We start from the raw sequence: 42,071 nt of genomic DNA, 5'->3' as shown, positions 1-42,071 counted from the left end.
AAGAAGGGGAGATAATAATTAATGAACCGTTACGCAGGGCGCCGCGAAGCTTCTTTACCCCACAGAAAAACCTTTCGAACAGTATTCCCGCCGAGAAAAAAACCCTCCCCGACGCTCTGCATGACGTTCTGCCTTTCTCGTTCTACAGCCCCCGGCTGATGCCCATTTCCAGGCCGCGCAGCTCGGCCAGGCCGCGCAGGCGGCCGATGGCGGAGTAGCCGGGGTTGGTTTTCTTTTTGAGGTCGTCGAGCATCTGGTGGCCGTGGTCGGGGCGCATGGGCAGGCTCACGTTGCGCTGGCGCATGGCCAGCACCAGCTCGCGCATCACGGCGTACATATCCACGTCGCCTTCGAGGTGGTTGGCTTCGTAAAAGTTGCCTTCGGCGTCGCGCTGGGTGCTGCGCAGGTGGATGAAGTGAATGCGCTCGGCGAACTGGCGCACCATGCCCGGCAGGTCGTTGTCGGCCCGCACGCCGAAGGAGCCGGTGCAGAAGCACAGGCCGTTGCTCAGCGAGGGCACAGCCGCCGCCAGCGCGGCCACGTCATCGGCGGTGCTCACCACGCGCGGCAAACCCAGGATGGGGTAGGGTGGGTCGTCGGGGTGGATGGCCATGTTGATGCCCACTGACTCGGCTACGGGCACCACGGCCTGCAAAAACAGAATCAGATGCTTGCGCAGCTTGGCCGCGTCGATGCCTGCGTAGGCATCCAGCGCCTGCTGAAATTGCGCCAGCGTGAAGCTTTCCTCGCTGCCCGGCAAACCAGCAATGATGTTGCGCTGGAGCAGCTGTTTCTCGTCGTCGCTCATGGCGGCGAAGCGGGCTTCGGCTTTGGCTAATTCTTCCCGGGTGTAATCTTGAGCCGCATTTTGGCGCTTCAGCAACTGAGTGTCGAAGGCTACGAAGGCGGCTTTTTCGAAGCGCAGTGCTTTGGAGCCGTCTTCTACCTCGTATGCCAAATCGGTGCGCGTCCAGTCGAGGACGGGCATAAAATTGTAGGTGACCGTGAAAATGCCGCAGGCCGCCAGGTTGCGCAGCGACTCCTGATAGTTGGCGATGTATTGCTGGAAGTTGCCGGTGCGGGTTTTGATGTTTTCGTGCACGGGCACGCTTTCCACTACGCTCCACGTGAGGCCGGCGGCGCGCACGATTTCCTGGCGTTTTTTGATTTCTTCTACGGTCCAGACTTGGCCGTTAGGAATGTGATGCAGGGCCGAAACCACGTCGGTCGCGCCGGCTTGGCGAATGTCGGCGAGGCTCACGGGGTCGTTGGGGCCGTACCAGCGCCAGCTTTGGATGATGGGCATAGTTGTGTGTGTGGTCGTTCTGGCGGGCGCCTCACCCCCCGGCCCCCTCTCCCAAAGGAGAGGGGGCCGGGGGGTGGACATCGCGCTCAATAATAAGGTAAATGTTATTGTCGTTCGGCTCCCCCTCTCCTTTGGGAGAGGGGGCCGGGGGGTGAGGCGCCCGCCAGAACGACAGAATTCTTACACCCCGCTGTACGCATTAAATCCCCCATCGACCACCACAGTTTCGCCGTTCACGAAGCGCGAGGCGTCGCTGAGCAGGTAGATGAGGGTGCCGGTCAGCTCCTCGGGCTCACCAAAGCGCTGGAAAGGCGTGTGGCTGATGAACTTGCGGGCCCGGTCGGTATGCGTGCCGTCGGCGGCGATGAGCAGGCTGTGGTTCTGCTCGGTGAGGAACACGCCCGGCGCAATTGCGTTCATGCGGACGCCGCCGCCGTAGCGCAGGCCCAACTCGGTGGCCATCCAGCGGGTGTAGCCTTCGATGGCGGTTTTGGCCAGGGTGTAGCCCATCACGCGGGTGAGCGGGCGCTGGGCGGTGAGCGAGGAAATGTTGATGATGGAGCCCGTGCCCTGCCCGGCCATCACGCGGCCGAAAACGGTGGTCGGGATAATAGTGCCAAACAGGTTCAAATCCACGGCCCGGCGGGTGTCCTCGATGCCTACATCGAACAAGCTCTGGTGGGGGCCGACGGTGGCGCCGGGCATGTTGCCGCCGGCCGCATTCACCAGTCCATCAATACGGCCCCAGGTCTGCATTATTTTGTCGCAGGCGGCGTTCATCTGGCCCGCATCAAGCACATCGGCCAGGATAACGAGGCACTCGCCGCCGGCCTCGCGGATGGCGGCGGCGCGGGCTTCGGCCCGCTCGGCGTTGCGGCCCAGAATGGCCACTTTGGCGCCGGCCTCGGCCACGGCCAAGGACATAGAGGCGCCCAGCACTCCGGTAGCGCCGGTGATAACGACGACTTTATCAGCTAAGGAAAATTGATTCAGGGAAGGCATAATTGGGTGTAGAGGTTCTGGTAGAGTTTTCGAAGGAAATCGGTTTGAATAATCGGGCCGTCATGCTGAGCGCAGCCGAAGCACTTCTACTGCGTAACTAATCAATGCCGCTGCAACGAAGCGGTAGAGATGCTTCGGCTGCGCTCAGCATGACGGCCTGGTGGTGTGTTCTGACTGTCTTACGTCTTGCTCTACGGCAGCAGCTCCACGGCGCCTTCCAGCCGGATATCATCCGAAGCGCTACCCACCATAAGGTTGAATTTGCCGGGCTCGGCCACCCATTCCAGCTGCTGGTTGTAGAAGGCCAGCTTGTCTTTGCCAATGGTGAAGGTGATGGTTTTGCTCTGGCCGGGCTTGAGGCTGATTTTCTGGAAATCCTTGAGCTCCTTGAGTGGCCGCACCACGGAGGCCACCGGGTCGCGCAGGTAGAGCTGGGCTACTTCCTCGCCGGCCGCTTTGCCGCTGTTGGTGAGCGTGAAGCTGACCTGCACCGACTCGCCGGCTTTGAGCTGCGGGCGGCTGATTTTCAAGTCCGAATAGGTGAAACTGGTGTAGCTCAGGCCGTGGCCGAAGGCGTAGCGCGGGGTATTCGGTGCGTCGATGTAGGCCGATTTGTATTTGATGTCGCCGGGCTTGGTAATGGGGCGGCCGGTGTTGTACTGCTGGTTGTAGGCGATGGGAATCTGGCCCACGTTGCGGGGAAAGGTGATGGGCAGCTTGCCGGCCGGGTTGTAGTCGCCAAATAGCACGTCGGCCAGCGCGAGGCCGCCTTCCGAGCCGGGCCACCAGGCGTAGAGAATGGCGTCGGCCTGGTCGGCAATGGCGTCGAACACCAGCGGCCGGCCGCCGAAAACGACCACGGCCACGGGCTTGCCTGTGGCTTTGAGGGCCTTGAATAGCTCTTCCTGCGGGCCGGGCAGGTGCAGGTCGGTACGCGACTTGGCTTCGCCGCTCAGGTCCCAGGTTTCGCCCACGGCCAGCACCACGAGGTCGGCTCCTTTGGCCGCGGCCACGGCCTGCTCGAAGCCGGCGCGGCTGTCGCCGCTCGTGTCGCAGCCTTTGGCGTAGCGCAGCTGGGTGGTTTTGCCGGCGCGCTGGCTCAGGCCGTCGTAGAGTGAGGTGATTTTGGTGGTGTCGGTGCTCACCGTCCAGCTGCCGTTGAGGTCACGCTTGGCCTTGGCCAGCGGGCCGATGACGGCCACGGTGCGCAGCTGCTTGGTGAGGGGCAGGGTGGCGTTTTCGTTTTTGAGCAGCACCAGCGACTTCTGGGCCATCTGGCGGGCGGCCACGCGGTTTTGCGGGTCGTTGAGCACCTGCTTCTCGCGGGCTTCATCGGAGAAGCGGTAAGGGTCGTCAAAGAGGCCGAGCTCGAATTTCTTGCGCAGAATGCGGCGGACGGCGTCGTCCACGAGGTCGATTTTTACTTGGCCGTCCTTCACCAGTTGGGCAAGGTTCTGGCTGTAGGCGTCGCCTTCCATATCCATGTCGGAGCCGGCGGTGATGGCCTTTTGGGCGGCGTCTTTCTTATCGGCGGCGTAGCCCCAGTTGGCCAGCTCGGCAATGGAGCCCCAGTCACTTACCACGAATCCGGGGTAGCTCCACTGGCCTTTCAGGATGTCGCGCTGCAGGTAGCTGTTGCCGGTGGCGGGCACGCCGTTCAGGGTATTGAAGGAGTTCATGAACGTAGCCACGCCGGCATCAGCGGCCGCTTTGAAGGGCGGCAGGTAGGTTTCCCAAAGCTGCTGGGGGCTGAGGTCGACGGCGTTGTAGTCGCGGCCGGCGGTGGCGGCGCCGTAGGCCGCGAAGTGCTTGGCGCAGGCCATCACGGCATCGGTTCCGCCCAGCTTTTCGCCCTGGAAGCCCAGCACGCGGGCTTTGGCAATGAGCGAGCCGAGGTAGGTGTCTTCGCCGGCGCCTTCCATCACGCGGCCCCAGCGCGGGTCGCGGCCGATGTCGACCATCGGCGCAAACGTCCAGTGAATGCCCGAGGCGGCGGCTTCCTTAGCGGCCACGTGCGCACCCAGCCGGATGGCGGCGAGGTCCCACGACGCGGCTTCGCCTAGCGGAATGGGGAAGGTGGTTTCGTAGCCGTGGATGACGTCGAGACTGAACAACAGCGGGATTTTTAGCCTCGACTCCAGCGCCACGGCCTGGATTTCGCGGGTGTCCTTCACGCCCTTCACATTCAGCATGGAGCCCACCTGCCCGCTGCGGATGCTGCTGAGCAGGGTGGTTTTGCGGTTGCTGGCCGGGCCGGTCACCTCGCGGCCGGAGTACTGGTTGAGCTGGCCTACTTTTTCCTCCAGCGTCATCTGGGCCAGCAGGGTTGCCACGCGCTGCTCAATGCCGGCGGCTGTCTGGGCCGTTGCGGCCGGGGCCGGTTTCTTGGTTTGGGCGAAAGCAGCCGGGCCGGGCAGCAGGCCCAGCCACAACAATGGCAACAGCGGCTTGGGAAACGAAAGAGTCATTCAGGTGCGATGAAAAGCCGCCTCAGCAGCAGGAAATGGGATTTATGCTTACTGGCGGCCACCGGCCACAGCTGCTTCGGACGAGGCCACCGTTGTACGTTCCCACCATCACCAGGGAGCATCGTTTGGGCCGAAGAAACTGTTTTTCGGTGTTTGGAAAGGGGCTGGTAGCCGCCAGAATAGCACAAGTTGACCGGGGTTCCGGTCATGTTATTTTTGAAGAGCAGTGCCCACGATTTGGGCGCCGGGGAGTTTATTTCTTGGTTTTGGCAAGTCGCTGTAGTTGCAGCATGGCCTCGGCGTAGCGCCGGCCCAGCAGGCGGGCCGACGCGGCGTTATAATGCGTCTGGTCACCGATATCGGTGGTGCCTTCGGCAGTAACGTAGGCGTAGTTTGGTACCTGTTTCTGCAGTTCAGTCACGGCTTTATTAATGCGTTGAGCAGCTTCGTTGAAGTGCGGCTGGCCGTCTGCCCCGACCTTTTTAATCTGGAAATCCGGCAGCTGCCCGGCCACAAAAGGAACGGCAGGCGCCTGCAAATCGGCGCGCAGCCGCTCAATCAGCGCTTTCAGCTTCTGTTGGTAGACGGCGCTTTTTTCGGGGTTGCTGTCGGTTTCGCCCTGGTTCCAGATGATGCCGGCCAGCGTGCCCGCTTGCAGGGCAGTTCGGGCGCGGGCCAGGGCGTCGTCGTAGGGGTGGGTTTTGGTGCCTTCGAAGTAGGCGCCGGGCGCCCACGCATCGATGCCGGAGCCGCCCACGGCGCAGAGAATCAGGCCGATGGTGAGGCCCAGGTTCTGCGCGGCCATCAGCCGGCCGAAGGTCAGGCCCGGGCCCACGGCGGCCACGGGTTTATCGAAGTGGATAGGGTCTTTGGCCACTTCCCACTGCCCGGCGGGGTTCAGGCGCAGCACGCGGGCGTTGGGCACGGTATCCTGGGCTTCCACGGCGCCGCGGCCGGCCATATTCGACTGCCCGATGAGTAAGTAGAGCTGGAATTTTTGCTTTTGCGCGGGCGGCGTTACGACTTGGCGCAGTCGTGGTTTCAGCGCTTGCGCCCGCAGCCCGGTCGCTGGCAGCAACGCCAGAAGCAGGAGGTGGAGCAGGAGCGAGCGGGTGGGTTTCATTGTTGTTTCAGGTTTAGAAGAGCGTCATGCAGAGCGCAGCGAAGCATCTCGCGTGCAGTAGTAATTCAATCGTTGAAAAAGAGTTAGTTGCGGCACGCGAGATGTTTCGCTGCGCTCTGCATGACGTTCTAACCTACATGGGCGGGCGCTGGTCGAAGAAATCGGCCAGGTGGTACATCTGCTGGTTCAGCTCGCGCATCTTGTTGAGCAGGGCGGGGTAGGGCTCCAGGTAGTTGTCCACGATGCCCTTGTTGGCGTTGGTGTTCGAGGGCTCGGCGCCTACCAGCGTAGGGTCGTTGTCCTGGTATTTGAACCAGTGCCAGCCCACGCAATTCTTCGATTCGAGCAGGCCCAGTGTGAAATTCTGATAGAACAGACCGCGGTCGGCCTGGGTCTTCACCACCCAGCCGGCCCCGGCGGTGTTGGCCAAGCCGGGGGCGTCCTCGCCCTTCACGTACCATTCGGTCACGATGAACGGCTTGCCGGCAAACACTTCCCAGTCGCGCACCCAGGTTTTTTCGGGCGTCCAGTTGTTGTAGTAATTGATGCTCACGGCATCGAGGTACTTGCCGGCCACCCGCATCAGTTCCGGGTAGTAGCGCTGGGCGCCGTGGAAACGGCAACCGAGGTACATGTGGTTGGGGTCGTACTTCTTCATCGCCTTGGCCACGATGCTGAAGTAGCGCTCGGCCGCGTAAGCCAGAAAATCCTGCCGGTTCTGGTCGGTGATGGTTTCCAAGGTGATGTTGCGTTCGTCGGCCCACTTTTTGGCGGCCACGTAACCGGGCTCGGTTACGGGCAGCTTCAGGTAGCCGTCGAGGTTTTTGCGCAGCAGCGGCATCTCGTTGTCGGAGAAATAGCCGAAGAGGTTTTTGTCCTTCTTATTCGCGGCCAGCTTTTTGGCTTGCTCCTCCACGTACTCCGGAAAGCCGGGGTCGAAGGTGAAAATGACGTCGTTGGGGTAGCCTTTGTGGCCGGGCTGCACGTAGGTGCCGCCGCGCTTGCTGCCGTAGCCGCTCATCCAATCCAGGTTGATGGTGTAAGCCAGCGGCTGGTCGGCGTGGCTGTTTTCGGCCTGAATATCCTTGGTGGCCGACCACGCGCCCGCGCCATTGAACCCGTTCGCAAAGAAGAACTTGCGGGTGGCCGCCATCCAGCCGGCCTGGTCGCCGTACTTCGCCTTCAGCGCCTGCTGGGTGCGTTCGGAGCGGCCGGCCTGCACGTCGTTCGGGGCGTTGTGCAGGAAGTAGTAGCCGTCGGGGTCCACGGCCCACCAGCGGCCCTTTATTTTCTCGACGTGGAAGAAGCCGGTGGCTTTGGTTTTCCTGTCGAGCCGCCCGCCGTACTTATCCAGCTTGATTTCGGCCGGCGTGAAGTTTTGCAGCGTGGCGATGGTGCGCGTGGGGTAATTCTTATACTCCGAGAAGCCGGCCTTGCCGTCGACGGTGGAGTTGTTGATGGTCTTTTTGGCGGCCACGCGCAGGGTGTACTCGGCGCTGTCGCGGGACTGGGCTTGGGCGGTGAGGGTGAACAGAAATAGGCCGGCGGTCAGCCGTAGGGATGAGTTAGTAGCCATTATTTCCCGGTATCGTATTTAGCCGCCTGCTGGCGGTAGTACTCCTGCAGCGTGAAAAACGCCTTCTTCTTCACGCCCGTGCTCGAAATCAAGCCCTTGCGGTTGAATCCGTTCTGATATACCGGGTGCTGGCGCCGCGTAGCGCGGAAGTCGGCCAGAATCCAGGGCGTCATGCCGCGCAGGCCTTTGATGGTGCTCAGCATCTTGAGCTGGTTCACATACAGCGCCTCCTGGTACTCTTCGCTCCAGCGGGTGTCGGCGTCGCCGTGGTAGCCGCCCAAGGCGTCGCCACCAAACTCGCTAATCATCACCGGCTTGTTGTATTTGATGTCGAAGGTGTATTTGGTGATTTCGCTGGGCTTTCCGCCCCAGTACCAGCCGGCGTACTCGTTGAAGCTGGTGAGGTCCAGCGACTCGCCCAGCGGGTCATCCACGTGAATCACGTTGTCGGGGGTGCGGTGCAGTTCCAGCGCGGCGGCGATGAGGCGGGTATCGTCGAGGCTGCGCGCTTTTTTCACGAGATTGGTCATGAAGGTGAGGCGCGGGTCGCCGAGCGGCGTTTCGTTGCCCACCGACCAGACCACGATGCTGGCCCGGTTTTTCCCCATCGAAATCAGGTCCGAGAGCTGGGTTTCGGCATTTTGGTAGGTAGCAGGGTTTTGCCAGGCAATGGTCCAGTACACCGGCACTTCGGCCCAGACAAGCAGGCCCATTTCATCGGCCAGCTTCAGCATGGCTTCGTTGTGCGGGTAGTGGGCCAGGCGCACGTAGTTGCAGCCCAGCTCCTTGGCCCAGGTGAGCAGCATGCGCAGGTCGCCCTCGCCGCGCGCCCGGCCGGGAATCAGTGGGTTTTCATCGTGAATGGAAATGCCGCGCATAAATGTGGATTTGCCGTTCAGCAGAATGTCCTGCCCTTTGGTTTCGATGGTGCGGAAGCCGATGCGGTCCTGCAACGTTTCCGAGCCATTCGTAAGCGAAACGGCGTAGAGCTTGGGGCTCAGCGGCGACCAGAGTTTCAGTTTCTTGGCCGGCAGGCTGAAGGTGGCGCGGCCTTCGCCGTCGGTTTTCAGCGTTTGCTTAATGCCGGCTTCGGCAATGTTCAGCGTCACCGACTGGCCGCTTTTGCCGGCGCCATCCAGCTGCACATAGCCGGTCAGCTGGCTCAGGTTGCCTTTGGCCAGCTGCACCTTGTAGTCCACTATGAACGTCTCGGGCGCTTCGGCAATGAAGACGTCGCGCGTGATGCCGCCGTAGTTCCACCAGTCGGTGTTGATGGTGGGCACGGCTTCGAGGTGGCGGGTATTGTCGGCCTTCACCACCACGAAGTTCTCGCCGTTGGGGTTTAGCTTGCCGGTCACCTCGTATTGGATGGGGGTGAAGCCGCCCTGGTGCATGCCCAGCTTCTTGCCGTTGAGGTAGATGTGGGCCTCGTAATTGATGGCTCCGAAGTAGAGGAAATAGCGTTTGCCAGCCGCCGGAGCTATTTTGAAGCTCTTTTTCAGCCAGATGGTGCCTTCGTAGTACAGCAGCTTGGGGTCCTGCGAGTTCCAGTCGCCGGGTACCTGCAGGGCAGCCGAATGGTCGAAATCGTACTCAATCAGCTCGGGTTCCTGGGCGGTGCTGGGCTTCTGGTTGTCGTAGTAGCCGCCTTTGCCGGTGGCCGATTTATCAAACGCCTCGCGGCGGTAGTCGTAGAAGCCGTTTTCGTAGGGGTCGATGATGTAGTTCCAGCTGCCGTTGAGGCTGAGCACGCGGCGGGCCGGGGCATTCTGGATGAGGCTGGTTTGGGCCTGGGCCGACGAGCCAGTGAAGACGCCGGCCACGCCCAGCAGGAGGGCCAGCAGCATTTTCAGTGGGGTGAGGTGGGTCATTACCAAAAGGAAAAGGGAAGGGGAAATGGCAAAAAAAGGTGAGGCGGGGAGGCAACAGCCCCGGCCCTTGCAGAGGCCAACGGGGACTGTTGCGTACTCACCACCTCACCTTTTCACCAAATCGCTATTTGTAGCCGGGGTTCTGGGTCAGAATCGGGTTGGTTTGGATTTCCTGCACCGGAATGGGGAAGAGCAGGTTGTCGGTGGTGATGCGCACGGTGGAGTTGGCGCGGGCAAAGAAGGCGTTCATCACCGCGATGGCGCGGCCGGTGCGCACCAAATCGAACCAGCGGTGGCCTTCGAAGCTCAGCTCCAGGCGGCGCTCCAGCTCCAGGCGGTCGCGCAACACCGTTTGGGTGGTGGTGGCGGGCAGGTCGACGGTGGCGTTGGCCGTGGCCACGGGCAGATTGCGCGAGCGGCGAATAACCTGGTTGACGGCCGTGAGGGCGGCGGGGCTGGGGCCGCTGGCTTCGTTCACGGCTTCGGCGTACATCAGCAGCAGGTCGGCGTGGCGCAGCACAATCCAGTCGTTTTCGGCATCGGTGGCGCTGGTGGGCGTGTCGATGTATTTCTTGGTGTAGTAGCCCAGCGTGGTGGCGGCGCCGGCCGGCAGCACGTACGAGGTGGCGGCGCGCACATCGGTGGTGCCGCTGGCCGTGAAGGCCGCAATCAGGTCGGGGTCCACGGTGTTGAACTGTTGGCCGGTGAAGGCCGCGCCCAGCAGAGCCGTCGACTGGGTGGTGCCGTAGGCGGGCATAAACCACGTGGTGAAGGCGCTGCCCAGCCCCAGCGTGCCCTTGGTGTAGCGCGCCGCGAAGATGATTTCGCTGTTCATCTCGTTGTTGGTGGCGAAGATGTTGGCGTAGGTGGCCTGCAGGGCGTAGGTCGAGCCGGTGGCCAGGGGCGCGAGCTTGTCGGCCGCCGCCTGGTACTTCTTCTGCGTGAGCAGCACCTTGCCAAACAGCGCGGTGGCGGCGCCTTTGGTGGCGCGGCCCAGGTTGATGCCGCTTTGCGTCACGGGCAGGTTGTTTTCGGCAAACGTCAGGTCCTGTTCAATCTGCGCATACACATCGGCCACGGGCGCCCGGCCGTACTGGTAGGCATCGGGAATGGCCATCAGCTCCTGCGTCACGAGCGGCACGGCGCCCCAGATGCGCACGGCGTTGAAGTAGGTGAGGGCCCGGATGAAGCGCACCTCGGCGTAGTAGCGGTTGCGGGTGGCATCGGTCAGCTTCACGCCGGCGGCGCGGCTGAGGATGATGTTGCAGCGCGCAATGGCGCGGTACGACGACAGCCAGTAGCTCTGTAGGTTGGGGTTGTCGCTGAAGAGCGAGAAGTCGTTGAACTCGTTCAGGCGCTCGCCCGAGGTCACGGTGTAGCTGTTATCGGACGGGATTTCGCCGAAGATGAAAATGCCGCGCGGCCCACCCGAGCGGCCGTACAAATCCTGCAGCGAGGCGTAAGCCGCCGTCACCCCGTTCAGGATGCTCAGCGAGTCTTTGTAGCTCTCGGTGGTGGGAATGCGCGTCGGGTCGTTCAGCTCGATGAAGTCCTTCTGGCACGAGGTGGTGCCCAGCGTGCCCAGGCCCAGAAACGCGGCCACGGCGGCTCCCGAGAAAAATTTATTGAAAGTCATGGTGGGGATGATTCAGTTGAGGGTTGATAGTTGTTAGTTGCTGGTTGTCAGTTGTCAGGCTCTATCGGAACTAACAATTGACAGCCAGCAACTGACAACGAACTAGAAGCCGACCTGCAGGCCCAGCGTGATGGTGCGGTTCATCGGGTACGAGCCCTGGTCCACGCCGTAGGTGGGGTTGGTGGTGTTGCCGTAGTTGTTGGCTTCGGGGTTATAGCCCACGTACTTGGTGAAGGTGTAGAGGTTCTGCACCGAAGTGTAGATGCCGGCGCTCTGCAGGCCAGCCGTTTTGGCCCAGCCCACGGGCAGGTTGTAGCGCAAGGTCACGTTGCGGATGCGCAGGAAGGAGCCGTCCTGAATAAAGTAGGAGTTGAACTGGGTGCGCAGCGAAGTGGCGGTGGTGGCGTAGGGGGTTTTGCCGTCGCCGGGGTTGTCGGGGCTGCGCCAGCGGTTGGTCAGCTCCACGCGGCCGTTGGTGGCGCCGGGGGCGTTGAAGGTGTACCGGTCGCCGGCATACAGCACGTCGTTGCCTTGCGAGCCCTGCAACGTCACGGCCAGCGACAAATCTTTGTAGCCGAAGGTGTTTTGCAGGCCGTAGGTGAATTTCGGGAAGGGGTTGCCGATGACGCCCACGTCGAGGGTGTTAATCTGGCCGTCGCCGTTCACGTCCTTGAACTTGAAGTCGCCCGGCTTCACGGCCAGGTTGCTGCCCGTCCACTTGGGGCTGGCGTCCACGTCGGCCTGGTCGCGGTAGATGCCCTCCTGCTGGTAGCCGTAGAACACGCCCAGCGGCTGGCCCGGCACCACCCGGATGGAGCTGGTGTAGCCAAACACGGCGTCAAACGTAATCTGCTCGTTCTCGCCCGAGAGGGCCAGCACCTGGTTGCGGTTCAGCGACAGGTTGGCCGAGGTGTTCCAGGTGAAATCACCCTTCACGATGTTGGCCGTGTTCAGCTGGAATTCCAGGCCGCGGTTACGCACCTCGCCCACGTTGGCCAGCGCCCGCGACGAGTAGCCGAGGATGGACGGAATGTTGCGGTTCAGCAGCAGGTCGGTGGTGTTGCGCTGGTAGGCGGCCACCGTCAGGTAAATGCGGTCGCGGAACAGGCCGAGGTCGAAGCCGCCGTCAAACTGGGTATTGGTTTCCCAGCCCAGGTTGCGCAGGGCTAGGCCGTTGGGCGAGAAGCCGAAGTTGCGCACGCCGTTGCCGGTGCCAAACACGTAGTTGGCGGCCGTCTGGTAGCTCTGGTAGTTGTAGTCGCCGATGTTGTTGTTGCCCGTCACGCCGTAGGAGGCGCGGAACTTCAGCTCCGAAATGGCCGCGATGCCTTTGATAAAGGTTTCCTCGCCGGCACGCCAGGCCAGGGCCACCGAGGGGAAGGTGGCGTAGCGGTTGTCGGGGCCGAAGCGCGACGAACCGTCGGTGCGCAGCGCGGCCGTCAGAATGTAGCGCTCCTTGAAGGCGTAGTCGAGGCGGCCAAACAGCGAGGTCAGCGAGCTGGCCGCGTAGTTGGCCTGGCCAAACAGCTGCCCGGCGCCCGTGGCGTACTGAATGTCGGGGGTGGTGTAGGTGCCGGTCTGGCCCAGCACGGTGCTGCCCTCGTTTTGGTTGTATTGGGCCGAGTAGCCGGCCAGCAGGGTCAGGTTGTGGTCGGTGCCGAAGGTGCGGTTGTAGGTGGCCGTGTTTTCCCACACCCAGTTCAGGTTGGTGCCGTTGGTTTGGCGCGCGTCGATGTTGTTGAGGATGGGCGTCGAAATATTGGCGCCCGCGTTGTTCACCGTGCCCAGCGTGGCCGGCACGTAGATGGCGCGGCGGCTATTGAGCAGCTCGGCGCCAAAGTTGGTGCGCAGGTTCAGGCCCTTAATGATTTCAAAATCCAGGAACGTCGAGCCCAGGGCCCGCACCGCGGTGGTGCGGTCCTTGTATAGGTCGATGGTGGCCACCGGGTTCAGCAGGTCGCCGGGCGTGGTGATGCCCGAGCCCGAGTTGCGGATGGCGCCGTAGTCGCCGTTGGCCAGCCGCACCGGCACGATAGGCGGCAGAATCAGGGCCGCCGTCACGATGGCCGTTTCGCCGCCCGGGCCGCCGCCGGCAATATTGCCGCCGTTGTAGCTGCCCGAAATCGGCTTCACGTCGGTGCGCGTGAAGTTGGGCGACAAGCTCAGACCCAGCTTCAGCTTGGGGCTGAGCTGTGCGTCGTAGTTGGCGCGCAGGGCAAACCGGTCGTAGCCCGTGTTCTTAATCACGCCGGTTTGCTTGAAGTAGCTGCCCGAAATGTAGAAGCGCGACGCATTGGTGCCGCCCGTGGCCGACAGCTGGTACTGCTGCTGCGAGCCGGTGCCGAAAATCTCGTTCTGCCAGTCGGTGTTGGGCAGCTCGGGCGCGCCCACTGCCAGCGTGGCCGGCAGGGTGCGGGCCCCGTTCGTGTACGACTCGCGCACGTACTCCAGGTACTGGTCGCGGTTCATCAAATTCACTTTTTTGGCCACTTCCACCACGCCGGCGTTGGCCGTGAAGTTGAAGCGCGTCTTGCCGTCGTTGCGGCCGCGCTTGGTGGTCACAATCACGATGCCGTTGCCGCCGCGCGAGCCGTAGATGGCGCAGGCCGCCGCATCTTTCAGAATCTGAATGCTCTGAATATCAGCCGGGGCAATCTGGTTGTAGCTGTCGGCGCTGTTCAGCGGGTAGCCGTCCACCACGTACAGCGGCGAGTTGCCGGCCGAAATCGAGCCCAGGCCGCGCACGCGAATCACCGCGCCCTGGCCGGGCTCGCCCGAGGGCTCGGTAATCTGGGCGCCGGCCACCAGGCCCACCAGGGCCTCGGATGGGGAAGCCACCGGAATCAATTCCACCTGCTTGGCCGAAATCGAGGAAATGGACGTGGCCAGCAGCTTTTTCTCCTGCACACCGTAGCCCACCACCACCACTTCCTCCAGCGCCTTCGAGTCGGGCGCCAGCGAGGCGTTGATGGACGTGCGGCCGCCCACGGCCTCTTCCTTGCTGAGGTAGCCCACGAAGGTGAAAATCAGCGTCGCGTCGCTGGGCGCTTTGATGGTGTAGCGGCCTTCGGCGTCGGTCTGGGCGCCGTTGGTGGTGCCTTTCACGATGACGTTGACGCCGGGCAGGCCCGCGCCTTTTTCGTCCACCACGCGGCCGCTGATGGTAATGTCGGCTTTCACGCCGCTCGGCGCAGCGGCCGGGTGCACGAAGGCGAAAGTGGGGGCGCTCAGGCCCAGGCTCAGCGCGGGCAGCAGCACCAGGGGCCGCAGGTAGCGCCGAAAATCGGGTCGTAAAATGTCCGTCATGAGTGGGTGGGGTTGGTGACGTTGGTGGGAACGCAGCGGGCCGCTGCCGGCGGTAGGATGGGGCCGCTACGGGCCCTCCAGCGGGGTCAGTGGGGACTTACCCCCTCGACTGCCCTGCGAAGTACCGGATTCTTCCGGCCGATTGCACCTAAACCACAGGCCTTTATTTACGCAAACGTTTTCAGTCGGCCTCGCCAAAACGGCGGTTTTCCGGCTCCTAACCGTTAGGTTTGTATGTATTGGGCATTAGCCAATGCTTATAGAAAATTGCCTTTTTCACCCGCCAACATCCCCCATTTCCTGCCATGACGCCCGTGAACCTCAAGTCGCTGGCCGAGCAACTCCACCTATCTATCGCCACGGTTTCCAGGGCGTTACGAGATAGCCACGAAGTTTCAGAAGCCACTAAAGTCCGGGTGCGGGCCTTGGCCACGGCCCTCAACTACGAGCCCAACGCCTACGCCAGCAGCCTGCGCCGCAACGTGAGCAAGACCATCGGCGTGGTCATTCCGAAGGTGGCGAACCACTTTTTTGCCCTCGCCATCAACGGCATTGAGGAGGCCGCCCGCCAAAGCGGCTACCACGTCCTCATCTACCTCACCCACGACGATTACGCCCGCGAAGTGGCCATTGTGCAGCACCTCAAGGGCGGCCGCGTCGACGGTCTGCTCATGTCGGTGGCCAGCGGCACCGAGGATTTTGCCCACATCAAAAGCCTGAAGGACACCAATCTGCCCATCGTGTTTTTCGACCGCGTGTGCGCCGAAGTGGCCACCGCCAAAGTCACCACCAACGACTACGAAAGCGGCTACCAAGCTACCGAGCACCTGCTGCAAGCCGGCTGCCGCACCATTGCGCACCTGCTCATTTCCAACAACCTGTCCATCGGCCAGTTCCGCCAGCAGGGCTACCTCGACGCCCTCACCGCCCACGGCCTCACGCCCGACCCCGACCTGGTGCTAAACGGCGTGATGGACAACGAGCAGAATGTGGCCCTCATCCGCGAGTTGCTACAGCGCCGGCCCGATATCGACGGCATCTTCGCCTCGGTTGAGCGCTTGGCCATCAGCGCCTATCACGTGTGTAAGGAACTGGGCCGCCGCATTCCCGAGGACATTAAAATCATCGGCTTCTCGAACCTGGAAGCCGCCTCCCTGCTCGACCCACCGCTCTCCACCATCACCCAGCCAGCCTACGACATCGGCCGCGAAGCCGCCAAAATCCTCATCCGGGCCGTGGAGAAGAAGAAGGACATCCTGCCCAGCCAAAGCCTGGTGCTGAATTCGGAATTGTTTCAGCGAAGGTCCACAGCAAGTAATTGAAACGAGAAAGGCCCCGAAACATCGTTTCGGGGCCTTTCTATGAATATCAGAACGTCATGTCGAGCGCAGCCGAGACATCCCGCGTGTGGTAGTAACTCAATTGATTTGATTACTTCGGCACGCGAGATGTCTCGGCTGCGCTCGACATGACATTTTTTAACCACCTACTCCACTACCACGCGCTTGGTCAGCACCTGGCTATCGGCCTGCAAGCGCAGCACATACACACCCGCCGCCAGGTTCGAAGTGTTGAACTCCGCCGTGGCGCCGGCCGCCGTCAGGCCAATGTTGCGGGCCTGCACCTGCTGGCCCAGCGCGTTGAGCAACGTAGCGCGCACCCCCGACTGGCCCACCAGCGGCGGCAGCAGCACCGTGAAGCTGCCGTGCGCCGGGTTGGGGTAAAGGCTCACCGCAGCAGCTGTAAGCTCCGCCCGGGTAGCCGTGACGGCTGCCGGGCGGAATGCCAGGCTGAAACGCCCGTTGCCGGCCGTGGTGGTGTCTAGCGCAAACGGGTAGCGGCTGCCCGTCGTCAGGGCCTGCTGCGTACCCGTCAGCGCATCGCGCAGGTACACGCGCACCGAGCCAAAGCTGCTCATATCGGCCACTTCCAGCGCAAAGGTGCCACCATGCGGTACGCGCACGCTCAGCGGTACCACTACCTCGACTGCGCCCAGCGGAGCCAGTGCATTAATGGCCAGTGGCATATTCCCAGTTAGCGAAGCTAGGTTCAGCCCGGTGGGGTTAGACAGCTTGGCAGCATCGAATTCGGCATCAACGCCGGCCGTAGCGCCCTGCTCGAAGTATAGGTAAGCATCGTCCTGCAGCCCGGCGCCACTTAGGGTGAGGCGTAACTGCGGCCGAATATCATTTGTGCCGCGCCCGAAGGCGGGCTGGGTGCCGAAGGTGGTGACGCGGTTGGCGTTGGTCAGGTTCACGGCGCCGGGCGTGCCGGCAGCCGAAACGCGGGCGAAGTAGCCTGAGCCAGCCACCACCAGCGGGGAGGCGCCCACGCCGTTGGCGTAGGTGCGGTAGGTGCCGGCGTACTGACCGGTGCTTTGGTACACGTACATGGCGGCGTCCATGCCCGGGCGTTGGGCCGGGGTCACGGTGTTCCAGTCCAGCGGGGCGGGGTAGGGGTTCCCCAGCAGCTGCCAGCCGGCGTCGGCATCGGTGCCCCGGCTAAGCGCGCCGGAGTTCTGGGTGGCGTTGTTGAAGGTGCCGGTGAAGGCCACGGGCGCGGCGGAGGCGGGCGCATTCGCGGTGTAGCCGCGCGTGGGCTGCATCACATCCGTATCGGCCGTGGGTGAGTACCAGCCTTTATCGAAAGCGCTATAGTTAGACGCGACGGTAGCCAGCCGGCTTTCATCGTAGCCAAACACCGTGGGAAAAGGCGCTACCGCGCCAGGCGTGGCGCTGCTGTTATACGCAGTATTGAACGTAGGCGTGAAGCCCGCTGTGGTCAGGCTGCTCAACGGCGCACCGGCCACCGGTGAGCTGAAGTGGCGGTAAGCCGGGCCCGTCACGGTGCTGGTGATGGCGCGTTGCATGGTGCCCGCGCCGTTCACCACGCCGCCGGTATTGTCGAGCAAAGCCGTGCCAGCCGTCGATGACAGCAGCGTAAATGACTGGCCGCCGGTGTTTAGGTTGCCGCTTTGGAGGCGGGCCACCTGGGCCACGCTCACGGGCTGGCTCAGGGTGAGGGTACGGTCGGTGGCGAGGGGGGCGGTGCTGTTCACCGTCAGGCCGCGCACGGTGGCGGGCAGGCCGGCGCCGGTGGTCTGGGGAGCAGTGCCGTTGTAGGTATAGACGGCATCTGTAGAGAAGCTGCGGGGGCCGGCCAACTGGATGGCGCCCGTGGCCCCGGTGGCCGCAATGCCGGCCGGGTCGCAGATTTGCAGCTCGGCGCCGGCCTGCAGCTCGAAGCTGCCCGTGCCGCTTAGCGTCTGGCAGTTGCTGATGAGCTTGCCGCCCGTGAGCACGCGCACGGTGGTGGCAGTCGTGGTGGGCAGCTGCGGGGTGAGGGTGCCGCCGTTCTGCACCGTGATGCTGTTGTAGGCGCCGCCGGCGGGCATGTTCTGGCCGTTTGCCACCACTAAATCGGGGCCCGTCACGGCGTTGCGCAGGCTCTGGATGTAGGTCACGTTGGGCGTGCCGAAACCGTAGCCCCAGTTCAGGGCTGTGCTGCCCGAGGAGTTGGCTTTGCCGGTACCGTTGTAGTCGGCCAGGGTCTGGGTCGGGTTCAGCGGGTAAACGAACTTGCTCGGGCTGCCGCCGTTGTCTAGGTCCGGCGCGGCCATTTTGTAGTTGGGGGTGGCCGTGTAGTTGGCCGTGGTGCCCGCGGCCACCGAACCGCCCAGCGCCAGGTGCGTGGCAAACGTGTGGATGGCCCCGGTCACGCCCGCGGCCGGCGAGCCGGCGGCTTTCACCATCACCATATCATACTGCGTGATGTTGAAGATGTTGGTGCCGCCCACATTGGTGAGGTAAGTGGTGTTGCCCAGCAGGAAATCCAGGGTGAAATCCGAAGCGTCGTAGTCGGGCGCGTAGCCGGCGGGGCCGGCCAGCTGGCGCAGCACAATGGTGGTGCCGCTGCGCAAATCCGACCAGAAGGCGTTGTTCGTGAACTGGTACTTGCCGCCGGTGTCGGCCGTGCCGTTGCTTTCAAAGTCCTTCACAATCATGCCGCGCACGTCCAGGTGGTCCTGCACCACCAGCAGCTCCACGGCATCGAGGTTGCCGGTGCCGTCGTTCGAGCCGTTGTAAATCCGGTTCACCACGATGGTCGGCGGCGTGACGGCCTGCCCGCGCAAACTCTGGATGTAGGCGATGTTGGGCGTGCCGAAGCCGTCGCCCCAGTTGCGGCTGGTGCTGCTGGAAGTGGCCGCGTTGCTGCCGTTGTAGTCGGCCGTGCTCTGGGCCGGGTTGGTGGGGTAGGCCATGAAGCCCGTGCCCAGGTTGGAGGCCAGCAGCTTCGGGCTGGTCACGGCGGTGTAGAAGGCCAGGCCCGTGGCGTTGGTGGCGAAGGCGTGCACGGGGTTGTCGGTGCCGCTGGCGGTGCCGGTTTTCAGCAGCACCATGTCGGTTTGGGTCAGGTTGAAGTTCTGGCCGCTGGGCGCCAGCGCGTCCAGGTAAGTGGCGTTTTCCATCAGTAGGTCGATTTTGAAGTCGCTCGGGTCGGTGTCCTCCACGTAGCCGCTGATGCCGGACGTGAGGCGACGCAGCACGATGGTGGTGCCCACGCGCAAATCCTTCCACAAAGCCACGTCTTTGAACTGGTACTTGCCGCCGGTATCCGAGGTCAAGTTGGTCTCGAAGTCCTTCATTATCAGCCCGCGAATATCCAGGTGGTCCTGCACCACCAGCAACTCCACGGCATCGGTCGAGCCGTCCGAAGTCGAGCTGCCGTTGTAGAGCCGGTTCACCACAATGCCCGTCAGGGGCTGCTCAGCAAACGTCAGCTTCGAAAAGTTGAAGCCGCCGCTCACGATGTCGAACTTGAGCGTGGCGTTGGGCGAAGCCTCCAAGTACACGTTGTTGATAACCAAATCCTGATACGTGCCGAAACTGCCCGTAGCCGGCACGGCCACCGCGCCGGTGCGGTCCACGTCGTTCACCGACAGCCGCACCGAGCCCGTCGACGTCGCGCCCGTCGAAACCCGCACCCGAAGCTGATAAAGGCCGGTGCGCAGCACGTTCACCGTGTATTTCAGCCACTCGCCGCTGGCCGTGTAACCCACTTCGCCGATGCCTTCGCCGCTGTTGCTCGTGTCCACGCCTTCGGTGGGGCGGGGCACGTTGGGGTCGGCCGCGGCGCCGCGGTTGGCCACTTCGGTGTCGTGGTAGGCCACGTTTTCGCCGCCGTTGTCGTACTCAATGGCCTTCACCAGGCCCGGAATTACCGGCGTGGGGCTGGGGTAGGGCGTCCGAATGCAGGTGCTGACGGGCAGGTAGTTGGCTTTGGTTGTGGTTATCGTCGTGTCGGCATTCACCAGCGTCAGCGAGATGGTTTTGTTGCCGGCCGTAGCGTACGTCACCGCAATTGGTCCGCGGCCGGAGCCGGTAGCCGGCGTGGCCCCTGCCCCAAAGTCCCAAGTCAGCGAAGTGGCTTCGCCCAGCACCGAGGCCGTGAAATTTACCGCCTCCGGTGCCACGCAGCTAAAGGTTTTGTCGCTGGAAAAGTCGGCCAGCGTCACGTTGTAGCCGGGGTTGCGGTAGGTGGGCGGCAGGGCCTGCTGGGCGTGCTGCAGCGAGTATACAATCTTGCGCGTCAGCGTGCCCTGCGCGTTGAAAAGCAGCACCAGCGTCGACTGCGCGTAGATTTTATCGTTATAGGCGGCATTGATACCAGCCGGCACGTTGATTTTCAGCGCCGCCGTGCCGGGCACCGTGCTGCCGTCCAGCTGCACCGTGAAGTTGTAGTCCGTCACGTCGCTTTCGTTCAGCAGCATCACGGCCGTGGTGCCGTTGTCGGTGCTGCTGAGTACCTTCACCAGCGCCTGGTTGTCGGTGGCGTTGAGGTTGGTGCCGTGCAGGTTTTCCGACACCAGCATCTCGTGCCAGAAGGCCGAGCGGGGCTTGAACGTGGCGGGCGTACCGCCGTCGATGTAGCCCAAATCGCCGGTGCCGCGCGCCCCGCTGCCCTCGTGAATGGACCACGGCAACATCGAAACCGCTCCGTATTTCATGCCCACCCCAAACACCTCGGCCCAAAACTGCCCGTTCAGAAAAGAATGCACGCCCACGCCCTCCACGGTGTTGGCCGTGGGGTTGGCATAGTCCACGTTGAACTCGGTGAGGGCCCAGCGCAGGGCGTTGGCGCCGGTGCGGTTGTTCTTGGTGTTGGCCGCCGCCATCAAACCCAACAGGTTATTTACGTTGGTGGTCAGGTTGTTGGTGCCCGACACCACGCCGGCCCGGGTCTGGGTGCCGTTGAAGGGGTAGGTGTGGAAGGAGATGACGTCGATGTAGTAGCGCCCGTTGGCGTCCTGGCCGGTGATGTCGTTGGCGCCGCCCACCAGCGCCGAGAAGTAGCCGTTATAGGACGCATTTTCCGGGCCCACCGTCAGGATGGTGGGGTCCACCGCTTTCATGGCCGAAGCGAAGGACTTGATGTAGGTTTCCACGCCCGCCACGCTCACCGGGTTGGGCTGCGAGGTGTTGTTCAAATCGGGCTCGTTGCCGATAATCCAGTACTTGATGTTGCGGCCCATCGTGATGTTGACGTGCTGCACCACCTGCGCCGCCTGCGCCGCCGTGAAGCGCCCGCGCCCCTCGGATACCTGCACCATCGGCTCGGCCCCGATGCGCCGGATGGAGTCAATCAGGGCGATGTACTGCGCATTGGTCACCAGGTTGGAATTCACGCCGTTGCCGCCGATGCGAATCATCTTCACCTTCGACTGCTTCACCAGCGGCCACAGCCGGTCGAGCTGTCCGTTATATACCTGCGTGCCCAGCGCCGTGGGCAACCAGGCGTTCTGGCCGGCGAGGTAGGGCGAAATGGCCTGGCCGTGGCCGGAGCTTATGGCCAGCCAGCTCAGGAAGAGGAGCGATAACAGTTTTTTCATGCGGGTGGGAGTTTGGTTGGTTTGAAGCAGGAAAGAAGCCCCGTTCGCCCGCGCCCAATTGGGCCCGCAAAGGCACACACCGGCCAGCCCAACCAAAAAAATTGGCGGAAAGCGGCAGCCAGCAGTAGGAGGGGCCGAAACTGAGAAAGCCAGGGTCGGCCGGGCGTGCGGAGGGGCAGCGCAGGCAGGGCAAAGAAGCCGGGCAGAATCCGGCCAAACGAGGCGAACAGGCCACTAAAGGTATTGGCCTCCCTTCCCGAAAAGCTAGCAGCCTCGCCGATTTATCTACGAAAACGTTTGCGGTAAATTTCGAGGCCCGCCCGCCGCCGCCCCGCTCCCCGAACCTTCCGAAACCGTGGGCTTTACCCTCGCCAGACCCGTTCAGCGCCATTCGAGCTGTCCAATTTGCCCGCCGCCTGCCGACGCAGTATGGTCGCGCAAAAAGCCCCGCCGGGCACCTGACTGGAGCAGGTACCCGGCGGGGCCGTTGTGGCATAAAACCGCGCTTACTGCGCGATGCGGCGGCTATACGAGCCCGCGCTCGTGAGCAGTCGCACCACGTATACGCCCGTGGGCAGGGCGTTCATATCCAGGGCCCAGCGGCCGGCCTGACTTCCTGGCGTGAGCGTCACCGTCTGCACGCGGCCCAGAGCGTCGTACACCTCTAGGGCCACATCCTGGCTGCCCAGCAACTCGGCGGGTAGGGAGCTGCTCACCACCCATTCCTTGGCGGCCGGGCCAGGGTACACATCCAGGCCCAAGTCGTTTTTGGTCCCGAGCTTCACCATGCGCACCGGCGAATACATCACCGTTTTGTCGAAGTCAATCTGTCGCAGGCGGTAGTAGCTCGTGCCGGGCAGCGGCTTTTCATCCACCACATTGTAGGTGGTGCGGGCCTGGGTAGTGCCGGCGCCCTCCACCGCGCGGTTATCGCGGAAGGCTTTGCCATCTGCAGAACGTTCTATTACAAAGGTTTGGCTGTTTTTCTCTGAAGCCGTTTCCCAGTGCAGCGCCACTTGCTGCCGGGCCGTGGAAGTGGCCGTGAAAAGCGTCAGCGCAACCGGCAGGGGCCGGGGGCAGGTGCTCACCAGGGCATCGCAGGCTCTTTCGTTGGCGTTGCTGCCCGCCACCGGGCCCATGTTGCACACCGTGGTGCTGCCCAGCGCGCACACCCCAATTTTGTTGGTGCAGTTCTGGGCAATGTGGTTGAAGGCGCCGTTGCCGCCGAACACGCAGCCGGCCACCGACACGCTGCCCTGGCCGCAGAGCGTGTTGTTGGCGCCTCCCGGCGTGAGGTCCAGGTTGCCCAGCACGTATACCGTGCCGTCGCTCACAATGTCGGAGTTATACAAAATGGTGTTACAGGTGCTCGTCAGCGACGACCCCGATTCCACCGTGATAGTGGCTTTGTTCACGCGCATGACCCCAGCTACCATCGAGCTGGGCGAGAGAATGCGCAGGTTGGTCACTTTCTGCGAGGCGGTCCCGTCGCCCACGCCCAGGTTATAGTCGCCCGAAATGGTGCCGCCATCCCGCACAATGGCTGTGCCGCGGCTCGAAATATCGAGTGAGCCCCTGTTCTCGACCACGATAGAGCCGCCGCTTCCCACCGTGAGCAGGCCGTCGGCTTCCACCGTCAGGTGCGCCCGCACAACCAGCCGGCCGGTCGTAATCATGAGCATGCCGCCGCTCCCTATCACGTAGTCATCGTTAAGTGTGAGTTCGGAGTTGGTGTTGAGGGTAACCTGAGCATTAGAATTGGAACGTGGCTGCGAAGCGCATGTTCCACCGCCCGCAACATCGAAGCTAGCCGTCGGGGAGAGGCCGCCCATTACCCCGGAACTCGTCGCAACATACGAGCACTGGCCCATTGCTGCCACGGAAGTGATGAGGCCGACCACGGCCACCATCGCGCAGTTGGTTAAAAGGTTTTTCATAGTCGTAAGAATAAACAAAGACCGTTTTAGATTTAAACAATACTAATATAATGTTAAAAAACGAATAATAAAAACTAATGTTTATTTAATACAAGTATTATTTACATTATATATGATTTATTAAATTCTTGTGGGTAGAAAATTGGTCTTCCCGGTACTTGGTAATGGGCACAGCACAGTTAAAAACCAGTTTTGCAGCGTGTTCGGCTATTGAGCAGATTGTTTGGAAAACACAAATCCACATCTAAAGCAGTACCGCAACCCCATAGGTGAGGCCAGTGCGGGCAGTTCACGCCCCCCTTTTGCCCCTGACCCCGGATGCGGTCCAATGCCGGATGGCGGAGGTTGGCTATTTGCGCGGCAAGGGCCACCAGCCGGTGTTTCAATTCAAGCGAATCGAAGGTTTTCAGGCTGCACCCACGCTGTTGTCGTTGAAGCTGGCCATTTGTGCCGCCGATAGATACCGGGGCCGGTACTTCAGCCCGCCGGAAAGCAACAAGGCCCGTTCCAACTGAATGGAACGGGCCTTGCCTGTTTGCGTGCGCGCGGGGAGATTCGAACTCCCACACCCGAAGGCACCACCCCCTCAAGATGGCGTGTCTACCAGTTTCACCACGTGCGCAAAAGGCAACTAAACCGGGCAATTCGGCCGAAGCCGGCGTCGCTGAGGTGGCGAAGCGGGTGCAAAGATAGCCGGCGCAATTCGCTCACACAACACCAAAAACCGCTTTTTCACCAAATGTCCATCATTCAGCCCTTTACCTTTCGCATCCGTAGTGTAAACGGAAATACTTTCTTCCTACGGCTTACTTTTTTGCTATGAATTCCAAAGAAAATTCGTCCGCCGGCTCCTTTTTTGGCCGCATGGCCAGCGCCATCACCGCTTTTTCGGGGTCGACCATGGCTTTTGTGATGGCCACCGCGCTGGTGCTGGTGTGGGCCCTCACCGGGCCGCTGTTTCATTATTCTGAAACCTGGCAGTTGGTCATCAACACGGGCACCACCGTCATCACGTTTCTGATGGTGTTTCTCATCCAGCGGGCTCAGAACAAGGATTCGCTGGTGCTGCATCTCAAGCTAAACGAGTTGATTGCCGCCACTAAAGGCGCCAGCAACCGCCTCATCAACGCCCAGGATTTTTCGGAAGAAGAAATCCGGCTACTGCACGACTTCTACTGCACCTTGGCCGAAATGGCTAAAAAAGACAACGACTTGGGCAAAACCCACACGGTAGAAGAAGCCGAAGACAACCACAACGAAAAAGTAGCGGCTCACTTGGACTAAAACCGACGCGGAGCTGGCCTGAGTCGGCGCAGCAATAGTAAAAGTAAACGCCATGTCGAGCGTAGCCGAGACATGGCGTTCGAGGAGCGGAGGTTTTTAAAGCCCAAAAAGGCGGCTGCATCACCTGCAGCCGCCTTTTTGGGTTTGTAAAACACCGGGATTTATTGGGCCTGAATGAGCGGCGAGTCCACGACGTGTTCCGACACGAACCACACCTGCATCTCGTTGGTGCGAATGAGCTGGCTCACGATGAGGTCGTTAGTGCCGTCGTCGCCGTTTTTATCGGCGGTGTCGGCGTAGTCGTGGCAGTTCTTCAGCAGGCGCTGGTGGCCATCGAGCAGGCGCGAAACCTGCACGGGCGCTTCCTCACGGTCGCGCGGCACGCGCGGAATGCTGCTGAGCTCGGCCACGTCGTGGGCCATGGCCACGGCCACGCCGCCCAGAATCTGGATGCGCTCGGCAATGGCATCGACCAGCGTCGACTGTTCCTCGTAATGTTTGTCGTAGAGCAGGTGCAACTGGTAGAACGTGGGGCCTACCACCTGCCAATGGTGCTTTTTGTACATGTCGCGCAGCGTGATGGTATCGGCCAGCAGCTGGTTAAGGCCGGTCACGCTGGCTTGGCGGGTTTGCTCGTCGAGGCCGATGGGCAGGCGCTGGCTCACGGTGCCGTAGCGCTGGGTGGGCGCGGGGGCGTGGTTTTGCTGGTTGAGGACGGGCTGAATGTCGACGGCGGCGTTGCTGCCGGCGCCTTTGCCGACGGTGGCGGGTGCGGCTTTCTTGGCCGCGGGGGCAGCTTTTTTAGCGGCTGCGGCTTTGGGAGCAGCGGTTTTGGCGGAGGATGCCATAAAAATGAAAACGAGTGAGATGAAAGAAAACCGGCCCGGGCCGGCAGCGAAAAATTCTGTTTCTGCGTACGTAAAGCACCCCGCCGGGTTAAGGTGACCTCGCCTAAAACTTGCCCCATGACTGAGCCGACGACGACCACTCAACTCCCGCACGACGTGCATCCCGAAACCCACATGAGCAGCTCGGCCATGCTGCAGGACATCGTTATCGGCCTCTCGGATGGGCTCACGGTGCCGTTTGCGCTGGCGGCGGGGCTGAGCGGGGCAGTTACATCGTCTGGCTTGGTCATCACGGCGGGGCTGGCCGAAATTGTGGCCGGCAGCATTGCCATGGGCCTGGGCGGCTACCTGGCCGGCCGCACCGAGGTGGAGCACTACGCCTCGGAGCTGGGCCGCGAGCACCGCGAAGTGCAGGAAGTGCCCGACAAAGAGCGCGCCGAGGTCGACGAGCTGCTGGCCGACATGGGTCTCTCCGCAGCCACCCGGCAGCAGGCCGTGGCCGAGCTCACCGCCGACCCCGAGCAGTGGGTGAAGTTCATGATGAAGTACGAGCTAGGCCTGGAAGAGCCCGACCCCAAACAGGCGCCCAAAAGCGCCGTCACCATCAGCCTGGCCTACGCCATCGGTGGGTTGATTCCGCTCAGCGCCTACTTTGTGACCAGCTCGCCCGCGCAGGGGCTGGCGTGGTCGGCGGGCATTACGCTGGTGTGTTTGTTTGTATTCGGGTACTTTAAAAGCCGCCTCACGGGCCAGCCGCCGGTGGCCGGCGCCGTTAAAATGGCGGTGGTGGGGGCCCTGGCAGCGGCGGCGGCCTTTGGCATTGCCCGCGCGGTGGGCGGCTGATGCTTATCCATCCCGTTTGTCATCCTGCGCTGGCGAAGGACCCCATTACATCAGCAAACAGCCCCTGTGACTGCAAGCTGTTGTTGCGTGAGAAGGTCCTTCGCCGGCTCGGGATGACAAAAGTATTTCACATTCGACCTAAAAAACGCTCCCGTATTCATGCAGTTCAAGCTCCCAAAAACGCCCGCCGTATATGTCGAGGGGAAGGATTTCAAGCTGGCCGATGTCGACCCGAACGACATCACGCCTTTCAAGCACAAGCCCGATGACAAAGACGAAGCCGGCCCGCGCCTGCTTAAGCTGCGCAAGCGCTTGAGCGAGCTACAGGAGCTGCTGTATGCCGAGCACAAGCGCAGCCTGCTCATTGTGCTGCAGGCCATGGACACCGGCGGCAAGGACGGCGCCATCGAAAACCTGCTCACCGGCGTGAACCCGGCCGGCGTGCAGGTGGCCACTTTCAAGGCGCCCACCACAGAAGAGCTGAAGCACGATTTTTTGTGGCGCATCCATGCCCAGACGCCCAAACAGGGCCACATTGGGGTGTTCAACCGCTCGCATTACGAGGACGTGCTCATCACCCGCGTGCACGGGCTGATTGACGAAAAAACCTGCCAGCAGCACTACCACGACATCAACAACTTCGAGCAGTTGCTGCTGAACAGCAGCACGCTCATCCTCAAGTTTTTCCTGCACATCTCCAAGGAGGAGCAGGCCCAGCGCCTGCAGGCCCGCCTCGACGACCCCGCCAAAAACTGGAAATTCGACCCCAACGACCTCAAGGAGCGCGCCTACTGGGACGACTACCAGGCGGCCTACGAGGCCGCCATGACGCATTGCTCGTCGGGGGAGGCGCCGTGGTTCGTCATTCCGGCCAATAACAAGTGGGCCCGCGACCTGGCCATTACCGAAATCGTGGTGGCCGCGCTCGAAGACATGGACCCGCAGCCGCCCCAACCGGATTTTGATGTGAAGGCGCAGGTGATAAAGTAGCTTAGCCTTCCTGATAAATACCCCAGATACCGTTCGAGAATTCGGTAGTGGCAAAGCGGGCACAAATGGCCCCGGCCTCAATCTCGTAGATGGGCATCGAATAGGTTTGCCCATACAACGGGTCCTGGACCGTAATCCGTTGGCCGGTATTCTGCCAGTTGTGCTCCCAGATATTGAGGCCGTTTATTTCGTGCCTTTCGCCGTCCAGAATGACGCGCATGTATTTCCAGCCGGTGCTCATGGCCTTGGGGTTGAAATGGGGTGGGCTGGCAATGCTGGCCGCTTATGCCACCAGCGCCGCATCCTCCTTTCGCTCGCCAATCTGCTGGCGCCACATGGCGTAGTAGAGGCCTTTCTGGGCCAGCAGCTCGTCGTGGCGGCCGTGTTCGGCAATATGGCCACGCTCGAGCACGAAAATACGGTCGGCGTGCAGGATGGTGCTCAGGCGGTGGGCGATGAGGATGGTCATGTGCTGGCGCGAGCCGGAAAGCTCGCGCACCGTCTTGCCGATTTCTTCTTCGGTGAGCGAGTCGAGGGCCGAGGTGGCTTCGTCGAACACCATGAGGGTGGGCTTGCGCAGCAGGGCGCGGGCAATGCTGAGGCGCTGCTTTTCGCCGCCGCTCACCTTCACGCCGCCTTCGCCAATTACCGTGTCGAGGCCCAGCGGGGCGCGGGCCAGCAGGGTGTCGGCCGCGGCTTGGCGCAGGGCGGTTAGGCATTCCTCGTCGGTGGCGTTGGGGGCCACAAACTGCAGGTTTTCGCGGATGGTACCGGCAAAGAGCTGGGTGTCCTGCGTCACGAAGCCAATTTGCTCACGCAGCTCATCGAGGTCGATTTCCGAGCCGGGGATACCGTTGTAGAGAATCTGGCCGGCCAAGGGCGGGTAGAGGCCCACCAGCAGTTTCACCAGCGTGGTTTTGCCCGAGCCCGAGGGGCCTACGAAGGCAATGGTCTCGCCGAGCTTGACACTGAAGGAAATATTGGTGAGGGCCTTGCCTTTGGCAGTGAGGTGCTGGAAGCTGACGTGGTCGAAGGCGAGGTTTTCGATGTGGGCCACCGACTTGGGCTGGGCCGGCTTCACGTCCTTGGGCGTGTCGAGAATCGTCTGGAAGTTGCCCAGCGAAATCTCCGTCTCGCGGTAAATACCGATGATGGCCCCCAGCTCCTGCAGCGGCCCGAAGATGGAGAAGGAGTAGATGAAGAACGAGAAAAACTGCCCCAGGCTGATGTGCCGCTGCACCAGCAGATACAGCAGCAGCAGCACAATAATGTTGCGCAGCAAATTCACAAACGTGCCCTGCACGAAGCTCAGCGAGCGCAGGTAGCGCACCTTGCGCAGCTCCAGCTTCAGGATTTTGCCGGTGATGCCGTTTAGCCGCTCGGTTTCCTGCTGGGCCAGGCCCAGGCTTTTGATGAGTTCGATGTTGCGCAGACTTTCGGTGGTGGAGCCGGCTAGGGCGGTGGTTTCTTGCACAATGGTCTTCTGAATGACCTTGATGCGCTTGCTCAGGAAAAAGCTCAGAATGCCCAGCAGCGGAATGGTGAGAAAGTAGCCCAGCGCAATGGGCCAATACACCGTGATGGCGTACCACATCACGAACACAATGCCCACTAGTGCTGTAAACAGCACGTTTACAAAGGCCTGAATCAGCTTTTCTACGTCGAGGCGCACTTTCTGGAGCTTGCCCAGCGTCTCGCCCGAGCGTTGGTCCTCAAACACCTGGTAGGGCAGCTCCAGCGAGTGGCGCAGGCCGTCGGAATACATCTTCGCGCCCAGCCGCTGGGTGATGACGTTGACGTAGTAATCCTGGAAGTTTTTGGCAATGCGCGACACCATGGCCGCGCCCAGCATCAGGCCAATGTAGGGCAGGGCTTCGCGCAGAAATGGGCCGAAGGGCACCAGATGCACGGCGCCCAAGCCCCCGTCTTTGGGCGCAAAATGGTCAATGAGCTTGCGAAAGAAATACGGGTCGAGCAGCGAGAACACTTGGTTGACGGCGGCCAGCCCCAGGGCCAGCACCAGCAGCGGCCAGTAGTTGCGCAGGTAGCTATAAAGGATTTTCATAAGAGCAAAACAAGTAGCCCGGCCGGGCCGGCCAGAAGGCAAGCAACCCGGCCGGGCGGCAATGGTTTGGTGAAACCAGAAATCTTAAAGAGCGTCGTGCTTCGCTACGCTCTGCATGACGGCTTGGTAAGAAAAGGGACGCAGCCGTGCCCTACACCGTGCGCACGGCCGTGCGGCTGCGCAGCACCAGCACCACCACCAGTAGCAGCAGGCACACAATGGCCGGCACCCCTTTGGCCAGGCCGCCGGGAATTTTGGTGGCGTGCATCACCACCGCCCCAATCATGATGAGGATGAGGCCCAGGGCGGCCGGGCGTACCGTGCGCGGCACCAGCAGCCCAATGCCGCCCAGCAGCTCGGCTACGGCCACGAGGGTGGCCAGCCAGCCGGGCAGGCTCATGCTTTCAAACATCTTGGCGGTGCCGGCCAGGTCCATCAGCTTGTGGCCGCCGGAGAAGATAAACATGGCCGCCAGCAGGGCTTGCAGTATCCAGGCAATGATGTTGCGTACGGAAGGGCTCATAAAAGAAAAAGGAATGGGTTTGACGGTGGCGGAATGCCCGCCGCCGTTGGTGCGTCGGCAGACGCTTGGCGTGTAATATTACTTTATCGGCATAAAAAAACACCCTCCCCCGCTGGGTGGGGTGAAGTAGGTGATGGACTACGGCCGCCTCTGGTTTCGCCACCGGAAGGACCGGGTTGAGTGGGAAGCTCCGCCCGGCCATTGTGTTGCCGTTGGCCACGATTGCGAAAATATGAGGGCTCCATGTGGCCCGTTTCGGCGGGCAAGGCCTGCGGTGTGAATAAGATTTATCCCGGTTTAATTATCAGTATTAACCTCCGATTAAACCCGTACTTTTCCCCTGTTTTTTGAATATATAGTAAAGTAGATTTGTGAACCGCTCCTTCCGTTTATCACCCATTCTTTATTATCAGGACCCAAGGCGCGTGTACTTACCGGCAATTAATCAACTCTGCTAATCCTTACGATTATGACCGTTGTTTATCACGAATTACTCGCCGACAGCTACCTCCTCATCCTCGCGCCGAGCCGCACCAACGAGCACGAAGCCGACCTGGCCGACTCGCTGAACTGTGCCAAGCGCAGCGGCAAAGCCGCCGTGTGGGTTGATTGCGGCATGCTGCACTCGCTCTCCGACGAAGCGGCCCGCCTGCTGTGGGGCGCCCACCACCAGCTGGAGGAGCAGCACGCCCAGCTGGTGCTGGTGCACGTGCCCGACCGCGTGCGCAAAGACCTGCTGAAGTGCGAGCTGGGCCCGGCGCCCTGCATGGTGCCCACGCTGCTGGATGCGGCCCGCCAAACCGCCCGCACCCCGAAAGACTACATCGACTTCGCGCTCTCGCACTGACCCCGACCCTTCATTTTCTGCAGCCCCAATGATTCCGTTTACTGCTCCCGCCTTGCCCGACGACCTGGCCCCCGACCAGCGGGCCCACTGGCTGCGCCGCCAGGCCACGGCCCGCAACACCCTCGAGATTCAGGCCCTGACCGGCACGGCCGCTAACGCCGAAACGGTGGCCCTGTTTCAGCGCTACGTGCGCGGGGAAGTGACGCTGGCCCAGGCCATTGCGCAGGTGCGTGAGCAGATGGCCCAGGAGCACCAGAGCTACCGCCAGTTTCTGAACCGGCGGAATATTATTTAGAAGGTTGCGGCCGAGGATATTTACTGACGGTCATGTCGAGCTTGCAGAGACATGACCGTCTTTTTATTCTTTTCCGGCCATCTCTCCGCTCAGTTCTCCGGCGGTCCTGCCGGAGAGCCAATGCCGTTGCTGCCATTGAGCAGAAATTCTCTGAGGCGGTTGATGTGCTTTTTCATCTCTTCGATGCGCTCTTCCTGTTGCACCGAATAAGGGCCCTCGCCGCGCACGGCCATGCTGCTGAGTAGGTTTTTGCGCTCCTCCATCATGCGCAGGGCCACCCAGAGGGTTTCTTCCAGGGTTTGCTGGGCGCTGTGAAGCAGGCTGTCGGCGGTGAAGGCGTGGCCGGTATGGCAGCGGTAGCGCAGCACCTTGCCCTGGTTCACCTCGAAGAGATTGCCGCCGCAGTCGGGGCAGGTGAGAGGCACGAGGTGCGCAATTTTGAGTACTTCTTCGGTGGTTCCCACGACTCTTTCCGCAATGGCGGCCTCCTGTTTTAGGTCTTCGGGTACTTCGGCTTTGCGCTCGGGCACGCGGCGGGCCGTTATTTCTTCCAGGAGCGGGCCCATCAGGTTCAGCGGCACCACGTAGTCGACGTCCACGTTGCGCAGGGCGGTTTCGGGCATGCTGGGGTACTCGGCTTCGTGGGGGTCTTGCACGATGGCGACGCCCCCGCAGCGCTTGATGAACTCTAGGCCGGCGGTGCCGTCGTGCAGCATGCCGGTGAGGATGACGCCCACCACGTTGGCCCCAAAGGCCACCGCGGCCGAGCGAAACAGGGCATCGGCGGCGGGGCGGTAGTGGTTCTCGCGCGGGCCTTTGGTCACGAGCAGGTGCGCGGTGCCGCCGTCCTTGGCCAGCAGGTGGCGGTCGGGCGGGGCCAGGTAGAGGGTGCCGGCCTCGATGGGCTCGCCATCGACGGGCAGGCGGCAGGGCATTTGGGTGTGGCGGGCCAGCCGGTCGATGAGGTGCTGGCCGTCGGAATCGGGAGCGAAGTGCTGCACCACCAGCACCGCGGCGGGCAGTGCGGGCGAGAGCTGTGCCACCAGCTGCACCAGCGCCGGCATGCCGCCCGCCGAGGTGCCAACCACAATAAGATGAGAAGGAGCAGACATGAATGAAAATAGAAAGAAATCGGTGCTGTTTACGCTAAAATAAAGCCGGCGGGCAACGGGCGCGTCTTTTTCGGATAAATTTGTGGCGGGCCAGTTGGCGGCAGGGGGCTTGCGTTCCGGCTGCCCTTCGGCCGGGCCGGTTGGCCCGGCCGAAGGCCCGTTTTACCACCCCAATGACTCCCAAAGACCTAGTTCAGCCCGCCGCCGAGGCCGGCATCACCATCACGCCGGGCGAAGACATGCCCCGCGATGCCGACGAGCCCGCCACGCCCACCATGCTGCGCGAAGCAGCCCGGCCCGAAGACGGTGGAGCCGACAAGTTCCGGCTGGTGGGACTGGGCGGCTCGGCGGGGTCGCTGGCGGCGTTTGAGCAGTTTTTTATGGCCATGCCGCCCGATAGCGGCATGGCTTTCGTGGTGGTGACGCACCTTTCGCCCAACCAGGAATCGGCCCTGGCCAGCGTGCTGGGGCAATTCACCCGCATGCCCGTGCTGGAGGCCGAAGACGGCTTGCGCGTGCGCCCCAACCACGTCTACGTCATCCCGCCGAACCGCGACATGAGCATCCTGCACGGCACGCTGCTGCTGTTTGCGCCCACCCAGCCGCCGGGCCGCCGCCTGCCCATCGACTTCTTTTTCCAGAGCCTGGCCAAAGATGCCCGCGAGCGCGCCGTGTGCGTGGTGTGCTCGGGCTTGGGCTCCGACGGCACGCTAGGGCTGAAAATGGTGATGGAAAACTTTGGGATGGTGATGGTGCAGGACCCCGCCACGGCCGAGTTCGACGCCATGCCGCGCTCGGCGCTGGCCACCGAGTTTGTGGACTACGTGCTGCCCGCCGAGCAACTGCCGGCCAAGCTGCTCGAATACGTGCGCAACCCCGCCAGCCGCCCCGGCCGCGAAGAGCCCGAGAGCAGCAGCAAGCCGGCCCATGCGCTCCAGAAAATTTTTCTGCTTATCCGGGCCCGGACCGGGCACGACTTCTCCTTTTATAAGCGCAACACCGTGTTTCGGCGCATCGAGCGCCGCATGAACTCGCACCAGATTCGGGAGTTCACCCACTACGTGCGCTACCTGCAGGAAACCCCCGACGAGGTGGAAGCCCTGTTCAAGGAGTTGCTGATTGGGGTGACCAAGTTTTTCCGCGACCGCGAGGCCTTCGAGAACCTGAAGGGCCGCCTGCTGCCGCTGCTGCGCCAGAAGCCCGCCGACAGCACCGTGCGGGTGTGGGCGCCGGGCTGCTCCACCGGCGAGGAGGCCTACTCCCTGGCCATGACGCTGCTCGAATGCCTCGACGGCGTGGACCGGAGCAAGTACCTGAAAATCCAGATTTTTGCCACCGACATCAACCCCGACGGCATCGACTTTGCGCGCAGCGGCCTGTTCACCGAGAACATCGTGGCCGACGTGAGCCCCGAGCGCCTGCGCCGTTTCTTCACCAAAAGCGAGGAAGGCTACCGCATCAAGAAGGAAGTGCGCGACGTGGTGGTGTTTGCCGTGCACGACCTCAACAAGGACGCGCCCTTCACCAAGCTCGACCTGCTGGTGTGCCGCAACCTGCTCATCTACCTCAGCGCCGAGCTGCAGCGCAACCTCATTCCCATCTTTCACTACGCCCTCAGCCCCAACGGGCTGCTGTTCCTGGGGCCGAGCGAAAACCTGACCGGGTTCCAAGACCTGTTTCAGACCCTGGACGTGAAGTGGAAGATTTCGCGCCGCACCGACACGCCGGCGTCCGTTTCGCGCCTCGCGGCGTTTCCTTTTACCCTGGCCCGGCAGCAAGCCCCCTCCGCGCCCACATCTGCCTCTGGCCCCATGAACCCCCATTCCGTCCGCAAGGAAGGCCCGTTTGCCAGCTTGGTGCAGCGCGTGCTGCTTCGCCAATACACGCCGCCCGCGGTGGTCATCAACGGCAAGGGCGAAATCATGTACGTGAACGGCCGCACCGGCCGCTACCTGGAGCCGGCCCCCGGCCTGGGCGGCATGAACCTCTTCGACATGGCCCGCGAGGAGCTCAACTACGAACTGAGCGCGGCCGTGCACAAGGCCAGCACCACCCGCGAGCCCGTGACGGCCGACCACGTGAAGCTGCGCCTCGACACCGGCGTGCAGCTGGTGCGCCTCACGGTGAAGCCCCTGGAAGAGAGCGAACAGCTGGCGGGCCTGCTGCTGGTGGTGTTTGAGGAGCAGCCCACGCCCCGCAAGGTGCGCCTGGGCAAGGCCGCCCTGGCCGCCGACCCCGGCCCCGACGCCCAGTTTCAGGCCCTGGAAAAGGAGCTGCAGTACACCAAGCACCGCCTCCAAACCACCATCGAGGAGATGGAAAGCAGCGTGGAGGAGCTCAAGAGCACCAACGAGGAACTGCAGAGCGCCAACGAGGAGCTGCAAAGCACCAACGAGGAGGCCATGACCAACAAGGAGGAGATGCAGAGCCTCAACGAGGAGCTCATGACCCTCAACATGCAGTACCTGAGCAAAACCGAGGAGCTGAGCCAGGCCGCCAACGACATGAAGAACTTGCTCGACGCGACGGAAATTGCCACCATCTTCCTCGACAACGACATGGTGATAAAGCGCTTCACGCCGCCGGTGCACCGCATCATTTCGCTGCTGCCGGCCGACGTGGGGCGCCCCATCACGCACTTCGCCCACACGCTGCGCCACGAAAGCCTGGAAAAAGACCTGCAGCTGGTGCTCGACCGGCTGGTGACGGTGGAGGCCAACATCCAGACCACCCGCGGCGAGTGGTACGCCATGCGCATCCTGCCCTACCGCACCCTCGACAACTACATCGGCGGGGCCGTCATCACCTTCACCGACATCACGGGCCTTAAAAACCTCGAAACCCGGCTGCAGGAAAGCACCCGCTTCGCCGAAAGCATTGTGGAAACCATGCGCGAGCCCCTGCTGGTGCTCGACAGCCAGCAGCGCGTGCTGGCCGTGAGCCAGGCCTTCGCCACCCTTTTCGGCCTGAATGCTGCTGAAGTGAAGGGCCAGCCCCTGCGCGAGCTCGACGGCGGCGCGTGGCAGCAGGCCGGCCTACGCCAGCGCCTCGACGCGGCCCTTGCCGAGCCCGGCCAGGCCTTCGACGACGTGGAATTTACCGCCGATTTTCCCGGGGCGGGGCGGCGCACGCTGCGGATTTACGGGCGCGCCCTCACCAGCCACGGCACCCCCATGGGGCCGCTGCTGCTGGGCGTGGAAGTGGTGGAGTAGGGGCAGGGGCGCTCAGCGCCGGCGGAGAGAAACCAAGTGCTGCGGCGGCCGGGGCGGCGGCTGGTCGAGCAGGGCGCAGTAGGGGCAGCGCTTGCGCGACGGGGCAATGCCGGGCACCCGGTCGGGCGGGGCTATGCTGCGGGCCACGGGGCAGTCGTCGTGGTCGTGCCAAACTTCTTCGAGGGCGATGCCGCGCAGGGGCGAGTGGAAAGGGGAAATGCGCATGCGTTAAACCTTGCCCAGCGGCCAAAAGCGTCGGCACGGGCAAGCGGGTATGATAGAAAAAGAAAGGCTAGGCCTGCGGGGCGGCTTCGTCGAGGGCGCGGCGCACGTCGCCCCAGCTCAGCTCGCCGGCCACGTAGCGGGCGTAGAGCTGCTGGGCCTGGAGCGAGGCGTGGGTTTTGAGGCGGGGATGGGTGAGCTGGAGCTGCCGCAACACGTTGGCGCGCTGCTGCGGCGTTTGGGCGTTGGGGCCAAAGCGGGGGTCGTAGGAGGACATGGTAGAATGCCAGTGAAAAGATACCTGAATATTCTACAAATTTCCAATGAAGCTTAGCGGGATGTCAAGGGGGAGAATACGGATTTTCCGGCCGAGAAAATACTTAGAGGCAGGCTTCGTTCGGGCTTACACCACCAACAGGTGCTTCTACGGCAAGCGCGGCCTGAATCCCGCGCCCAGTGCCCTGTGGCAGGCCCGGCCCAATGACCCCCGCCGGCGCCGGCCCACGTGAGCCCCCCGTTGTAGCTTTGGTCCCATCGCCATTCTTGTTGCCATAATTCCCCGCTGCCCTTGGAATTCGCCTACCGCCCCGACCTCGACCTCTTCACCGCCCGCTGGTTGAACACCAACGTGGCCAGCACGGCCCAGGCCGAATACGACTCCCTGCTGCAAGCCCCCGAAGCCCTGGGCACCCCGCACTGGCTGCTCGATGTGCGCCGCCGCCCCGTGATGTCGCTCGACTCGGCCCGCTGGGTGACGCAGAACTGGCTGCCCCGCGCCGCCGCCCTGGTGCGGCCCGCCCGCCTGCGGCTGGCTTTTCTGGTGGCCCCCGTGCGCGCCGAAAACCTGCGCGCCGACCCGGAATTGCGCGCCGTGATGGACGCCGCCTACGCCCCCGGCCACCCCTTCGACCTGCGCACCTTCACCGACGAAGGCGCCGCCATGGCCTGGGTGCTGGGCCAGCTAGATTAGCCGCGCCTGCCTCGAAGAGCTTCCCCCCAACGCCAGCGTGGGCGACGCCGTGGCCCAGGCGTTTGCGGCGGCGCACCCCTACCACGTCCGCGTCTTCACCACCGAGGAAGCCGCGGTGGCTTGGTTGGTGGGCCCGCTCCCCGAGCAGCGGCCCGGCGGCCCCAATTAATGGCGTCAAAGTGGGTTTGCACCTCGTCCAACCCCTCGGCCGGGATGCCGGGATGAAACTGGTTGGGCATGAAGTATAAAAATTAAAATAAGGTTTGGGTAAACATCGCCACTCGGCGGGCAGCGGGTGGGGTTTTTTCTAACTCCAAAAAGAGATAGTAGTATATTGACCCGCCTCCTTTGCCCGCGCCATGTACCCTTCCGACAGTTCCGCGCCCGACCCGTCCCTTCCGCTCGGCCCCCACGAGGCTCTGCTGGCCCTGCGCGCCCGCGCCGAGCAGCGCCGCCACCTAGTCACGCAGGCCAGCGAGCAGCACTCCCCCGAGGAGGTAGAGCAGCTGGTGCAGGAGTTGCAGGTGCACCAGATAGAGCTCGAAATGCAATACGAAGAACTGCTGCTGGCCCAGGCCGAGGCCACCACGGCCCGCGCGCAATACATCGACCTCTACGATTTTGCGCCCGTGGGCTACTGCACCCTCAACGCGGTGGGCACCATCGAGCAGCTCAATCTGTGCGCCAGCCGGCAGCTGGGCACCGTGCGGCAGCGCCTGGTGGGGCGGCGGTTTGCCCTGTTTGTGGCCCCGCCCGACCGCCTCGATTTCGGCCAGTTTCTGGCCCGCGTGCTCAGCACCGACGCCACGCTCAGCACCCAGCTGACCCTGCAGCGCGAAGACGGCTCGCCCTTCTACGCCCAGCTCGAAGGCCTGCGCGCCGCCGGCCCCGACGGCCACCAGTGCCGCTTGGCCGTGGTGGACGTGACGGCCCGCCGCCAGGCCGCCGACGCCCTGGCCGCCAGCGAGGCCCGCTTCCGCAAGCTCTTCAACGACAGCAACGACGCCGTGGTGCTGCTGCAGGGCCACCAGTTTGTGGACTGCAACGCCGCCGCCGTGCGCCTGCTGGGCTGCCGCAGCAAGGCCGACGTGGTGGGCCATCCCGCTTGGGCCCACGCCCCCGAGGTGCAGCCCAGCGGCCAGCGCACCATCGACCTGTTTCGCGAAACCACCTCCGATGCCCTGCGCACCGGCTCGCGCCGCTGCGAGGCCCTGATGCACAAAGCCACGGGCGAGGAAATCTGGATGGAAGCCGTGCTCACGCCCATTGAGCTAGGCGGCAATACCCCGCTGGTGCACATCCTGTGGCGCGACATTACGCAGGTGCGCGCCGCCCGGGAGGAGCTGCGCCAAAGCCAGGAGCGGTTCCAGCTGGCCCTGGACGCTTCCGAAAGCGGCGTGTGGGTGTGGGAAATTGCCGGCCACGAGCTGCACTGGGACGCCCGCGCCCAGGCCATCTTCGGCCTGCCGCACCACCCCGAGCCGGTGTCGTTTGAGGTGTTGCACCGCGCCGTGCACTCCCAGGACCTGCCGGCCGTGGCCGAAGCCCTGCGCCGGGCCCTCACCCAGCAAGCTCCCTTCGACCTGGAGCACCGCATTGTGTGGCCCGACGGCCGCGTGCGCTACGTGGCGGCCCAGGGCAAAGTGGCCTCCGATGCCGCGGGCCAGCCCCAGCGCCTCATCGGCATCATGCGCGACGTGACGCCCCGGCGCGAGGCCGAAGACGCCCTGCGCCGCGAAAAGGAGTTCTCCGAAAGCCTGCTCGAAAACACCGTCGACGGCATCCTGGCCATCGACCGCGCGCAGCGCGTCACGGCCTGGAACGCCGAAGCCGCCCGCTACTTCGGCCAGGAAGCTGCCGCGGTGCTGGGCCGGCCCCTGTTCGACGTCATGCCTTTTTTAGACGAGCAAGCCCACGCCAACGTGGCCCGGGCCCTGGCCGGCGACCACATTTCGCGTACGCACCAGCCCTTTCATAGCCGCCCGGGCTATTTTGACGTGTTTTTGATTCCGCTGAAAGACGACGGCCAGGACCTGCCCAGCGGCGTGCTGGTCATCGTCCGCGACGTGACCGAGCGCGACCGCCTGGCCGAGGAAGCCACCCAGCTGCGCCTGCGCCAGCAGCAGGAGGTGCTGGCCGCCATTCTGGCCACCCAGGAAGCCGAGCGCAAGCGCATTGCCGAGGCCCTGCACAACGGCCTGGGCCAGGTGCTCTACGCCACCAAGCTCAGCCTGGAGCACCCGGCTTCGAACGCCGTTTCGCACCGCGAAACCCTCAAGCTGCTCGACGAGGCCATTCGTTCTACCCGCACCATTTCCTTCGAGCTCACGCCCGGCGTGCTCGAGGATTTTGGCCTGCGCACCGCCCTCGAAACTTTGGTGAAGCGCATCGCGCCCACCGGCCTGCCCGTGGGCCTGCACCTGCGCGGCCTGGAGCGCCGCCTGTCCGCCCCGGTCGAAATTGCGGTGTACCGCGTGGTGCAGGAGCTGCTCAACAACGTGATGAAGCACGCCCACGCCGCGGAAGTGGAGGTGCACGTGGCCCGCGAAAACGGCCGCCTCTACGTGAGCGTGGAAGACAACGGGCAGGGCTTCGACCCGGCCACCCTCGCTACGCAGCCGCTGGCGGGCATTGGCCTGTCGGGGGTGCGCAACCGGGTAGCCCTGCTCGGGGGCGAAGTGGCCATTGCCTCGCGCCTGGGCCGGGGCACCATTGTCAGCTTCGAGCTGAACGTGTGAGCGGCGTTTCGGCCTGATTTTTGAGTGGTTGCGCCCCGGCCGGCCGTTGGCTGATTCCGCCGACGTCCGGCCGGGACTGGTCGAGGCTGGCGAACCTATTCGCCGGCCGGTTTGTAGCTTTGGAAGCGAGTCGGTGGAGCAATCGGGCCGCTACAACGCCTTTGCTTTCGGTGCCTTCCCTGACGACTCATCGGTACTAAATTTGAACATGAAAACGACTTTCGCGCTGCTGGGATTGGGAATGCTGCTGGGCCTGGCCGGCTGCCAGCACGACGCCGACACCCCGGACCCCGAAGGCCCCGTGGTGCCGCCCACGGCCTACAACCTGGCGGTGCCCACCAACTTCCCCGCCATGCAGGCCGCCCCGGCCGACAACCCCCTCACCAACGAGGGCGTGGCGCTGGGCCGGCAGCTGTTCTACGAGAAAGCGCTGTCGTTGAACGGCACGGTGGCTTGCGCCTCGTGCCACAAGCAGGAGCTGGCTTTCTCTGACGGGCAGGCCCGCGCCACCGGCGTGAACGGCACCACCACCATCCGCAGCTCCATGAGCCTGGCCAACCTGGCCTGGGAGCCCAAGCTGACCTGGGACGGCGCCGCCACCGGCCTGGAAAACCAGGCCCGCATTCCCATCGAAAACCCGCTGGAAATGCACCAGAGCTTGAGCGCCGGCGTGGCCAAGCTGCAAGCCAGCCCCACCTACCCGGCCCTGTTTCGGAAGGCCTTCGGCAGCAGCACCGTCAGCGAGGCCAACGTGCTGAAGGCCCTGGCCCAGTTCGAGCGCACGATGATATCGAGCAACTCGCGCTTTGACCGGTTTCAGCGCGGCGACCGCACGGCCCTCACGGCCTACGAGCAGGCGGGCCTGGTGCTGTTCTACACGCACCCGGCCGGCACGGCCAGCACCCGCGGTGGCAATTGCGGCGACTGCCACACCGGCGACCTGCAAACCGACAACGCCTTCCGCAACAACGGCCTCGATGCCAGCTTCACCGACCTCGGCTTGGGTGGCCTCACCGGCCTGCCCACCGACAACGGCAAGTTCCGGGTGCCCAGCCTGCGCAACATTGCCCTCACGGCGCCCTACATGCACGACGGCCGCTTCGCCACCCTGGAGCAGGTGATGGACCATTACAACCAGCACGTGGTGCTCAACAGCCCCAACATCGACCCGCTGATGCTCAACACGTCGAACACCCGCGGCGGCGGCCCCACCCTGGACCTGACCACCGACGAAAAGGCGAAAATCGTGGCCTTCCTGCGCACTCTGACCGATTCGACGTTTATCCGGGACCCGCGCTTCGCCAAGCCATAGGCCGGGCGACAATCCAGAATTGCCCCAGGTTTGGGTTCTAATTTTGACCCTGAACCAAGTAGGAAACCGGATGCACGGTGCGGCGGTGCTGGGAGATTGTTGCTGATGCTGAGAGAAGAAACACGGAATCTGAAGTCCGTTGCCACCGCCTGCGCGCGGTTTTTTAGTGCCCATGCCAATTCACGCCGGTGCCAATTGCTAGCGGTGCTGCTGAGCCTGGCGCTGCCCCTGGCCGCCCAGGCCCAGGGCCCCGGCCGCGTGAGCGGCAAGCTGCTCGACGGCGCTAATAGCGAACCGCTACCCTTTGCCGGGGTGGTGTTGCTGCGTGCCACCGATTCGAGCTTCGTGGCCGGCGCCCAAACTTTGGAAAGCGGCACATTTTCTATCGAGAAAGTGCCGCTGGGAAACTATGTGCTGAAGGCCTCGGTGGTGGGCTACCGCGTGGGGCTGCGCGCCGTGGCCCTCACGGCCGGCGCACCCACGCTGGATATGGGCCCGCTGCGCCTGCGGGTGGCGGCCACCAAGCTGGCCGAGGTAGTGGTGAAGGGTGAGCGCGCCATCGTGAGCGACAACCTCGACAAGAAAGTCATCGATGTGACCAAGGACCTGACGTCCACCGGCGGCACCGCCGCCGACGTGCTCCAGAACGTGCCCAGCGTGACCGTGGACCAGAACGGCGCCGTGAGCTTGCGCGGCTCGAGCAACGTGAAGGTGTTTGTGGACGGCAAGCCCACCGGCGTGACCCTGGACCAGCTGCCGGCCAGCAGCATCCAGAACATTGAGGTGATAACCAATCCGTCGTCGCGCTACGACGCCGAGGGCACGGCCGGCATCATCAACATCGTGCTCAAAAAGCAGCGCCAGGACGGCTGGAACGGCCAGGCCACCGCCACGGCCGGCACCGGCGACAAATACAACACCTCGCTGAACCTGAACTACCACCAGGGCAAGGTGAACGTGTTCGGCTCCTACGATTTCCGGGAGGACCGGCGCACGGGCTACGGCTCGGTGCGCCAGCGTGCCGACACCGGCCTCGGCACCATCGTGCTGAACCAGGACCGCAGCGGCGTGAACTATAACACCAGCCACGCCGTGCGCCTGGGCCTGGACTATGCCCTCACGCCCGACCAAACGCTGACGCTGGCCGTGCAGCCGCGCTACAACACGCAGCGCTCCATCGAGGACATCATTTCGAGCCAGACCAACACGACCACCAACACACCCGTGGCGCTGGGCAATACCAACCGCTACAACACCGGCCACGGCAGCAACAAGCAGGCCGACCTCAGCCTGGACTACCGCCGCGTGTGGCCCGCCCAAAAGCGCCGCGAGCTGACCGCCAACGCCGTGTACACGCCCGTTAGCAGCTCCCAAACGGCGTATTCGAACGTGGACTACCGCAACGAAGTGGCCTGGACCAACGGCAACCAAAACCAGTATTTCGACAACCAGACCGACCAGGCCTCGGCCCAGATTGACTACGTGATGCCGCTGGGCGAGAAGGGCCGCTACGAGTTGGGCGCCAAAAGCATCTCGCGCCGCTACGACAACGACTACCGCTATACCAGCCTGCCTGCGCTGAAGTTCGACCCCTCCAACCGCTTTCTGTATCACGAGTACATTCAGGCCGCCTACGGCACCTACGCCAACGCGGCCGGCGCTTTCAGCTACCAGTTGGGCCTGCGCCTGGAACAGA

30 protein-coding genes and 1 tRNA gene (1 of these 31 running past the window's edge) are annotated in these 42,071 nt (G+C 63.1%); 13 read left to right on the top strand and 18 right to left on the bottom strand.

Going from position 1 to position 42,071, the window contains the following annotated elements:
* Positions 1–142: 142 nt before the first annotated feature.
* The 8 genes from uxuA to Q4S41_RS09205 form a co-directional block, all read right to left on the bottom strand.
* Positions 143–1,306 (bottom strand): mannonate dehydratase, encoded by a 1,164-nt coding sequence (gene uxuA / locus Q4S41_RS09240; RefSeq protein WP_305030824.1) that lies wholly within the window; start codon positions 1,304–1,306, stop codon positions 143–145.
* A gap of 180 nt (positions 1,307–1,486) precedes the next feature.
* Positions 1,487–2,308 (bottom strand): SDR family oxidoreductase, encoded by an 822-nt coding sequence (locus Q4S41_RS09235; RefSeq protein WP_305030823.1) that lies wholly within the window; start codon positions 2,306–2,308, stop codon positions 1,487–1,489.
* A 191-nt stretch (positions 2,309–2,499) separates the two neighbouring features.
* On the bottom strand, positions 2,500–4,776 hold the full coding sequence (locus Q4S41_RS09230; protein WP_305030822.1) for a glycoside hydrolase family 3 N-terminal domain-containing protein: 2,277 nt from the start codon (positions 4,774–4,776) through the stop codon (positions 2,500–2,502).
* A 253-nt stretch (positions 4,777–5,029) separates the two neighbouring features.
* Positions 5,030–5,899 (bottom strand): sialate O-acetylesterase, encoded by an 870-nt coding sequence (locus Q4S41_RS09225; protein WP_305030821.1) that lies wholly within the window; start codon positions 5,897–5,899, stop codon positions 5,030–5,032.
* Positions 5,900–6,032: 133 nt separating this feature from the next.
* Positions 6,033–7,475 (bottom strand): hypothetical protein, encoded by a 1,443-nt coding sequence (locus Q4S41_RS09220; protein WP_305030820.1) that lies wholly within the window; start codon positions 7,473–7,475, stop codon positions 6,033–6,035.
* Positions 7,475–9,346, bottom strand: a complete 1,872-nt coding sequence (locus Q4S41_RS09215; RefSeq protein WP_305030819.1) for a glycoside hydrolase family 2 protein — start codon at positions 9,344–9,346, stop codon at positions 7,475–7,477. The genes Q4S41_RS09220 and Q4S41_RS09215 overlap by 1 nt, the downstream gene beginning before the upstream one ends.
* 124 nt (positions 9,347–9,470) lie before the next feature.
* Positions 9,471–10,982 (bottom strand): RagB/SusD family nutrient uptake outer membrane protein, encoded by a 1,512-nt coding sequence (locus tag Q4S41_RS09210; protein ID WP_305030818.1) that lies wholly within the window; start codon positions 10,980–10,982, stop codon positions 9,471–9,473.
* 102 nt (positions 10,983–11,084) lie between these two features.
* Entirely contained in the window at positions 11,085–14,288 is a 3,204-nt protein-coding gene (locus Q4S41_RS09205) for a SusC/RagA family TonB-linked outer membrane protein (RefSeq protein ID WP_305030817.1), read from the bottom strand.
* 305 nt (positions 14,289–14,593) lie between these two features.
* On the opposite strand from Q4S41_RS09205, the gene Q4S41_RS09200 reads away from it, so the two are divergent.
* Entirely contained in the window at positions 14,594–15,610 is a 1,017-nt protein-coding gene (locus Q4S41_RS09200; protein WP_305030816.1) for a LacI family DNA-binding transcriptional regulator, read from the top strand.
* A gap of 164 nt (positions 15,611–15,774) precedes the next feature.
* Here the strand turns inward: Q4S41_RS09200 and Q4S41_RS09195 are convergent, their stop codons facing one another.
* Positions 15,775–21,177 carry a T9SS type A sorting domain-containing protein gene (locus Q4S41_RS09195; protein ID WP_305030815.1) on the bottom strand — a complete coding sequence of 1,801 codons (5,403 nt, stop codon included), beginning with the start codon at positions 21,175–21,177 and terminating at the stop codon, positions 15,775–15,777.
* 506 nt (positions 21,178–21,683) lie between these two features.
* The gene (locus Q4S41_RS09190) at positions 21,684–23,114 is read right to left on the bottom strand and encodes a T9SS type A sorting domain-containing protein (RefSeq protein ID WP_305030814.1); all 1,431 of its coding nucleotides are present in this window, start codon (positions 23,112–23,114) and stop codon (positions 21,684–21,686) included.
* 302 nt (positions 23,115–23,416) lie between these two features.
* On the opposite strand from Q4S41_RS09190, the gene Q4S41_RS09185 reads away from it, so the two are divergent.
* Positions 23,417–23,629 (top strand): hypothetical protein, encoded by a 213-nt coding sequence (locus tag Q4S41_RS09185; protein ID WP_305030813.1) that lies wholly within the window; start codon positions 23,417–23,419, stop codon positions 23,627–23,629.
* 25 nt (positions 23,630–23,654) lie between these two features.
* On the opposite strand, the gene Q4S41_RS09180 is transcribed toward Q4S41_RS09185, so the two are convergent.
* Positions 23,655–23,736 (bottom strand) — tRNA-Leu (locus Q4S41_RS09180).
* Positions 23,737–23,933: 197 nt separating this feature from the next.
* On the opposite strand from Q4S41_RS09180, the gene Q4S41_RS09175 reads away from it, so the two are divergent.
* Complete coding sequence (locus Q4S41_RS09175) at positions 23,934–24,398, top strand: low affinity iron permease family protein (RefSeq protein WP_369811271.1); 465 nt, start codon at positions 23,934–23,936, stop codon at positions 24,396–24,398.
* Positions 24,399–24,559: 161 nt separating this feature from the next.
* Here the strand turns inward: Q4S41_RS09175 and Q4S41_RS09170 are convergent, their stop codons facing one another.
* Positions 24,560–25,246: a Dps family protein gene (locus Q4S41_RS09170; protein ID WP_305030812.1), complete on the bottom strand. Its 687-nt coding sequence runs from the start codon at positions 25,244–25,246 to the stop codon at positions 24,560–24,562.
* Between the two features lie 117 nt (positions 25,247–25,363).
* Between Q4S41_RS09170 and Q4S41_RS09165 the strand changes: the two genes are divergently transcribed.
* Positions 25,364–26,089: a VIT1/CCC1 transporter family protein gene (locus tag Q4S41_RS09165; protein ID WP_305030811.1), complete on the top strand. Its 726-nt coding sequence runs from the start codon at positions 25,364–25,366 to the stop codon at positions 26,087–26,089.
* Positions 26,090–26,248: 159 nt separating this feature from the next.
* Positions 26,249–27,079 (top strand): polyphosphate kinase 2 family protein, encoded by an 831-nt coding sequence (locus Q4S41_RS09160; protein ID WP_305030810.1) that lies wholly within the window; start codon positions 26,249–26,251, stop codon positions 27,077–27,079.
* Position 27,080: 1 nt separating this feature from the next.
* Here the strand turns inward: Q4S41_RS09160 and Q4S41_RS09155 are convergent, their stop codons facing one another.
* The 3 genes from Q4S41_RS09155 to Q4S41_RS09145 form a co-directional block, all read right to left on the bottom strand.
* Complete coding sequence (locus tag Q4S41_RS09155; RefSeq protein WP_305030809.1) at positions 27,081–27,320, bottom strand: hypothetical protein; 240 nt, start codon at positions 27,318–27,320, stop codon at positions 27,081–27,083.
* Between the two features lie 42 nt (positions 27,321–27,362).
* The gene (locus tag Q4S41_RS09150) at positions 27,363–29,144 is read right to left on the bottom strand and encodes an ABC transporter ATP-binding protein (RefSeq protein WP_305030808.1); all 1,782 of its coding nucleotides are present in this window, start codon (positions 29,142–29,144) and stop codon (positions 27,363–27,365) included.
* Between the two features lie 151 nt (positions 29,145–29,295).
* Positions 29,296–29,667, bottom strand: coding sequence for a DoxX family protein (locus Q4S41_RS09145; protein WP_305030807.1), 372 nt, complete (start codon positions 29,665–29,667; stop codon positions 29,296–29,298).
* A 469-nt stretch (positions 29,668–30,136) separates the two neighbouring features.
* Between Q4S41_RS09145 and Q4S41_RS09140 the strand changes: the two genes are divergently transcribed.
* Both Q4S41_RS09140 and Q4S41_RS09135 read left to right on the top strand, forming a co-directional pair.
* Positions 30,137–30,514: a hypothetical protein gene (locus Q4S41_RS09140; RefSeq protein ID WP_305030806.1), complete on the top strand. Its 378-nt coding sequence runs from the start codon at positions 30,137–30,139 to the stop codon at positions 30,512–30,514.
* 28 nt (positions 30,515–30,542) lie between these two features.
* On the top strand, positions 30,543–30,809 hold the full coding sequence (locus Q4S41_RS09135; RefSeq protein ID WP_305030805.1) for an antitoxin VbhA family protein: 267 nt from the start codon (positions 30,543–30,545) through the stop codon (positions 30,807–30,809).
* A gap of 89 nt (positions 30,810–30,898) precedes the next feature.
* Here Q4S41_RS09135 and Q4S41_RS09130 read toward each other — a convergent pair whose 3' ends face one another.
* Positions 30,899–31,921, bottom strand: a complete 1,023-nt coding sequence (locus tag Q4S41_RS09130; protein ID WP_305030804.1) for a chemotaxis protein CheB — start codon at positions 31,919–31,921, stop codon at positions 30,899–30,901.
* 173 nt (positions 31,922–32,094) lie between these two features.
* Between Q4S41_RS09130 and Q4S41_RS09125 the strand changes: the two genes are divergently transcribed.
* Positions 32,095–35,133, top strand: coding sequence for a CheR family methyltransferase (locus tag Q4S41_RS09125; RefSeq protein ID WP_305030803.1), 3,039 nt, complete (start codon positions 32,095–32,097; stop codon positions 35,131–35,133).
* Positions 35,134–35,145: 12 nt separating this feature from the next.
* On the opposite strand, the gene Q4S41_RS09120 is transcribed toward Q4S41_RS09125, so the two are convergent.
* Positions 35,146–35,358 (bottom strand): hypothetical protein, encoded by a 213-nt coding sequence (locus Q4S41_RS09120; protein ID WP_305030802.1) that lies wholly within the window; start codon positions 35,356–35,358, stop codon positions 35,146–35,148.
* A gap of 67 nt (positions 35,359–35,425) precedes the next feature.
* The gene (locus tag Q4S41_RS09115; protein WP_305030801.1) at positions 35,426–35,632 is read right to left on the bottom strand and encodes a hypothetical protein; all 207 of its coding nucleotides are present in this window, start codon (positions 35,630–35,632) and stop codon (positions 35,426–35,428) included.
* Positions 35,633–35,923: 291 nt separating this feature from the next.
* Here Q4S41_RS09115 and Q4S41_RS09110 point away from each other — a divergent pair, with 291 nt between their 5' ends.
* The 5 genes from Q4S41_RS09110 to Q4S41_RS09090 form a co-directional block, all read left to right on the top strand.
* A complete protein-coding gene (locus Q4S41_RS09110; RefSeq protein ID WP_305030800.1) occupies positions 35,924–36,325 on the top strand; it encodes a hypothetical protein in 402 nt (133 codons plus the stop codon).
* Positions 36,326–36,362: 37 nt separating this feature from the next.
* Positions 36,363–36,494 (top strand): hypothetical protein, encoded by a 132-nt coding sequence (locus tag Q4S41_RS09105; RefSeq protein WP_305030799.1) that lies wholly within the window; start codon positions 36,363–36,365, stop codon positions 36,492–36,494.
* Between the two features lie 190 nt (positions 36,495–36,684).
* Positions 36,685–39,063: a PAS domain-containing sensor histidine kinase gene (locus Q4S41_RS09100; protein WP_305030798.1), complete on the top strand. Its 2,379-nt coding sequence runs from the start codon at positions 36,685–36,687 to the stop codon at positions 39,061–39,063.
* Between the two features lie 208 nt (positions 39,064–39,271).
* Positions 39,272–40,375, top strand: coding sequence for a cytochrome-c peroxidase (locus tag Q4S41_RS09095; protein ID WP_305030797.1), 1,104 nt, complete (start codon positions 39,272–39,274; stop codon positions 40,373–40,375).
* Positions 40,376–40,579: 204 nt separating this feature from the next.
* Positions 40,580–42,071, top strand: partial view of a TonB-dependent receptor domain-containing protein gene (locus Q4S41_RS09090; RefSeq protein WP_305030831.1) — the 5' portion only. It continues 920 nt past the right edge of the window; 1,492 of the gene's 2,412 nt are visible here — the first part of the coding sequence; it begins with the start codon at positions 40,580–40,582; its stop codon lies off the right edge, out of view.

Origin of the sequence: Hymenobacter convexus, from assembly GCF_030580955.1 — a bacterium.
Lineage (GTDB): Bacteria > Bacteroidota > Bacteroidia > Cytophagales > Hymenobacteraceae > Hymenobacter.
This window is presented reverse-complemented; position numbering and strand designations above follow the sequence as displayed.

What these genes read in the sequence shown, in the direction of transcription:
- uxuA (WP_305030824.1), bottom strand. Translation starts at nt 1,306, where the DNA reads ATGCCCATCATCCAAAGCTGGCGCTGGTACGGCCCCAACGACCCCGTG.
- Q4S41_RS09235 (WP_305030823.1), bottom strand. Translation starts at nt 2,308, where the DNA reads ATGCCTTCCCTGAATCAATTTTCCTTAGCTGATAAAGTCGTCGTTATC.
- Q4S41_RS09230 (WP_305030822.1), bottom strand. Translation starts at nt 4,776, where the DNA reads ATGACTCTTTCGTTTCCCAAGCCGCTGTTGCCATTGTTGTGGCTGGGC.
- Q4S41_RS09225 (WP_305030821.1), bottom strand. Translation starts at nt 5,899, where the DNA reads ATGAAACCCACCCGCTCGCTCCTGCTCCACCTCCTGCTTCTGGCGTTG.
- Q4S41_RS09220 (WP_305030820.1), bottom strand. Translation starts at nt 7,475, where the DNA reads ATGGCTACTAACTCATCCCTACGGCTGACCGCCGGCCTATTTCTGTTC.
- Q4S41_RS09215 (WP_305030819.1), bottom strand. Translation starts at nt 9,346, where the DNA reads ATGACCCACCTCACCCCACTGAAAATGCTGCTGGCCCTCCTGCTGGGC.
- Q4S41_RS09210 (WP_305030818.1), bottom strand. Translation starts at nt 10,982, where the DNA reads ATGACTTTCAATAAATTTTTCTCGGGAGCCGCCGTGGCCGCGTTTCTG.
- Q4S41_RS09205 (WP_305030817.1), bottom strand. Translation starts at nt 14,288, where the DNA reads ATGACGGACATTTTACGACCCGATTTTCGGCGCTACCTGCGGCCCCTG.
- Q4S41_RS09200 (WP_305030816.1), top strand. Translation starts at nt 14,594, where the DNA reads ATGACGCCCGTGAACCTCAAGTCGCTGGCCGAGCAACTCCACCTATCT.
- Q4S41_RS09195 (WP_305030815.1), bottom strand. Translation starts at nt 21,177, where the DNA reads ATGAAAAAACTGTTATCGCTCCTCTTCCTGAGCTGGCTGGCCATAAGC.
- Q4S41_RS09190 (WP_305030814.1), bottom strand. Translation starts at nt 23,114, where the DNA reads ATGAAAAACCTTTTAACCAACTGCGCGATGGTGGCCGTGGTCGGCCTC.
- Q4S41_RS09175 (WP_369811271.1), top strand. Translation starts at nt 23,934, where the DNA reads ATGAATTCCAAAGAAAATTCGTCCGCCGGCTCCTTTTTTGGCCGCATG.
- Q4S41_RS09170 (WP_305030812.1), bottom strand. Translation starts at nt 25,246, where the DNA reads ATGGCATCCTCCGCCAAAACCGCTGCTCCCAAAGCCGCAGCCGCTAAA.
- Q4S41_RS09165 (WP_305030811.1), top strand. Translation starts at nt 25,364, where the DNA reads ATGACTGAGCCGACGACGACCACTCAACTCCCGCACGACGTGCATCCC.
- Q4S41_RS09160 (WP_305030810.1), top strand. Translation starts at nt 26,249, where the DNA reads ATGCAGTTCAAGCTCCCAAAAACGCCCGCCGTATATGTCGAGGGGAAG.
- Q4S41_RS09155 (WP_305030809.1), bottom strand. Translation starts at nt 27,320, where the DNA reads ATGAGCACCGGCTGGAAATACATGCGCGTCATTCTGGACGGCGAAAGG.
- Q4S41_RS09150 (WP_305030808.1), bottom strand. Translation starts at nt 29,144, where the DNA reads ATGAAAATCCTTTATAGCTACCTGCGCAACTACTGGCCGCTGCTGGTG.
- Q4S41_RS09145 (WP_305030807.1), bottom strand. Translation starts at nt 29,667, where the DNA reads ATGAGCCCTTCCGTACGCAACATCATTGCCTGGATACTGCAAGCCCTG.
- Q4S41_RS09140 (WP_305030806.1), top strand. Translation starts at nt 30,137, where the DNA reads ATGACCGTTGTTTATCACGAATTACTCGCCGACAGCTACCTCCTCATC.
- Q4S41_RS09135 (WP_305030805.1), top strand. Translation starts at nt 30,543, where the DNA reads ATGATTCCGTTTACTGCTCCCGCCTTGCCCGACGACCTGGCCCCCGAC.
- Q4S41_RS09130 (WP_305030804.1), bottom strand. Translation starts at nt 31,921, where the DNA reads ATGTCTGCTCCTTCTCATCTTATTGTGGTTGGCACCTCGGCGGGCGGC.
- Q4S41_RS09125 (WP_305030803.1), top strand. Translation starts at nt 32,095, where the DNA reads ATGACTCCCAAAGACCTAGTTCAGCCCGCCGCCGAGGCCGGCATCACC.
- Q4S41_RS09120 (WP_305030802.1), bottom strand. Translation starts at nt 35,358, where the DNA reads ATGCGCATTTCCCCTTTCCACTCGCCCCTGCGCGGCATCGCCCTCGAA.
- Q4S41_RS09115 (WP_305030801.1), bottom strand. Translation starts at nt 35,632, where the DNA reads ATGTCCTCCTACGACCCCCGCTTTGGCCCCAACGCCCAAACGCCGCAG.
- Q4S41_RS09100 (WP_305030798.1), top strand. Translation starts at nt 36,685, where the DNA reads ATGTACCCTTCCGACAGTTCCGCGCCCGACCCGTCCCTTCCGCTCGGC.
- Q4S41_RS09095 (WP_305030797.1), top strand. Translation starts at nt 39,272, where the DNA reads ATGAAAACGACTTTCGCGCTGCTGGGATTGGGAATGCTGCTGGGCCTG.